The organism is Streptomyces vastus, from assembly GCF_039532825.1.
GTDB classification, from domain to species: Bacteria; Actinomycetota; Actinomycetes; order Streptomycetales; family Streptomycetaceae; genus Streptomyces; species Streptomyces vastus.
On sequence record NZ_BAAASJ010000030.1, the window covers coordinates 55772 to 111922 of the forward strand.

General features: G+C 70.3%; 55 protein-coding genes and 2 pseudogenes (2 of these 57 only partly in view). 10 read left to right on the forward strand and 47 right to left on the reverse strand.

Going from position 1 to position 56151, the window contains the following annotated elements; translation table 11 throughout:
* Window positions 1-143: the end of an SCO5918 family protein gene (locus tag ABD357_RS13810; protein WP_344390125.1), read on the forward strand. Its footprint begins 166 nt before the window's first position; the window shows 143 of its 309 coding nt (coding positions 167-309); its start codon lies off the left edge, out of view; the stop codon is at window positions 141-143.
* A gap of 94 nt (window positions 144-237) precedes the next feature.
* On the opposite strand, the gene ABD357_RS13815 is transcribed toward ABD357_RS13810, so the two are convergent.
* On the reverse strand, window positions 238-612 hold the full coding sequence (locus tag ABD357_RS13815) for a hypothetical protein (protein WP_344390126.1): 375 nt from the start codon (window positions 610-612) through the stop codon (window positions 238-240).
* Window positions 613-1290: 678 nt separating this feature from the next.
* Between ABD357_RS13815 and ABD357_RS13820 the strand changes: the two genes are divergently transcribed.
* Window positions 1291-1629: a MerR family transcriptional regulator gene (locus ABD357_RS13820; protein ID WP_344390127.1), complete on the forward strand. Its 339-nt coding sequence runs from the start codon at window positions 1291-1293 to the stop codon at window positions 1627-1629.
* Here the strand turns inward: ABD357_RS13820 and ABD357_RS44690 are convergent.
* From ABD357_RS44690 to ABD357_RS13840, 4 genes are read right to left on the reverse strand one after another with little or no spacing between them, the layout of a single operon-like run.
* Complete coding sequence (locus tag ABD357_RS44690) at window positions 1577-2065, reverse strand: alcohol dehydrogenase catalytic domain-containing protein (protein ID WP_425584858.1); 489 nt, start codon at window positions 2063-2065, stop codon at window positions 1577-1579. The two genes, ABD357_RS13820 and ABD357_RS44690, sit on opposite strands and share 53 nt — an antisense overlap.
* A gap of 34 nt (window positions 2066-2099) precedes the next feature.
* On the reverse strand, window positions 2100-2807 hold the full coding sequence (locus ABD357_RS13830) for a maleylpyruvate isomerase family mycothiol-dependent enzyme (RefSeq protein ID WP_344390128.1): 708 nt from the start codon (window positions 2805-2807) through the stop codon (window positions 2100-2102).
* Window positions 2804-3640, reverse strand: coding sequence for a fumarylacetoacetate hydrolase family protein (locus ABD357_RS13835; RefSeq protein ID WP_344390129.1), 837 nt, complete (start codon window positions 3638-3640; stop codon window positions 2804-2806). Before ABD357_RS13835 ends, ABD357_RS13830 begins: the two co-directional genes overlap by 4 nt.
* Window positions 3637-4752, reverse strand: coding sequence for a cupin domain-containing protein (locus ABD357_RS13840; RefSeq protein ID WP_344390130.1), 1116 nt, complete (start codon window positions 4750-4752; stop codon window positions 3637-3639). The genes ABD357_RS13835 and ABD357_RS13840 overlap by 4 nt, the downstream gene beginning before the upstream one ends.
* Before the next feature lie 93 nt (window positions 4753-4845).
* On the opposite strand from ABD357_RS13840, the gene ABD357_RS13845 reads away from it, so the two are divergent.
* On the forward strand, window positions 4846-5595 hold the full coding sequence (locus ABD357_RS13845) for an IclR family transcriptional regulator (protein WP_344390131.1): 750 nt from the start codon (window positions 4846-4848) through the stop codon (window positions 5593-5595).
* Window positions 5596-5639: 44 nt separating this feature from the next.
* On the opposite strand, the gene ABD357_RS13850 is transcribed toward ABD357_RS13845, so the two are convergent.
* Complete coding sequence (locus tag ABD357_RS13850) at window positions 5640-6392, reverse strand: DUF4232 domain-containing protein (RefSeq protein ID WP_344390132.1); 753 nt, start codon at window positions 6390-6392, stop codon at window positions 5640-5642.
* 211 nt (window positions 6393-6603) lie between these two features.
* Here ABD357_RS13850 and ABD357_RS13855 point away from each other — a divergent pair, with 211 nt between their 5' ends.
* Window positions 6604-7968 carry a helix-turn-helix domain-containing protein gene (locus tag ABD357_RS13855; RefSeq protein ID WP_425584859.1) on the forward strand — a complete coding sequence of 455 codons (1365 nt, stop codon included), beginning with the start codon at window positions 6604-6606 and terminating at the stop codon, window positions 7966-7968.
* Between the two features lie 112 nt (window positions 7969-8080).
* Here ABD357_RS13855 and ABD357_RS13860 read toward each other — a convergent pair whose 3' ends face one another.
* On the reverse strand, window positions 8081-9118 hold the full coding sequence (locus ABD357_RS13860; protein WP_344390133.1) for a Gfo/Idh/MocA family oxidoreductase: 1038 nt from the start codon (window positions 9116-9118) through the stop codon (window positions 8081-8083).
* A gap of 113 nt (window positions 9119-9231) precedes the next feature.
* Window positions 9232-10014, reverse strand: coding sequence for a TIM barrel protein (locus ABD357_RS13865; RefSeq protein WP_344390259.1), 783 nt, complete (start codon window positions 10012-10014; stop codon window positions 9232-9234).
* Between the two features lie 195 nt (window positions 10015-10209).
* On the opposite strand from ABD357_RS13865, the gene ABD357_RS13870 reads away from it, so the two are divergent.
* Window positions 10210-11238 (forward strand): LacI family DNA-binding transcriptional regulator, encoded by a 1029-nt coding sequence (locus tag ABD357_RS13870; protein WP_344390134.1) that lies wholly within the window; start codon window positions 10210-10212, stop codon window positions 11236-11238.
* Window positions 11239-11375: 137 nt separating this feature from the next.
* Here the strand turns inward: ABD357_RS13870 and ABD357_RS13875 are convergent, their stop codons facing one another.
* The 10 genes from ABD357_RS13875 to ABD357_RS13920 form a co-directional block, all read right to left on the reverse strand.
* A complete protein-coding gene (locus ABD357_RS13875) occupies window positions 11376-11582 on the reverse strand; it encodes a hypothetical protein (protein WP_344390136.1) in 207 nt (68 codons plus the stop codon).
* 395 nt (window positions 11583-11977) lie between these two features.
* The gene (locus tag ABD357_RS13880; RefSeq protein ID WP_344390137.1) at window positions 11978-12925 is read right to left on the reverse strand and encodes a ribosome-inactivating family protein; all 948 of its coding nucleotides are present in this window, start codon (window positions 12923-12925) and stop codon (window positions 11978-11980) included.
* Between the two features lie 361 nt (window positions 12926-13286).
* Window positions 13287-13445: a DsbA family oxidoreductase gene (locus ABD357_RS13885; protein ID WP_425584860.1), complete on the reverse strand. Its 159-nt coding sequence runs from the start codon at window positions 13443-13445 to the stop codon at window positions 13287-13289.
* Between the two features lie 264 nt (window positions 13446-13709).
* Window positions 13710-15518, reverse strand: coding sequence for an ABC transporter permease subunit (locus tag ABD357_RS13890; protein WP_344390138.1), 1809 nt, complete (start codon window positions 15516-15518; stop codon window positions 13710-13712).
* A gap of 10 nt (window positions 15519-15528) precedes the next feature.
* Window positions 15529-17055: an ABC transporter substrate-binding protein gene (locus ABD357_RS13895; protein WP_344390139.1), complete on the reverse strand. Its 1527-nt coding sequence runs from the start codon at window positions 17053-17055 to the stop codon at window positions 15529-15531.
* Window positions 17056-17596: 541 nt separating this feature from the next.
* Window positions 17597-19279 (reverse strand): (2,3-dihydroxybenzoyl)adenylate synthase, encoded by a 1683-nt coding sequence (locus ABD357_RS13900; RefSeq protein WP_344390140.1) that lies wholly within the window; start codon window positions 19277-19279, stop codon window positions 17597-17599.
* Window positions 19279-21486 carry an acetate--CoA ligase family protein gene (locus ABD357_RS13905; RefSeq protein ID WP_344390142.1) on the reverse strand — a complete coding sequence of 736 codons (2208 nt, stop codon included), beginning with the start codon at window positions 21484-21486 and terminating at the stop codon, window positions 19279-19281. Before ABD357_RS13905 ends, ABD357_RS13900 begins: the two co-directional genes overlap by 1 nt.
* 149 nt (window positions 21487-21635) lie before the next feature.
* Entirely contained in the window at window positions 21636-23237 is a 1602-nt protein-coding gene (locus ABD357_RS13910; protein ID WP_344390143.1) for an FAD-dependent monooxygenase, read from the reverse strand.
* A 2-nt stretch (window positions 23238-23239) separates the two neighbouring features.
* Window positions 23240-23374 (reverse strand): hypothetical protein, encoded by a 135-nt coding sequence (locus ABD357_RS13915; RefSeq protein ID WP_344390144.1) that lies wholly within the window; start codon window positions 23372-23374, stop codon window positions 23240-23242.
* Window positions 23375-23467: 93 nt separating this feature from the next.
* Entirely contained in the window at window positions 23468-24274 is an 807-nt protein-coding gene (locus ABD357_RS13920; protein ID WP_344390145.1) for a PaaX family transcriptional regulator, read from the reverse strand.
* A 135-nt stretch (window positions 24275-24409) separates the two neighbouring features.
* Here ABD357_RS13920 and ABD357_RS13925 point away from each other — a divergent pair, with 135 nt between their 5' ends.
* Window positions 24410-25135, forward strand: a complete 726-nt coding sequence (locus ABD357_RS13925) for an alpha/beta fold hydrolase (protein WP_344390147.1) — start codon at window positions 24410-24412, stop codon at window positions 25133-25135.
* 72 nt (window positions 25136-25207) lie between these two features.
* Here the strand turns inward: ABD357_RS13925 and ABD357_RS13930 are convergent, their stop codons facing one another.
* The 12 genes from ABD357_RS13930 to ABD357_RS13985 form a co-directional block, all read right to left on the reverse strand.
* A complete protein-coding gene (locus ABD357_RS13930) occupies window positions 25208-26536 on the reverse strand; it encodes an MFS transporter (protein WP_344390148.1) in 1329 nt (442 codons plus the stop codon).
* A gap of 303 nt (window positions 26537-26839) precedes the next feature.
* The gene (locus ABD357_RS13935) at window positions 26840-27271 is read right to left on the reverse strand and encodes a VOC family protein (protein WP_344390260.1); all 432 of its coding nucleotides are present in this window, start codon (window positions 27269-27271) and stop codon (window positions 26840-26842) included.
* 462 nt (window positions 27272-27733) lie between these two features.
* Window positions 27734-28132, reverse strand: coding sequence for a type II toxin-antitoxin system VapC family toxin (locus tag ABD357_RS13940; RefSeq protein WP_344390149.1), 399 nt, complete (start codon window positions 28130-28132; stop codon window positions 27734-27736).
* Window positions 28129-28296 (reverse strand): hypothetical protein, encoded by a 168-nt coding sequence (locus ABD357_RS13945; protein ID WP_344390151.1) that lies wholly within the window; start codon window positions 28294-28296, stop codon window positions 28129-28131. Before ABD357_RS13945 ends, ABD357_RS13940 begins: the two co-directional genes overlap by 4 nt.
* A 13-nt stretch (window positions 28297-28309) precedes the next feature.
* Window positions 28310-29272 (reverse strand): CU044_5270 family protein, encoded by a 963-nt coding sequence (locus tag ABD357_RS13950; RefSeq protein ID WP_344390152.1) that lies wholly within the window; start codon window positions 29270-29272, stop codon window positions 28310-28312.
* A complete protein-coding gene (locus tag ABD357_RS13955) occupies window positions 29265-29882 on the reverse strand; it encodes an RNA polymerase sigma factor (protein WP_344390153.1) in 618 nt (205 codons plus the stop codon). The genes ABD357_RS13950 and ABD357_RS13955 overlap by 8 nt, the downstream gene beginning before the upstream one ends.
* A 377-nt stretch (window positions 29883-30259) precedes the next feature.
* On the reverse strand, window positions 30260-31948 hold the full coding sequence (gene putP, locus ABD357_RS13960; RefSeq protein ID WP_344390155.1) for a sodium/proline symporter PutP: 1689 nt from the start codon (window positions 31946-31948) through the stop codon (window positions 30260-30262).
* 238 nt (window positions 31949-32186) lie between these two features.
* A complete protein-coding gene (locus tag ABD357_RS13965) occupies window positions 32187-33920 on the reverse strand; it encodes a PhnE/PtxC family ABC transporter permease (protein ID WP_344390156.1) in 1734 nt (577 codons plus the stop codon).
* Between the two features lie 98 nt (window positions 33921-34018).
* Entirely contained in the window at window positions 34019-34813 is a 795-nt protein-coding gene (locus tag ABD357_RS13970) for a phosphonate ABC transporter ATP-binding protein (RefSeq protein ID WP_344390158.1), read from the reverse strand.
* Window positions 34810-35745 carry a putative selenate ABC transporter substrate-binding protein gene (locus tag ABD357_RS13975; protein ID WP_344390159.1) on the reverse strand — a complete coding sequence of 312 codons (936 nt, stop codon included), beginning with the start codon at window positions 35743-35745 and terminating at the stop codon, window positions 34810-34812. Before ABD357_RS13975 ends, ABD357_RS13970 begins: the two co-directional genes overlap by 4 nt.
* A 73-nt stretch (window positions 35746-35818) precedes the next feature.
* The gene (locus tag ABD357_RS13980) at window positions 35819-36712 is read right to left on the reverse strand and encodes an Rv1678 family membrane protein (RefSeq protein ID WP_344390161.1); all 894 of its coding nucleotides are present in this window, start codon (window positions 36710-36712) and stop codon (window positions 35819-35821) included.
* 58 nt (window positions 36713-36770) lie between these two features.
* A complete protein-coding gene (locus ABD357_RS13985) occupies window positions 36771-37907 on the reverse strand; it encodes a radical SAM protein (protein WP_344390162.1) in 1137 nt (378 codons plus the stop codon).
* Between the two features lie 113 nt (window positions 37908-38020).
* On the opposite strand from ABD357_RS13985, the gene ABD357_RS13990 reads away from it, so the two are divergent.
* Entirely contained in the window at window positions 38021-38665 is a 645-nt protein-coding gene (locus tag ABD357_RS13990) for a class I SAM-dependent methyltransferase (protein WP_344390163.1), read from the forward strand.
* 25 nt (window positions 38666-38690) lie between these two features.
* On the opposite strand, the pseudogene ABD357_RS13995 reads toward ABD357_RS13990, so the two are convergent.
* The 3 genes and pseudogenes from ABD357_RS13995 to ABD357_RS14005 all read right to left on the reverse strand — a co-directional run.
* Window positions 38691-38927: pseudogene (locus ABD357_RS13995) on the reverse strand (FAD-dependent oxidoreductase); the annotation flags it as partial.
* A gap of 223 nt (window positions 38928-39150) precedes the next feature.
* Window positions 39151-39459 (reverse strand): hypothetical protein, encoded by a 309-nt coding sequence (locus tag ABD357_RS14000; RefSeq protein ID WP_344390164.1) that lies wholly within the window; start codon window positions 39457-39459, stop codon window positions 39151-39153.
* Window positions 39456-39584 carry a hypothetical protein gene (locus ABD357_RS14005; RefSeq protein ID WP_344390165.1) on the reverse strand — a complete coding sequence of 43 codons (129 nt, stop codon included), beginning with the start codon at window positions 39582-39584 and terminating at the stop codon, window positions 39456-39458. The genes ABD357_RS14000 and ABD357_RS14005 overlap by 4 nt, the downstream gene beginning before the upstream one ends.
* A 155-nt stretch (window positions 39585-39739) precedes the next feature.
* Between ABD357_RS14005 and ABD357_RS44695 the strand changes: the two genes are divergently transcribed.
* Complete coding sequence (locus ABD357_RS44695; RefSeq protein WP_425584868.1) at window positions 39740-39964, forward strand: DUF397 domain-containing protein; 225 nt, start codon at window positions 39740-39742, stop codon at window positions 39962-39964.
* An 87-nt stretch (window positions 39965-40051) separates the two neighbouring features.
* On the opposite strand, the gene ABD357_RS14015 is transcribed toward ABD357_RS44695, so the two are convergent.
* The 8 genes from ABD357_RS14015 to ABD357_RS14045 all read right to left on the reverse strand — a co-directional run bounded on the left by ABD357_RS14015 (window position 40052) and on the right by ABD357_RS14045 (window position 44978).
* Complete coding sequence (locus ABD357_RS14015; RefSeq protein WP_344390166.1) at window positions 40052-40447, reverse strand: GNAT family N-acetyltransferase; 396 nt, start codon at window positions 40445-40447, stop codon at window positions 40052-40054.
* 139 nt (window positions 40448-40586) lie between these two features.
* On the reverse strand, window positions 40587-41096 hold the full coding sequence (locus ABD357_RS14020) for a hypothetical protein (protein WP_344390167.1): 510 nt from the start codon (window positions 41094-41096) through the stop codon (window positions 40587-40589).
* Window positions 41062-41298, reverse strand: coding sequence for a hypothetical protein (locus ABD357_RS14025; protein WP_344390168.1), 237 nt, complete (start codon window positions 41296-41298; stop codon window positions 41062-41064). Before ABD357_RS14025 ends, ABD357_RS14020 begins: the two co-directional genes overlap by 35 nt.
* Window positions 41279-42769, reverse strand: coding sequence for a hypothetical protein (locus tag ABD357_RS14030; protein WP_344390169.1), 1491 nt, complete (start codon window positions 42767-42769; stop codon window positions 41279-41281). The genes ABD357_RS14025 and ABD357_RS14030 overlap by 20 nt, the downstream gene beginning before the upstream one ends.
* A gap of 38 nt (window positions 42770-42807) precedes the next feature.
* On the reverse strand, window positions 42808-43524 hold the full coding sequence (locus ABD357_RS14035; protein ID WP_344390170.1) for an ATP-binding cassette domain-containing protein: 717 nt from the start codon (window positions 43522-43524) through the stop codon (window positions 42808-42810).
* Window positions 43525-43627: 103 nt separating this feature from the next.
* Window positions 43628-43960 (reverse strand): hypothetical protein, encoded by a 333-nt coding sequence (locus tag ABD357_RS14040; protein ID WP_344390173.1) that lies wholly within the window; start codon window positions 43958-43960, stop codon window positions 43628-43630.
* 62 nt (window positions 43961-44022) lie between these two features.
* Window positions 44023-44379: a response regulator transcription factor gene (locus ABD357_RS44700; protein WP_425584863.1), complete on the reverse strand. Its 357-nt coding sequence runs from the start codon at window positions 44377-44379 to the stop codon at window positions 44023-44025.
* A 293-nt stretch (window positions 44380-44672) separates the two neighbouring features.
* Window positions 44673-44978 carry a hypothetical protein gene (locus ABD357_RS14045; RefSeq protein ID WP_425584864.1) on the reverse strand — a complete coding sequence of 102 codons (306 nt, stop codon included), beginning with the start codon at window positions 44976-44978 and terminating at the stop codon, window positions 44673-44675.
* 399 nt (window positions 44979-45377) lie between these two features.
* Between ABD357_RS14045 and ABD357_RS14050 the strand changes: the two genes are divergently transcribed.
* Window positions 45378-46997, forward strand: coding sequence for a protein kinase domain-containing protein (locus ABD357_RS14050; RefSeq protein ID WP_344390261.1), 1620 nt, complete (start codon window positions 45378-45380; stop codon window positions 46995-46997).
* Here the strand turns inward: ABD357_RS14050 and ABD357_RS14055 are convergent.
* The 6 genes and pseudogenes from ABD357_RS14055 to ABD357_RS14080 all read right to left on the reverse strand — a co-directional run.
* Window positions 46989-47438: pseudogene (locus tag ABD357_RS14055) on the reverse strand (GtrA domain-containing protein); the annotation flags it as partial. The gene ABD357_RS14050 and the pseudogene ABD357_RS14055 overlap by 9 nt on opposite strands.
* 174 nt (window positions 47439-47612) lie before the next feature.
* Complete coding sequence (gene polX, locus ABD357_RS14060) at window positions 47613-49361, reverse strand: DNA polymerase/3'-5' exonuclease PolX (RefSeq protein WP_344390175.1); 1749 nt, start codon at window positions 49359-49361, stop codon at window positions 47613-47615.
* 156 nt (window positions 49362-49517) lie between these two features.
* A complete protein-coding gene (locus ABD357_RS14065; RefSeq protein WP_344390176.1) occupies window positions 49518-51200 on the reverse strand; it encodes a lysyl oxidase family protein in 1683 nt (560 codons plus the stop codon).
* Between the two features lie 118 nt (window positions 51201-51318).
* Window positions 51319-53862 carry an FtsX-like permease family protein gene (locus ABD357_RS14070; protein WP_344390177.1) on the reverse strand — a complete coding sequence of 848 codons (2544 nt, stop codon included), beginning with the start codon at window positions 53860-53862 and terminating at the stop codon, window positions 51319-51321.
* Between the two features lie 3 nt (window positions 53863-53865).
* Complete coding sequence (locus tag ABD357_RS14075) at window positions 53866-54633, reverse strand: ABC transporter ATP-binding protein (protein ID WP_344390179.1); 768 nt, start codon at window positions 54631-54633, stop codon at window positions 53866-53868.
* Entirely contained in the window at window positions 54630-54929 is a 300-nt protein-coding gene (locus tag ABD357_RS14080; protein WP_344390180.1) for a hypothetical protein, read from the reverse strand. The genes ABD357_RS14075 and ABD357_RS14080 overlap by 4 nt, the downstream gene beginning before the upstream one ends.
* A gap of 205 nt (window positions 54930-55134) precedes the next feature.
* Between ABD357_RS14080 and ABD357_RS14085 the strand changes: the two genes are divergently transcribed.
* On the forward strand, window positions 55135-56151 hold the 5' portion of the coding sequence (locus tag ABD357_RS14085; protein WP_344390182.1) for a sensor histidine kinase. Its footprint extends 258 nt past the window's final position; the window shows 1017 of its 1275 coding nt (coding positions 1-1017); the start codon lies at window positions 55135-55137; the stop codon falls past the right edge of the window.

Consider the following 56151-nt stretch of genomic DNA (forward strand, 5'->3'; position numbering starts at 1 on the left):
GCGACTTCACCAGCGGGGAAGTCACCCGCGCCATGAGCCGCCTCGGCTTCACCTGCCGCAACGGCGAGGAGAGCACACCCGCCGCGCGCGTCCTCACACCGCTGCAGACCGCATCGGCCCTGCTCGGCAGGCCCGTCTCCTGAATGACGACCGGCGGAAGCCGGCACCAGAACAGCGACAGAACAGCGATGAGGGCCCTGCCGACACACGTCGGCAGGGCCCTCGTCGTGGGGCGTCTCACGGTTCGGAGTAACTGAAGTCCCCCACGGTCCAGGCACTGACGTCGCTGATGGCGACTCGGTACATTCCACCCGTCTCGGGGATCCCGACACTGCCCTGCAGGATCCGGGCGAGATGGAAGTGCAGATGCGTGGGCGCCTCGCCGCGGTCGGTTCGGTCCTCTGTCCGGTCGGCTGCGAAGACACCGGAGAACTGGCCGAGACGGTCCGAGTCCTTCAGTACCTCCGACACTCGCTCCCTCCACACGGCTTCGGGCGCCAGTCGGCCGGTGATGACAGCACCGCCGACAACCACAGTCAGCGACATCTGATTGCTTTGCGCGGACTCCACCTTGGCGGCGATGTCCGCGAGCAGGTCGTCAGGTTTCGACATGAGAGCCGATTTTATGCAGTGGTCGGTCCTCTGTGCTCATTTCCCGCACGTGACCTCGGGCGCCGACGTGCGGCCGGCGAACCGGCGCGGTGAGAGACCGGGGGCGCTGGAGCGCATGGCCCACCGCGCCGCCGCTGTCAGCCGACGCAAAATACTTACGCCTCGAGATCTCCGAAATCTGTGCTCGCCAGAGTAGACATTGGCTGGTGATCTAGTTAAGGTTCCTTTCGTAGACACGGTCAAGGAAGCCCGGCAGACACGAACTGCCGGGCAGCGGTACACGAAGTTTGCAGGTCAGGGTGACTGTGGAGTTCCGAAGCCACGTTGTTCGCAGGACGGTGACGGGACTGACAGTCGCACTGGGCGGCTCGCAGGTTGAGGGGCCGCCGACAGCAACACCAGCAGTTCGCATCATTCAGAGGAAAGGAAGGAGGGAGCAGACGCCATCAGGATCGCCCGGCCCAGGAAGCATTCGGCCGGGTACCGCAAGACCCCGGATTGGAAGGTGGTCCCCGGTCACGAATCCGCGATCCCCGCACTCCCGGCCCTCTCCCGGGCCGGGTAGCGGAAACAGCAGGTCGGCACAGCAGTAGGGCCGACAGATGGTGTTCAATCCCTTCGGGGCCCTGGTGCCGCATGGCACCAGGGCCCCTCGACGCGTCGTACAACGAGGTGTAAATGACAGCAGATACTCCGCTCAGCGGTCGTCTGGACGACGACGACTACCCCGCGTACACCATGGGCCGGGCCGCCGAAATGCTCGGCACCACCCCCGGCTTCCTCCGGGCCATCGGTGAGGCCCGTCTGATCACTCCGCTCCGCTCGGAGGGCGGGCACCGGCGGTACTCCCGTTACCAGCTGCGGATCGCCGCTCGCGCCCGCGAACTCGTCGACCAGGGGACCCCGATCGAGGCTGCCTGCCGCATCGTCATCCTCGAGGACCAGCTTGAGGAAGCGCAGCGCATCAACGCCGAGTACCGCCGCGCCGCGAAGGAAGATCCCGACAGTTCCAGCTGAGTGCACCGGCGCGGGCATGGGGCTCACACCGACATGCGGGCTCGTGGCCGGACCAAGCGGAGGTGGCTGCTTGCCTTGGAGCGGACTCCAACTCGTAACGGTTGGGGCCGTCACCCATACTCACCACGCCGGCGCTCCGGCGACGCACGGCCGGGTCCAGGTCCGCCGAATGAAGCCGCCCGAAGCCGTCTGAATCGGTGGGACGACCGGCCGGCCGCGCTGGAACGTGCGCCGGACAGACCGGACAGACGGGGCGGCCCGCCCGCCAGCCTGCGCAGGCTCCGCAGGAGGTGTAGTCGAGGATCAGGCGGTCGCCGGGCGCGAAGCCGCCGACCTGCGGCCCGACGGACTCCACGACACCCGCCCCCTCGTGGCCGAGCACGGCGGGCAGCGGGAAGGGCGCGGCCTGGCGGCGCACGCTCAGGTCGTGCGGCACAGCCCGGTGGCGACGGTGTTCGTTCTGCGGGTGGTCACAGCCACGGCGGCAGCTCGGGGAGCGGCGCCCCCGTTGTCGTATGGAGTCGTACGGATGTGCCGCGTCCGGTGAGCCAGCGCGCGAGGTCGGCTGCGGATCCCTCGACGACGGCCGGGCTGTCGTCGGTACGGCGGTCCCGGTCGGTCGCCCGCACCTGGAGCCGTAGGCCCTGCGCGGTACGGCGGCGGGTGAGCGCGTCTTCGATCAACGCGTCGGCGAAGTCCTCCGGGAAGGCCGAGAAGTCGCCGCCGGACGGCAAGTCGCAGGCGTGGATCCACACTTCGCGGCTGCGCAGCCAGGGGATGGTGCGCGCCGGGACGGTGCGCCCCTGGGCGGTGACGACCTGGGCGTCCCACTTCGGGTCGGTGAGGCGGTCCAGGGCGGCGGCGAGCCGGTCGTGCTCGGCCTCGACGAAGGCGCGCAGGCGCGGCACGGGCCAGGCGGCGCCGGACTCGATCTCCTCCGCCCGTGCGTCCGGGCTCGGGTACATGGGTGTGGGCTCGCCCGTCGCCGCCCAGTGGGCCAGCCGTCCGAGGGCCTTGGCGTTGTGCCCGACGTGGGAGAGCAGGTGCCGGCCCGACCAGCCGGGCAGGCGGCTTGAGCCTCGTAGCTCCTCGTCGCCCACCGCCTTGAGGTGAGAGAGAAAGTACGCGTGCCCCTCGGCCATCCAGCGAAGGCTGCGAGCCGGCGTGCCCGTGGTCATGCGGAGGTGCTTTCCGGGGCACGCCGTACCGGGTTGGACAGGGCGCCGATGCCCTCGACGGTCGTGACCAGGGTCTGGCCGTCCTGGAGGTAGCGGGGAGGCTTGCGGGCGTGGCCCACGCCGCCGGTGGTGCCGGTGGCGATGAGGTCGCCGGGATTGAGGGTGATCATGGTCGAGATGTACGAGACCAGGTCGGCGGCGTCGAACAGCAGGTCGGCGATGGTCGACTTCTGCAGGGACTCCCGGTCGATCTCGCAGCTGATCGCGGCGTCGTGCGCGAGTTCGTCCGCGGTGAGCAGGCAAGGGCCGAGGGGCGTGCTGGCCTCCCAGGTCTTGCCCTGGAGCCACTCCTTGGTGCGGAACTGCCAGTCGCGCATGGAGACGTCGTTCATGACGGTATATCCGGCGATGGCCGTCTCCGCGGTGGCCCGGTCCGCGCGCCGCACCCGCTTGCCGACGACCACGACGAGTTCGGCCTCCCAGTCCACCGTGGGGGACTCGGGCGGCAGGGTGAGAGTGTCGTAGGGACCAATGAGTGCTTCGGCGAACTTGGCGAACAGAGTGGGGTGTTCGGGCAGGTCGCGGCCCATCTCGGTGATGTGGGTGCGGTAGTTGAGGCCCACGCACACGATCTTGCCGGGGTGCGGGATCACCGGGGCGAGGTCGGTGGGCTCGACGGCGAGGGTCGCTCCGCCCGTGGCCGCGGCACGGGTGCGCCAGTCGTCGTGGGCGAGCAGGCTGCCCACGTCGCCCGGGCCGAGGTCGACGTACTGTCCGTCCTCGACGCGGGCGGCGCGCAGTCCGTCGGCCGTGCGTACGGTCGCCAGCTTCATGCGTGGGGGCCTTCCTGGTAGGTGCGGTCGAGGTGGAGCCGTTCGAAGACGGGGGTGTCGCTGAAGCGGAAGAGGTCGAGTCCGGTGTCGGTGGCCAGGCTGAGCGGGGTCCAGGAGGGAACGACGAAGAGGTCGCCGCGTTCGACGGTCCAGCGGGCCTCGCCCACCGTGACCTCGCCCGTGCCGTCGAAGACCTGGAAGACCGACGAGCCGACCTCCCGTACGGCGGCGGTCGCCGTGTCCGGCGCCAGCCGGTGGAACTCGGTGCGGAGCGTCGGCAGGACGTCGCCGCCCGTGGTCGGGTTGGTGTAACGGACCGCTGCGTGTCCCGGCTCGACGGTCGCCGTGCAGCCCTCGGCCTCCAGCGCGAGCTGGTCGGACAGCGCGCGGTCGGTGTACTCCCAGCGGTAGGCGAGCAGCGGGGTGGCCGGCGTGGGCGTCAGGTGCGTGAGCGGGCGCAGGCCCGGGTGGGCCCACAGCCGCTCCGAGCGGGAGCGTTCGGGGGCCTCGCGGGTGCCGACGTCGTCGGTGCCGAACTCGAAGAACGTCGCGTCCGTGTAGTGCTGGAAGGGGATGTCCAGCCCGTCGATCCAGGCCATCGGCCGGTCGCTGCGGTTGTGGTGGCCGTGCCAGTGCCAGCCGGCCTGCGGCAGGAAATCGCCGCGGCGCATGGCCACCGGGTCGCCGTCGACGACGGTCCACACACCCTCGCCCTCGACCACGAAGCGGAACGCGTTCTGGCTGTGCCGGTGGACCGGTGCGTCCTCGTACGGCTTGAGGTACTGGATCGCCGCCCACAGCGTCGGCGTGGCGAACGGGCGCCCGCCAAGGCCCGGGTTGGCCAGCGCGATGGCACGGCGCTCGCCGCCGCGTCCCACGGGGACCAGGCTCCCGGCCTGTTCCGCCATCGGCATCAGGTTGCGCCAGCGCCACAGGTGCGGCACGGCCTTGGAGTGAGGCTCGGCCGGCATCAGTTCGCCGATCTCGGCCCACAGCGGGACGAGCAGTTCCGACTCGAACTGCCGGTAGAGCGACTCGAGTTGGGGAGTGCGCTCGGGCTGTCCCGGGCCGTCGGTGGCGCGGATGGTCACCGGAGACGGGGTGGTGGTCATGCCTGTACTCCCAGTCCTCAGCGGGACGACTTGGTACGGGTTGATACGGGCAACGTTGCCAGTGTTCTGCTGAGGGGGATACGTTTTTCTGCTATGAAGAACGAGCCGCCGTATCCGATCGCCTCGGTCGACCACGCGCTGCACCTGGCGATGCTGCTGCAGCAGGAGGGCCCGATGCGGGTCAGTGATGCCGCGGAACGTCTTGGCGTCTCGCCGTCCACCGCGCACCGCCTGCTGGCGATGCTCGTCTACCGGGACTTCGCCGAGCAGCGGCCCGACCGGCGCTACCAGGCGGGCGAGGTCCTGCGCCCCACCGTCACCACCCAGGCTCCGGTGACGCTGCTGAGGGAGGTGGCGCTGCCCCATATGCAGGAACTGGCCGACGCCGAGGAGGAGTCGGTCAACCTCATCGTCCTGGCAGGCACCGAGGCCCGGTTCCTGGCGACGGCGGAGTCCCGGGCCCCGCAGATCCTGCGGGTCGGCACCCGGGCCGGCCGGTCACTGCCCGCTCACCTGACCTCGGGCGGCAAGGCCATCCTCGCCGCCCTTCCCGCCGAGAACCTCACCGCGCTCTACGACGGCGACACCGAAGTCGACCTGCCCCGGCTGCGGCGCGAACTGGCCCGGGTGCGCAAGCGGGGCTTCGCCCTCAACAACCAGGAGACCGAGACCGGCCTGACCGCGATCGGCGTCCGCGTCCGGGCCCCTTCGCACGGCCTGATCGCAGCCGTGGCGATCGCCATACCGACGGCGCGCTTCCGCCGGGACCGCCTCCCCCATTGGGTGAGCGCCCTGGCCTCGACGGCCTCAGCCGTCGAACGCGAACTGGAGGCGCGAGCCTGACCGGTCCCCGCATCGGGGGCACCGTGGCTCAGTGAGTCGGTGTGTCACCAGGCCAGGGCGTCGGCCATGGTCGACTGCCAGTACGAGACTCCGATCGAGTCGTCGACGTACACGCCCTTCGCGGGGAGTGACGGGTGCGCGCTCGCGTCCTCGCCGAAGAAGACCGCGAGGGACTTGGCCGTGTAGCCGTTGGAGCCGCTGCCGTCCGCGGAGGTGAGGAGGACGCTCGCATAGCCCGACTCGCCAGGGGCCAGCGTGACCACCGCCTGCGGCTTGGAGTCCTCGAAGGCCGGCGGGACGGACTGGGCCTCGTCGAAACGGACCGCCGGATAGCCGACGAGGTCGCAGTTCTTCGAGCCGGTGTTGGTGACGGTGAGGAGGAGGTGGTTCAGCGGGCGGGAGACCTCCGTGGCGGTCATCCGGGTGGAGGCGCTGGAGCAGGGCGGGTACGCGGACGCCGAGTCGCCCTTCGATCCCTTTGAACCGTTCGAGCCCGAGGTGCCCGTGGGGTCCGACGACCCCCCGGAACCCGTCGTGCCGCTCGAACCGGCCGCGCCCCCTGTAGAGCCTTCGGACGTCGCGCCCTCCGAATCGGTCTGTCGCGCCCAGGTGGAGGTTCCCCCGTTCGCCTTGGACGAGGGCTTGGAAGGGTTGGCGGAGGCCGTGGACGCGGATCCTGCCGATGCTGCGCCCTCGTCGCGGCCGCCCTCTGCGTTGTTGCAGGCAGTCAACGTCAGCGTGGCGGCCGTGAGCGCGGCGGCGACGAGCATGCGGGTGCGGTTGGCGCGTGTGGACATGTGAATCCCCCTGTGCGGTACGGGCGTTGGCATGGGCCGCTCGACCGGGTGCCGGGAGCGGCGTGTTTGGATGGCCAAAGCTTGTGCGGTGATCCGTCCCGGCCGCCACGGCTGCCGGGGTATCCGGGACGCTGGAACGCTTGCGATAGCTCTGACCTGGGGGAATGACCTCTCCCTGGAATGGAGGTCCGGGACGTGGTGAGAGGGCGGAATGGTGGCGGGGGACGAATTCTCTGAACTGTTGGGCCGGTTGAAGGAGCGGTCCGGGCTCAGTTACGGGGTGCTCGGGAAGCGGCTGCACACGAGTGCGTCCACGCTTCACCGGTACGTCAACGGGGATGCCGTACCGACGGATTACGCACCCGTGGAGCGGTTCGCGCGGGTGTGCAAGGCGACGCCCGAGGAACTGGTGGAGCTGCATCGGCGGTGGGTTCTGGCGGATGCCCGGCGCAGGCAGAAGGCGGGCGGAGTCGCTGCGGAGGAGGAACGGCAGGCGCGTACAGCGGATGTGGCGGCGGAGGCCGGGACCAGGGCGGCGGGGTCCGAAGGGGAGGTCGGGACCGGGGCCGCGGGGTCCGAAGCGGGCGGGTCCGAAGCTGTGGCCGAGGCCGTTCCCGAGGTCGAGCGGCGGCACCTGACGGAGGTTCCCGTGGCGCGGCGGCGGCGTACCGTCGTCCTCGCCGGGGCGGCCGTGGCCGCCGCCCTCGTGTCGGTCGCGCTGGTGGTGAATCTTGTGCCGGGCGAGGGTGAAGGCCATGACGCCCGGGGCGGGAAGGGGTCCGTCGGTGCCGCCTCCTCGTCCGTCGACGCAAGTCCCGGTGCCTCCAAGCCGTCCGGCGCGAAGGGCGGTTCGGCCTCGCCGTCCGCGTCCCGCAGCGGCAGTCCTACGGCTTCCCCGTCCGCCTCCGCCTCCCGGAGCGGTGGGGCCGGGGCGGGCCAGGACGGTGGTGCCGAGGACGAGGCCACCGAGCCCTCCGTCGTCGTCAATCCGTACGAGTGGGAAGGGCCGTGCAGCCAGCACTATCTGGTCGACCGGGAGCCCGAGCAGGTCGTTCCGCCGCCGGGTGAGCCGGACGCGCGTGGGTGGGTCAGCGCGCTCGGAGCCGTCGCCGGCGGGCAGCAGATGCTGGCGCTGACCGTGCAGGGCAAGGGGAAGGCCACCGTCGTCCTGGACAAACTGCATGTGCGGGTGGTGGAGAAGAGCGCGCCGCTCGACTGGAACGACTTCGTGATGGGCGTCGGGTGTGGTGGCAACGTGGAGACGACGGCTTTCGGGGTGGACCTCGATGCCGGGCGGCCCGCGATCTCTCCCAAGGCCGGTCAGCGCGACTTCCCGTACAAGGTGAGTGAGTCCGATCCCGAGGTCTTCTACGTCTTCGCGGACGCGCGGGCACACAACGTGAGCTGGTACCTGGAGCTGGAATGGTCCAGCGGTGACCAGAAGGGCACCGTACGCGTCGACGACAACGGCAATCCCTTCCGGACGAGCGGGAACGTGGGGCGGCCCGCGTACAACCATCCGCTCGGAGGCTCCGAGTGGCGACGGGATGAGTACGAACCCAACATTCCCGGCTGAGCACCCGGCGGGCAGCGGATGACAGCTGCCCGCGGCGCAGTGCGAGCAGCATCCGCCCTCGGCGCGCGGCCCGGCTGCTCGCGCGGCTGACCGGTCGGGGGCGTTCGGCGCGTCAGAGATCCTTGAGCTGGTCGATGCGGACGGAGCCGCCGGTGGTGACGGAGTCGATGGCGGCGAGGGCGATGCACAGGGCGGCGCGGGCGTCCTCGCCGGTGACCGTGGGGGTGCGGCCGGTGCGGACGCCGTCGGTGAAGTCGGCGAGTTCGGCCACGTAGGCGTCGTGGAAGAGGTGCTGGTCGTAGGTGACGCACTCGGCGGTGGTGCCGTCGGGGCCGTACGCGGTCAGGTGGGTACGGCGGAGGTCGCCCAGGGTGAGCATGCCGGCCGAGCCGAGGACTTCGGCGCGTACGTCGTAGCCGTAGACGGCCTGGAAGCTGGCTTCGGCGGTGGCGAGGGCGCCGTTGTCGAAGCGGATGGTGACGACGGCGGTGTCGAGCAGGCCGTGGTCCTTGAAGTCGGGGCGGATCAGGGCGTCCGCAAACGCGGAGACTTCGACGGGTTCGGCGCCGGGGTTGAGGTGGCGCAGGACGTCGAAGTCGTGGATGAGGGTCTCCAGGAAGATCGTCCACGGGGGTATACGGGCCGGGTCGGCGAGTTCGGGGTCGCGGGTGAGCGAGCGCAGCAGTTGAGGTGTGCCGATGTCACCGGCGGTGATCTTCTCGTGGGCGGCTCGGAAGCCCGGGTCGTAGCGGCGGTTGAAGCCCACCTGGAGTGGCACGCCCGCGTCGGCGGCGGCTTTGATGGCGCGGTCGGCCTCGGCGAGGGTGACGGCCATCGGCTTCTCGCAGTAGACCGCTTTGCCTGCCTTGGCCGCCGCTTCTACGAGGTCGGCGTGGGTGCGGGCCGGGGTGGCGATCACCACCGCGTCGATGTCCGGGGCGGTGAGGAGGTCGCCGATGTCCGTGTAGGCGGCGGTGCAGCCGAGCCGGTTGCCCAGGCTGCGCGCGGTGCCCGGGGCGGGGTCGGCGATGGCGGTGAGCCGGACGCCCGGGAGGCGGTGGGCGAGGGTCTCGGCATGGAAGGCGCCCATGCGTCCGGCGCCGATGAGGCCGACGGCGAGAGGCTGTTGGGTGGTCATGGGAGTGGTCATGCGGGCGCTCCATACGTCATGGTCGGAGGCCGCCGGGATCGTCGGATCCCGACGAGGCAGGCAGAAGCAGTCGGAAGCAGTCGGAAGCAGTCAGAGGACAGTGGACAGGAGCGTCAGAGAGTGAACGCGGAGCGGAAGCGCTCCAGGGCGAGCTCGCTGCCGCCGGAGGCCCAGGCCTCCATTGCGACCGTGCCTTCGTAGCCGAGCTCTTTGAGGGTGCGGGCGACGGCGGGGTAGTTGATCTCGCCGGTTCCGGGCTCGCGGCGGCCGGGGACGTCGGCGACCTGGATCTCGCCGATCAGGCCCAGGGCGTGGGCCTTGCGGACCAGCTCGATCAGATTCCCCTCGCCGATCTGGGCGTGGTACAGGTCCAGGTTCATCCGCAGTCCGGGCCGGCCCACCGTCTGGACCAGGGCCATAGTGTCGGCGGCCGTCGCGAACGGCACACCGGGATGGTCGACGGCCGTGTTGAGGTTCTCCAGCGTGAAGACCACCCCGGCGCTCTCCCCCAGCTCGGCGAGGCGGGTGAGCGTGCGATGGGCGGCGATCCACATCGCTCCGGTGGCCGCACCGGTCACCGGCACCACCGGCAGGCCCTTGTCGTCCAGTCCGGTGCCGTGCAGGTTCAGCCGGGGACAGCCCAGTTGCTCGGCTGCCCGGAGCGACTCCTCGGCGGTGCGGAGGAGTTCGGCGGTGCCCTTCTCGTCGGTCAGACTGCCCCGGATGTACCCGGTCATGGACGAGAACTCGGCCGGAGTCCGGGCCAGGGCGTCGAGGTCGTGCCGGGTCCAGTCCCAGATCTCGACCTGGAAGCCGGCGTCGTGGATGCGCCGGGCCCGTTCGTCGATCGGCAGATCCAGGAAGACCATTTCGGCGCAGACCGCCAGTGTGTACATCGCCACCCGCCCTTTCTCCGCGTACCTGGATCTAGTTCTATGCTCCAGGAGCTAGAACGTTCTAGATTCATCCGTGAGCAGCAGTACGCCAGTCGCCACCCAGACCTGTCAAGACTTCGGTGGCCACGAATGCTAGAACGTTCTATAGTCGGCCGTAGTCGACCTCCGAGGAGGCGATCCGACCAGGGAGGACAAGTGCCAGAGACCCCGGCGGTCCCTGCCGGAAAGCGACCGACACTCGCGGACGTGGCGGCGCGGGCCGGCGTGTCCACGGCGCTGGTCTCCATCGTGATGCGCGACGCGAAGGGCGCCAGCGCGGCCACCCGCGAGCGTGTCCTTCAGGCCGCGCGGGAGATCGGTTACCGTCCCGACGCCCGGGCGAGACTGCTGCGCAGCCAGCGTTCCCGGCTGCTCGGCGTGCAGTTCGGCCTCCAGCACCCCTTCCACACCGACCTGGTGGAGGGTCTCTACGCGGCGGCCGAACCGGCCGGCTACCAGATCGCGCTGAGCGCCGTGGCCGCCGGGCGCGGCGAGCAGCGCGCCGTCGAGACACTGCTCGCCGACCGCTGCGAGGCGCTGATTCTGCTCGGCCCGCAGGCCCCGGCCGCGCGGCTCGCGGAAGTGGCCGGGCAGCTGCCGGTCGTCTCCGTGGCCCGTCGGCTACGGCCGGCCATCCCCGGCCTGGAGGTCGTACGGACCGCCGACGACGAGGGTGCCCGGCAGGCGGTGGACCACCTCGTCGCTCTGGGCCACCGCGACATCGTCCACATCGACGGCGGCCGGGCACCGGGTGCGGCCGACCGGCGCCGCGGCTACCGCACCGCCATGAACCGCCACGGCCTGGCCGAACACATCCGCATCATCCCCGGCGGGCTCACCGAGGAGGACGGCGCCGATGCCGCCCGCGCCCTGTCGGCCGACCGCCCGCACCCCACCGCCGTGATGGCCTTCAACGACCGCTGCGCGACCGGCGTACTCGACGTGTTCCTCCGCGCCGGCATCGCGGTCCCCGACGACATCTCCGTCGTCGGCTTCGACGACAGCCACCTGGCCCGGCTGGCCCACATCGACCTCACCACCGTCGGACAGGACATCCCTCGCCTGGCCCACCTCGCCGTCAGCCGGGCCGTCGCACGCCTGGAGGGCGACCAGGTCCTCGCCGGGGAAGACGTCATCACTCCCCGCCTCGTCGTCCGGAGCACGACCGCCCCGCCCTCGCTGTGAGCTGTTCGCGCCCGGCGCCATGGCGGATTCCCCGCTGTACGGCCCTTCTGTGCGGCCCTCGCTGTACGGCTCCGAGCCGGGTCACGAAGTTCTGTGCCGAACTCTTCGCCGACAGGAGCCGCTTTCCGGCAGCGAGGTCAGGCGCTCTTCCCCGGCTCGGGTGCGGTGGTGCTGCCCACCGGGCTGGCGCGGAGCATGGCCTTGTAGAGGGCGTCGTGCTCGGGTGGGGCGGGGAGGGAGCCGCGGGCCGGGGCCTCCAAGGACTGGATCACGAGGGTGACGACGCGTCGCCAGGCGTCGGGGGCGGCGTCGCCGGTGGCGTTGACGACGCCTGCGTTGGCCATGTGGATCAGTACCAGGTCCGAGGGGTCGAAGTCCTCGCGCAGGCGGCCTGTGGCCTTGGCTGCTTTCCTGGTTGGCCAGCAGGCGCACGCCTCGGCGGCGGCCGGTGACCGCCATGCCGCCGAGCGACAGTTCGAGTACGGCCACCTCGAATCGGCGTGCGCGACATGGGGCGAGTTCCTCGACTACCAGCACGTCAGTTCAGCGCGTTGTGACTACCATTTCGCCACCCTGCGGAGCTCAGTCCGGAAGCTTCCGGGAAACAAGGTCGCCCAAGCGCTCAGCGAACGGGCGCGCGCTTGGGCCCCCGCTCGGCGGCCGTGACCCGCCGCACACCATGTTCGTGAACACGGATGCCGCCCCCGATACGTTGCCGCCGGCATCCTGATCCCGCGCGTCACTGACTGTTCTGCAGAAGGCAGATGGCGAGGATCGCGGCCATCGACGTCAGCGTGTTCGCGCCGAAGTCGATGCTCGGTGTTGCGGGGTCGTCGATCTGGAAGTTGATGGGTGTACCGTTGCTGAGGCTGTCGGCGAACTGCCGTGATGCCTCGCCCCAGCTGTTCATCAGCTCTGCATCGGCAACGTTGACGACCGTCTCACCGGCGCCGTTGGAGCCGAAGGCCTGCCTGAAGTCCTGGTGCAGCGGCTCGAACCTCGCTGCTTCCGCGACCATCATGACGAACACCATCATCGACCGGGCTGCCGCGTTCACGCTGGCGTTCCCCCGCAGGTTCTGGTACGCCGCGTCCACCACCTGCTGATTGAGCCTCATGTTGGCCCGCGCCTGGCCGCCACGTGCCTCCAGGTCCCCGTAGCTGCCCGTGAAGCCGAAGGTGCCGGAAGGCACCGCCGAGTTGGGGTCGGGGTCGTCGTTCTTGAAGTAGATGGGCGAAGCGCTGCCCCTTCCATCCCTGACCTGGTAGCCGATGATGAACAGGTCCCGCGCCCGCACGATCAGGCGGACGTTGTTGCCGTCCGAACTCGAGGGCAGGGCACTGGCCCGCAGGTCGATGGCGAAGATGTTCCTGGAGGAGGTGTCCAGAGTGGGGTCGGTCCGCAGCACCCCTTCCCGCAGCACCCTGCCGCCGGTCGCCCGCTGGCGTACGGCTTTGATCATGTCGTCGTACGCCTTTTCGCCGCCACTGATGTCCCAGGTGATGTCGTTGCCGTCATCAATGGCGCTGGCCTTCTCCTGGAACTGCGGGACCACCACGGCGGCACCACCCAGCAGCGTGGCAACGGCAAGGAAGAGCACCATGAACTTCCTGGTCAGCCAGCGGGAACGGCGTTTGTGAACTGGGCCGCCGACCCGCTCGACAGGCGGCGTTTCTTTCATGGCCATGCCAATACCTCACTTCCTGCGATGACTCGTGGACGAGTCATGGACGTCTTCGAGGACGGTCGGCGCTCAGCACCGCGGAGCAGTCCGGAGAGCGAGCGGACGTCCGGGTCGCTTGCGCCCCGCCCCGTTCGGCAAAGTCTTGTTCAAGGGGCCGGAATCCCGACAGAGGCAAACATCCCAACCCGCCAGTACCGAGAGGCCGGGATCTGACCTGGTGATGGACCGCATTTGCTCGCCCGGCGATCTCTGACCCGGACAGCTCGCCCACCACGATCTTCACTTTGCTCTCCCCTCTTCGGGACTCTCGGTGCAGCCGGTGCTGTCACGTTCCCCAGACCGCTTGAGGTGGAGCCGGTTCGACTCAGCCGGTCGTCGGGGTGGCGTCCGCGTGCGCGGTGCGCAGGGCGGAGAGGAAGGTGTCGGCCGGCTGGGCGCCGGAGAGACCGTAGGCCCGGTTGAGGACGAAGAACGGCACGCCCGTGGCGCCGTAACGGCGTGCCGCGCGGAAGTCTGCCTGCACGGCCTCCCGGCAAGTGAGCGAAGGGCGAGCGTCTGCCGTTCCGAGGAAATTCACACCACAACACGGGCGCTGAACCGGCATCATGGCCGGTCAGCCAGCACGGGGGCAGCGGGGCCGTTACGGCGGGAGCGGATCAGACTCAACCCGCCGATGACCGCGCCGATCGAGTGCCACCACGGCGGCGACGCTGGGTCATCTGCAGTCTCACCACCCCGACTACTTCCCCGGGGCGGCCATGGCCACCCCGCCCCGGCCGGACATCGCCTACGCGGGCGAGTAGGTCTGCATCTCAGTGCGCCGCTTCGATCCGGTGCGGCTTCGGGACCTGCCGCGTCCCGAAGCCGCACCGGACACGGCGAGCACCGACAGAAGGACGAGCGCGCAGGCCGGGCCGAGTACCGTCCAGGGCGCCAGCTCCACGTACGGCTGGTTCTCCGACAGCAGGCGGCCCCACTCCGGGGTGGGCGGCTGCTCGCCCAGGCCGAGGAAGCCGAGGGAGGCCAGGACGAGGACCGTGGTGGGCAGTCGTAGCAGGGCGTTGCGCAGTACGGACGGCAGTACGGCGGGCAGGTAGTGGTGGCGCACCAGGTACCGCAGTCCGGCTCCGAAGGAGATCGACGCGAGCATGTGACCGCTGGCCCGTTCCTGTTCGAGCAGTGCCGCGGTCTGGGCGGCGTACGGGCTCCAGGCGACCACGCACACAGCCAGCGCGGCGCCCCACACGGACGGCCCGGTCACCGCGGTCGTCAGCAGTCCGGCGAGTACGGCCGGCAGCGTCGACACCACTTCGGTCAGGCCCGCACCCACCTGGGTCGCCATGCCGAGCAGCAGCCCGAGGACGACGCTGACCACCGTGACCGCGAGAGCCACGCCCGCCGTACGCAGCGCCCCGTGGCCCAGCCGGGCCAGCAGATCACGGCCGAGCGAGTCCGTGCCCAGCGGGTGCGCGGCTGAGGGCGGCAGCAGGCGGGCCGCCGTGTCCACCTGCAAGGGGTCGCGCAGCAGTCCGGCCACGACCAGGGTGAGCAGGGTGACCGTGCAGAATCCGATGACCCAGGGCAGGGAGCGCGGCCGGGGAAGGGACGGCGGGTGCAGGGCGGGCAGGGCGCCGTCCCGCAGTGCGGGGCCGAGGAGCGCGCGACGCAGGGCCTGGATGAGCAGGCCGGCGGCGACGCCGAGCAGGACGAGGGCCAGCGTCGCGGTCTGCAACGGTGGGAGATCCTGGGCGATGGCGGCGTCCAGGGCGAGTCGGCCGAGCCCCGGAATGTTGAAGATCTTCTCCACTGCGACCGCCCCGCCGACCAGGGCCACGACGCTCGGCAGGAGCTGCGGGAGCACACCGGCCAGCGTGCGGCGCAGCGCGTGCCGGGCGATATGGCCGGGCGAGAACCCGTACGCGTGCCAGGTCCGCGCCCACGGCTCCTGGAAGGCGGCGGGCAGCGACTGGTCGAGCAGGCTGCCGATCACCGCCCCGGACGGTACGCCGAGGGCGAGTGCCGGCAGCACCATCGCCATCGGTCCCGCCCAGCCGCTCGACGGGAACCAGCCCAGCCATACCCCGCACACGGTGGCGAGCAGCGAGGCGAGCAGGAACTTGGGCAGCGCGGCGAGGACGGCCGCCATGGTGCCCGCCCGGCCCTGTCGCAACTGCCGCCGGGAGCCCAGGTGCAGGGTGCGGGCGCAGATCAGCGCGGCCACAGCGACGGTGACCACGAGGGCGCCGAGCATCAGCGTGAGGGAGACGGCGAAGGCGGTCGTCACCTGGGGCAGGACCGGTTCGCCCGACACCCACGAGGTTCCCGCGTCGCCGCGCGGCAGTCCGCCCAGCCACTGCACAAGATGGGTGAACGGGCCTTCGTCCAGGCCCAGTTGCTCTCGTACGAGGGTCAGTTGCGCGGGTGTCGGATCCGCGTCCGCGGAGCGGGCGCGCAGGACCGACAGTGCGGGGTCGGTCCCGGACAGCCAGGGCAGCAGGGCGACGGCCGTCAGCAGCGCGGTCCCGGCGACGAGGCGGCCGGCCCCCGCGCGCCACCGGGACGGGCGGGAGTCGGCACCGGCCGAAGTGACGCTCATCCGCCGCCGCTTACTTCACACGGGTGTCGACGTCGACCAACGACCGCTCGCGCGGGTCGAGGAGCACACCCTCGACGTCGGTGGCGATGCCCTGGACGACCTTCTCGTACACCAGCGGTACGACCGCGTCGGTACGCAGGATCTCCGCCTCGGCGCGCATGATCTTCTGCTGCCGCCGTTCCGTGTCGCCTTCCCCGGCAGCGGACTTGATGGCCTGGTCGGCCTTCGGGTCCTTCAGCCCGGCGATGTTGTAGACGCCGTCGCTGGTGTAGTCGCTCGCGAGGTACGCGACCGCGTCGCCGGTGTCGAGCAGGGTCACGCGGGAGAAGACGAGCGCGTCGTACTTGCCCGCGAGGAGGTCGGCCTCCATCTGCGTGTACTCGCGTACGTCCTGCTTGACGGTGAACCCGGCCTTCTCCAGCTGCTGTTGCAGGACGGTGGCGGCCTCGGGGAGTTCCGCGCGGTTGGTGTAGGTGGCCAGGCGCAGGGTCTTGCCCTTGGTCTTCGCCTTGACGTCGGCGGAGGTCGCGGCCGGGGCGCGCCCGCTCACGGCCACGCGGTTGTCGTCCGCCCACGGGACGGCGGGCCCGAACAGGCCCTGGGCGGGATCGGCGTATCCGCCGAAGACCGAGTCCACCAGGGCGCCGCCGTCCACGGCCTCGCGGGCGGCGGCACGCAGCGACGCGTCAGGGAAGATGCCGCTTCCGGTGTTGAGGACCAGGCTGTCGGTCCGCACGGAGGGCACTTCGTGACGGGTGTCCTTGTCCAGCAGCTTCGCCTGGGCGGTGGGGATCCACTCGGCGATGTCGACGTCGCCGCCGCGCAGGGCGTTGGCGCGGGCGGTGCCGTCGGCGATCCACGTCACGTCGACGCCGGGCGCTTTGGCCTTGCCGCCCCAGTGGTCGTCGAAGCGGTCGAGCGCGGCCTTGCTCTTCCCGGTGAGCTTGGTGATCTCGAAGGGTCCGGTTCCGGTGCCGACCGGGCTGACGGTGCCGTCCTTCGCGTACGCCTTCGGGGCGAGGATGCCCAGCGCGGGGCTGGCGAGCCGCAATGGCAGCACCGGGTCGGCGGCCTTGGTCGTGATCGTGACGGTGTCGGCGTCGTCGGCCTTGGCGGTGAGCGTCACATCGCTGAGGACCCGGGGCTTGGGCTCGGCCTTGCCGGCCTGGTCAAGGGCGTTGACCACAGACTCGGCGGTGACCTCGGTGCCGTCCTGGAACGTGGCCTTGCGCAGCTCGAAGGCCCAAGTCGTGGCGTTCACCTGCTTCCAGGACTTCGCCAGCGCGGGCGCGGCGGCTCCCTCCTTGCCCAGCGCGGTGAGGCCTTCGGCCACGGACAGCTTGCTCAGCACGGTGGCGTCATTGCTGTACGGGGACAGGGCCTGTACCGGCGGCACCGCGAGGGCGACCCTCAGCCGGCCGCCGCCCGATCCCTCCGCACCATCGGTGGCCGAACCGCCCTCGTCCGACACGAAACAGCCGGTCAGCAACGGGCCGAGGGCGAGCGCCGCGAGGAGGCCACGGGAGGTGGTGCGCATGGTGGGTCCTGTCGTGCGGGAGGGCGAGTTACGCCCCGGCGCCGGCATACGGCGACAGGGCCACGCAAGCATATGAGGCAAGCCTTACCAAAGTCTGGCCGGGTGAGTGAAGTCTCAACCATTGAGATCCTTACGCCGCTGCCGTCCGACTTACGTCATGGAACTTCGCCGGGCGGGGAGGAGTTGGCGATAAGGACGTGCGGAACGCACGCGGACGACCTGCGGACGGTCACAGCCGGCGTGGCAGGGTCACCGGCCGCTCGGCTCGGGCGGCCCGACTCGGAGTGCCCGGCCGATGGTCCAGGCCGACAGCTCCGCGGCCGGGGCCTCGACGACGGCCGGGGCCCGCGGCCGGGGTCACGGCCGTGACCTCGGCCGTCGTCGGCGCGCGGGTCCAGCCGGGGACAGCGCTGGGGGCGCGCAGACCAGGGTCGGTGAGGCGGTCGGCCGCGCCCTGCAAGGAGGGCGGCGCCCTCGCGCATCCACGGCAGGGTGAGGGTGAGTTCCTGGCGAGTGGTGCTGGTCATGGCGTACGGACCGGTCATGGCGTACGGACTTCAGGGGACGCGAGGCGGGCCGCGATGTCCGCGCGCAGTGCCTTCTTGTCGATCTTGCCGACCTTGGTGGCGGCCAACTCCTCTACGCACACAAGGCGTTCGGGCAGTTTGAAGCGGGCGACCCCGGCTTCCTCCATGGCGGCGCGGATCGCGTCCAGGGCTGGGGCGGGGCGACCGGGTCCGGGTACGACGTAGAGGCAGACGCGCTCGCCCAGGACGGGGTCGGGCATGGCCACGGCCGCCACCTGGCTGACGCCGTCGGTCAACTCGTAGACGAGGTTCTCGACTTCCTCCGCGGAGACCTTCTCGCCGCCCCGGTTGATCATGTCCTTGTCGCGGCCTTCGACGACGAGACTGCCCTCGGGCGTACGGCGGCAGATGTCGCCGCTGCGGTACCAGCCGTCCTCCGTGAACGCCCGCTTGTTGTGCTCGGGGGCGCGGTAGTAGCCGCGCGGGGTGTAGGGGCCGCGGGTGAGCAGGGAGCCGGGCTCGCCGTCGGGGACGTCCCGGTCGAGTTCGTCGACCAGCCGTACCTCGTCGTCGGGGCACATGGGGCGGCCCTGGGTGGTGCAGACGACGTCCTCGGGGTCGTCCAGGCGGGTGTAGTTGAGCAGGCCCTCGGCCATGCCGAACACCTGCTGGAGTGTCGTACCGAGTACGGGGCGGATACGGCGGGCCAGTTCGTCGGCGAGCCGGGAGCCGCCGACCTGGAGCACGCGCAGGCTCTCCATCTGCTGGGCCCCGTGCTGCTCGGCGTGTTCCAGCCAGCGTCCGGCGACCGCGGGTACGACGGCGGTGTGGGTGACCCGCTCCGCGGCGACGGTGGCGAAGACCCGGACCGGTTCCGGGCTCGGGAGCATCACCACCCGGCCGCCGGCCAGCAGGGTGCCCAGGATTCCGGGGCAGGCCAGCGGGAAGTTGTGCCCGGCGGGCAGACTCACCAGGTAGACCGTGTCGGCGTCGACGGCACTGACCTCGGCGCTGGCGCGGGCGTTGTAGGCGTAGTCGTCGTGGGTGCGGGCGATCAGTTTGGGCAGGCCGGTGGTGCCGCCGGAGAGCAGGAACACCGCGACGTCCCGGCTGCCGGGGGCGGCGGCGTCCAGCCGGGCCCGGTCGGCGGCGGGCTCCGTCCCGGGCGCGCACAGGGCGCGCAGGTCCAGGCTGTCGGGGCCTACCTCGTCCCCCGCGACCAGTACGTGCCAGGGGCCCGGCGCCTCCTTGCCGAGCTCGTGGGCGAGCGCCTGGTGGTCGAAGTCGCGCAGCCGGTCGGGTACGGCGATGGCGGCGGCCTCGGAGTGCGCGGCCAGGTAGGCCAGTTCGAGGCGGCGGTGCGCGGGCAGCGCCATCACCGGCACGATCCCGGCGCGCAGGCATGCCCAGGTCAGGACGGTGAACTCCCAGCCGTTGGCCAGCTGGACCACGATCCGGTCGCCGGGGGCGAGTCCGAGGTCGAGCAGCCGTATCGCCAACGCATCCGCGCGGTCGGCGAGTTCGGCGTAGGTGAGGCGGAGGTCGCCGTCGACGAGTGCGGTCGCGTCGGGCCTGCGGTCGGCGCTCTCGCGCAGCAGGTCGCCCAGCGGGCGGCCGGCCCAGTACCCGGCCGCCGTGTAGCGGTCGGCGTCGGGCTTCGGCCAGGGGACGGTGCCCTCACTGATGGGTGCGGCCATCAGTCACCACCTTCTTCTTGTGCCGCTTCGGCGGCTCCAGCAGCGATACACACAGCATCCAGCGCCACGAGGCCGTGAGCGGTGATCCGTAGTGGGTTGATTTCGATCTCGGCCAGTGCGGGGTGGGCGGCAAGCAGGTCGCCGAGGGCCGCCGTCACCTCGCCGAGGGCGGCTCGGTCCAGTACGGGTCCGCCGCGCCAGCCGTCGAGGAGGGCTCGTCCGGCCAGGTCGGCGGGCATGGTCGCGGCTTCCCTCGCGGTGAGCGGGGCGAGCCGGATGCTCACGTCCGCCAAGGCCTCGGCGGTGGTGCCGCCGAGGCCGACCAGGACGACCGGGCCGAACACGGGGTCCCTCCGGGCGCCGACGACGAGGTCGATGCCGGGTGGGGCCATCGACTCGACCAGTGCCTGCGGCGGTTCAGGGGCCGCCTCCTCGATCGCGACAGCGACGCGGGCCGGCGCCCCGTCGCCCCCGGCGCCGCTGCGGCCATCGGCCGCCCCGCCGCTCGCGCCGGCGACACGCACGGCCGCCTCCTCGATCGCGTCGAGAGCCGCGTCCAGCTCGGCCGGGGTGCGTACGCCGAGGCGGACTCCGCCGATCTCGGTTTTGTGCAGTACGGCCGCGTCCAGCAGCTTGACCGCCACCGGGCCGGGCAGTTCGGCCAGTGCCCGGTGGGCGGCGGCGCGGTCGGCGCAGGCCCGGCGGGGCATGGTCGGTACGTTCAGCCGGTCCAGGAGCGTCTTGGCCTGGTCCTCGTCCCAGGGGCCCGGGCCTGGCTCCACCGCCACCGCCACCCGAGGCACACCCGGCCCGGTCGAACCGGCCGTCATACGGTGCCGGGCGCGGGCGTCCGCCAGCAGCGCGCCGGTCATGGCGGCGAGCCCGTGCGGGTCGCCCGCCACGGCTACGCCCCGCTCCAGCAGGGCGCGGCGTACCCGTCGTACGCCGTCACCCGCGCCGCCGACTCCGAGCAGCAGCGGCACGCTGTACCCGGCCGCGTCCACGGCCTCGACCAGGTCGAAGGCGGCCGGTTCGTGGAGTGCGTACCCGGCGATGAGGTCCACGGCCGGGTCGGCGGCCACCGTGTCCAGTACGGCGCCGAAACCGGGGCCGGGCCGGCCGGTGTCGACCGGGTTCGCCTGGTACGTCAGCGGGGGCAGCACCTCGGCCAACGCGCGCCGGGTGTCCGCGGTCAGTTCGGGCACGGCGGCGCGGCGCCCGCGCAGGTCGTCCAGGAGCAGCAGGCCAGGGCCGGCCTGGGCCGTCACCACGCCCACCCCCGGGTCGGCGGCTGCGGGAAGTCGTACGAGCGACAACGCGCCCACCGCGTCGACCAGTTCACGTTCGTCGTCCACGAGCACGGCACCGGCCTGGGCGAGGGCCGCGCGGGTGGTGCGCCAGGAGGTGGCGAGGGCGCCGGTGTGGGAGGCGGCGAAGGCGCCGACATCGTGGCGGCCGACGACGAGCGCGACAACCGGGCGGATGGCGGCGAGCCGGGCGACCGCGCCCGTCAGCCGGCGCCCGTCGGCGACGGACTCGATGTGCAGGGCTACGGCACCGGTCTGCGGGTCACCGGCCAGGTGCTCCAGCACATCCGCGGCCGTGACGTCGACGCCGTTGCCGAGCCCCACGGCGAGGCTCACGCCGTGCCCTGCCTCGCTCAGCAGGAACGCCAGCGCATGGTTGACGCCTCCGCTGGCCGCGACGACGGCGACCCGGCCGGACGGCACGTCGGCGGCACCGGGCACGAAGCTGGCTGTGAGTCCCCCGCCGGGCGCGAGGAACCCGGAGGTGTTCGGCCCGAGCAGCCGGATCCCGGTCCGCTCGACCACGTCGGCCAGCTCACGCTGATACCGCTCACCGTCCGCTCCGGCCTCGGCGAACCCGCCCCCGTAGACCACGGCGGCCCGCGCCCCGGCCTTGGCAGCCTCGGCAACGGCGTCCGCGCACACCCTGGCCGGCAGACAGACCAGGGCGAGATCCACCGGCCCGTGCTCCGCGGCTTCCTCCACCGACCCGTAGATCCCGGAGGCAGGCTCCGGATCACGCGCGTTGACGAGCGCCACGTATCCAGGAAATCCGGCAACGGAACGGGCCAGCGCGGCCCCCAGCTTCGCCGGGTCCCGGGAGGCACCGATGACGGCGATGCCGCGGGGGGCGAAGAGCGGGCCGAGTCCGCCGAGCCCGTCGGCTGACTCGGGGAGCACATCACCGCCCAGAGGCAGGCTTCTGCCCGGCCGCGCATGCGGGCCGGGCTCCGGCATCGGGACCCGGGGCGGAACGCCCGCAGTCGCGGACGGACCAACGGAAGACTCCACCGCCGCCGCCTCCGGCACTCCACCTCCCACTGCCCCGTTCACCGGGTCACCTCCCAAGCCGCCACGGTGGCGGCCGCAGCAGCGACCAAATCCGTCCGCCCGGACAGTACGGCCGTGACCGCGCGGTCGCGGTCCAGCGTGTCGTCGACCAACAGTGCGGGCAGGCCATGGTGCAGGCGGGTCCGCTCCGTGAGCAGGGCGCGGGTGTGGGCCGTACCTCCGTCCACGGCGACGAGGAGAGGGCCCCCGTCCGCCAGGTCGGCCAGCAGCGCGTACGCGGCGGCCAGACCCGATTCGTCCTCCGGGGCCGTGACCCGGGCGCCCCAGGGCCCCGGCGTGTCCGGCACGGACGCCCGCAAGGGCAGCGGGTCCCCAGTGCCGCCCACCGCGGTGGTGGCGTCGGGCTCCACCAGCATGACCCGGCTCGGAAGCTGCCACGTACCAAGGTCGAACGGGGTGTCCAGGGGGTCCGAACCGCTGTGCCGAGCCTGCCACTCGTCGTGACTTGTACGGACGAAGTCCGGCGCCCGTCGCGCCAAGCGGCCGTCCGTGATGCTGCGGGACAGGAAGTGGTACGCGAACTGCCAGGGCTCGAAGGCGTCGTGGTACTCGCCGAAGTGTTCCCACCAGCCCAGGCTGGGCCGCGCCGCGTTCTGGATGGCCTCCACCGAAGGACGGGCGGCGTCCTCGTACGCGGCGAGCGCGGCCGGGAGGTCGTCGCCGTGCTTGGCGAGGGCGCCGGAGAGCGCGATCGCGTCCTCCATGGCCATCTTCGTGCCGGAGCCCACGGAGAAGTGCGCGGTGTGCGCCGCGTCGCCGAGCAGGACGACCGGGCGCGGTTCGGTGACATACCAGTGGCGGGTGCGCCGGGTGCGGAAGTTGCCCCACCGGGAGTTGTTGACCAGGAGCCGGCGTCCGTCGATCTGCTCGGCGAACAGCTCCTCCAGGTACGCCTTCGTCGCCAGGTCGCTCGGGCCGGGCGGCTGCGTCGCGTCGAACGCGTCCAGCCGCGCCGCCCGCCACGTCGTCTCGTCGGTCTCCACGATGAACGTGCTCACGTCCGCACTGATCGGGTAGCCGTGCACCGCGAACACGCCGTGGGGACCGCGTTCGTGGACGAAGGTGAGCCCGTCGAACATGTAGTCCGTGCCGAACCAGATGAACTTCGCCGTTGCCGTCTCGACGGACGGCTCAAAACGCTCCTCGATCGCCGTACGGATCCGCGACGACGTGCCGTCGGCGGCGACCACGAGGTCGTAACCCTCCAGGTCGGACAGCGACCTCTCCGTCTCGAACCGCAGTTCCGCGCCCAGATCACGGGCCCGCTCCTGGAGCAGCCCGAGCAGGGTACGGCGGGCGATCGCGGCCATGCCGTTGCCGCCGCAGCGGATCCGCTCGCCCTTCAGCCGTACCTCGATGTCCTCCCAGTGCCGGCCGTGCGCGTCCAGCGCCTCACGGAGCACGGGGTCCGCCTCGTGGATGCCGGCGAGCGTCCGGTCGGAGAACACCACACCGAAGCCGAACGCGTCGTCGGCCCGGTTGCGTTCAAAGACCGTCACCTCGGCGGACGGGTCGGCCTGCCGGATCAGGGCGGCGAAGAACAGCCCGCCCGGTCCGCCGCCGACGACTGCGATACGCATGGTCAGCCCCTCACCAGGGTGATACGGCACTCGCCGGGGACGAAGGGCTCGCGCTGCGTCCACAGGGCTGTCAGATGCGCGGCCTCGAAGTCGGCATGGAGCCTCTCCGGCGCGGCGCGTTCGTCGATGATCGTCACGGGCGGACTCACTCCTTCGGGATACCTGAGCCCAACGTACGACATTGAAATAACGGTCGTCTAGATTCTGAAACGCATTTTTTCGCGCACCGTTCAGCCGCCCGCCGCGCCGATCACCTCGTCGACGTACCCCTCCGCCTCCGCCCGCAGCAGCCCATGGGCCTCCAGGAACACCTCGTGGAGCCGGCGACCCGCCCAGCCCTCGGGGAGCAGCTCGGGAGGCAAGTCCGGGTCCCGGAACGGCAGCAAGCGGTAGTCGTGGATCAGGCGCATACGCTCGACCAGCGCGTCCCGGCCGCGCGGCGCCCCGGCGCGGTAGTCGGCGAGGCGGGGCCGGTAGCGGTCGAGCAGCTCGCCGTACTCCTTGTTCAGGCCCGTCAGATCCCAGGACCGGGCCGCCATGTCCCGGTCGGCCGCGGCGGACTCGGAACGGGCGTGCAGCGCGTCGATCCGTACCGCGGACTCGTTCGCGAAGCTCTCCCTGACCTCCGCGATCCGGTCGTGCGGACTGATCCACACCGACGCCGACAGCATGCCGAAGCCCAGCCAGGACAGCTTCTTGCGCAATTGCTCGCGCAGCGCCCGGTCGGCCTCGGGCACCGAGTAGATGACCATGTGCCACTGGCCGTCCCACGGCCCGATCGCCCGGGCGAAGATCCGCTCCCGGCCCTCGTCGAGGAGCCGCCACGAGGCGTCGGTGAGAACGTAGGCGGTCTCCCTGCCCTCCCTGCGGGCATCGAGCCAGCCCTCCTTGCGCATCCGGGCGGCGACCACCCTGACCGTACTCTCGGGGACGTCGAAGCAGTCCATCAGCGTGACCAGCGAACGCAGCCGGACCTCGCCGCCCCGGTAGCGCAGATAGTCGCCGAACAGGTCGAAGACCAGCGAGCGCGGTTTCACAAGCACCTCCTGGGACCCGTGCGGGCCCTGACCCTATATGTGTCAACCTCTTGACGATCGTCTCACAAGCGAAGGATATTTCACCCCTACGACGGCCGTCACCGTGGCGGCACCCTTCGCGTCAAAGGAGACGCCATGGCAGACACCTTCGTCCTCATCTCCGGCGCCAGTCACGGCGGCTGGACCTGGCGCCTGGTGGCCGAACGGCTGCGCGCCGCCGGTCACCGCGTACTGGCCCCTGATCTGCCCGGCCTCACCGACGGCGCCGACCCCCGGGCCCACAGCCTGGCCGACGTCGGCGACTTCATCGTCGACCTCGTCGAACGGCACGATCTGCGCGACGTCACTCTGGTCGCGCACAGTTGGGGCGGCTACCCGCTCACCGCCGCGGCACCACGACTGGCGCCCCGACTGCGCAAGCTCGTCTATTGGAGCGCGTTCGTCCCCGCTGAGGGGCGGTGCCTGCTGGACGAGGTCCCGCCGCACTACGCCGCGATGTTCCGGCAGGTCGCAGCCGCCTCCGGCAACGACGGCATCGTCTTCCCGTACGAGGTCTTCACGGCGGCCTTCATGCAGGACGGCGACGAGAGGACCCAGCGCCTGGTCCACGAACTGCTGGTGCCGCAGCCCCTGCGCTACTTCACCGAGACGGTCACCCCCATCGACCCGGCCGCGCTAGGCGTCCCCGCCTCCTACGTCGTCGGCACCGAAGACCTGGCCCTGCCGCCGGGCGAGTACGGCTGGACGCCCCGCTTCCCGCAGCGCCTCGGCCCCGACACCCCGGTCATCGAGTTCGCCGGCACCCACGAGGCCCAGTTCACCCGGCCCGACGAGCTGACGGCGGCGCTGCTCAAGGCGTGAGCGACACTCGACCGTAAACCAACCGCCCCGGCTGCATGGGATGCAGCCGGGGCGGTTTGCGTGGCGCGTGCTTCAGGCGCGTACGGGCACTGCGTCCGGCGCGGGGGCGGCGGCCTGCCGGCCCTTGGGGAGCAGGAGGACCATGAGTGCCCCGGCGGCGGCCGGGATGGCGAAGGCGTAGAAGTTCCACTCCGTGGCCAGGTCGGAGGCGAGCAGGATGCCGCCGAAGGTCGGTCCTACGACCGCACCGAGCCGTCCGATGCCCAGGGTCCAGCCCAGCGCGGTCGCGCGGACCTCGGGCGGGAAGTGCATGGCGACGTATGCGTTCACCATGATCTGCGTGCCGATGGTGCCGAACCCCGCGACCGCCACCAGCCCGTACATCACCCACGAGGCCGTCGGCGAGCTCAGCAGGTAGATGGACAGGGCTGCCGCGACGAACGTGACCGCTGTCACCGGCTTCATGCCCAGCCTGTCGCCGACCGGCGCCACCAGGATGGACCCGACCGCCGCGCCGACGTTCATCATCACCAGGAACAGCAGCGAACTCGACAGCGGATAGCCCGCCGACTTCATGATCTGCGGCAGCCAGGTGTTGAGCCCGTACACCAGCAGCAGACCGAAGAAGCTGGTGATCGCGAAGAGCATGGCGGGCCCGAAGTGGCGTCTGCTGAACAGGGCGGCGACCGGGCTCTTCGTGCGCTGCCCGGACGCGGAGGACGCCGCCTCCGGCAGGGGTGTGCCCAGTCGTTCGGCCAGTCGCGCGGCCTCGTCCGTACGGCCCTTGGCGACGAGGTAGCTCAGGGATTCCGGCAGGTGGCGCCAAAGAAGCGGGACGACGATCACGAGCGGGGCCGCGCCGATCCAGTACATGATCCGGAAGCCGAACGCCGGCATGAGCGCCAGAGCCAGCGCGGCGGCGAGTATGCCGCCGACCGGGTAGCCGGCGAACATCAGCGCGTTGTTCAGGCTCCGCCGGTGGGCCGCCGAGTACTCGGCGGTCAGGGCGATCGCGGTGGGCATCACACCGCCGAGGCCGAGGCCGCCGAGCAGGCGGAACAGCCCGAAGAGCTCGGCGCTCGGCGCCATCGCACAGGCCGCCATGGACAGCGAGAACCAGCTCACGCTGATCAGCAGCACCTTCCGCCGGCCGACGGCGTCGGTCGCCACTCCGGCGACCAGTGCGCCGATCAGCATCCCGACGAGGGCGTAACTGCCGATCACCCCCGCCTCGGGCGCCGTCAGTCCCCAGGGCTCGTACTGCATCAGGGCTGGCACTGTGGCCCCGTAAACGATCAGGTCATACCCGTCGAACATGATCACCGCAAAACACAGACCCAAGACTGTGAGTTCACTGCGGCTTCTGGAGCGGACGTCTCCTGGCGTCATTGCCACCACCATCCTGTACGGCTCTTGAGCGGAGGTCACCGATGCCGGGGAGTATGTGCCATCTGCGAAACGGACGTCAAGAATCTGACACGAATCACTGTCGCTCGCCTGTGTATGTTGCTGCTGAACGATTTCGTTTCGCTACAAGATGGCGACGACCGTGATCTCGATGCAGGTACGTGCAGCGCCTCTCTCGGCATGCCGTATTCATGCGCCAGGCAGCTGGGGCGGCTCGCACGAACATCTTTCGCAAGCCATTCCAGAACAAGCCGGCAGGGAGCCCGATACGGCTCCCTGCCGGGACACGCATTCCTGCTAGGGGCGGGCGTAGGGCCGGGTCATGATCTCCATGTTGTGGCCGTCCGGGTCGTCGAAGTACGCGCCGCGACCGCCGAACAGACGGTTGATCCGGCCGGGTTCGGTGTGGCCGGGGTCGGCGTAGTAGGTGACGCCGACCGCCTCCAGACGGGCGATCATGGCGTCGAACTGCGCGTCGGGCACGAGGAACGCGTAGTGCTGCGACTGGATCGGCTCGTCGCGCTTCTCGTAGTAGTCGAGCGTCACGCCGTTGCCGAGGTCGACGGGCAGGAACGGCCCGAACGGAGCGCCGACCTCCAGGCCCAGGATCGCGGCGATGAATTCGGCGGACAGCCGCCGGTCGCCGGCATAGACGGCGGTGTGGTTGAGCTGGACAGTGGTGGCCGTCGACGGCTCGGATTCGTGCGAGTCGTGCTGGTCGTAGGACATCGGTGACATGTCTCCGGGTCTTGGGATCCGCTGGGACGGGGCGCCGCGGCGGGCGCCGGGAGCGAAGACGCGGAGAAGGGGGCGGGCCTCTGGCCTCCCCCACCAAGCTCACGCCGAGGCCGGAACCCTCACTCGTGCATGGCCCATGGCCGACCCGGCAGTCACCTGGCCAACCCTAGGTGACCATCACAGGCGGGGCAACGCCGTTTGTCGCGCAGGCTCACCGCGGCGGCCCTCTTCCTGCTGATCGCCACCCGAGGCCGGCTCGGTTACGCGCCCGACGCCACGGACACCACGACCGCCACGAAGCGCCTGTAACGCTTCCGCACCTCGGACCAAGAACAGGTGAAGTGCCGTAGGAAGCAAGCCCGGAGAACGTCCGAACGTCCGAGGCATGGGGCCGGAGGCTGACACGACGCCTTCGGCCGCCGTGACGAGAGCCCTTGCCGGGCGGCGGGGCGCTCAGACCTTCTCAACCAGCACCCGCGGATGATCGGCGAGAAGCATCCCGATGTCCTCCACATCGGACGTCAGGATGGTCACCCGGCCGGAATGCTGCACGGCCGTCGCACCGAGCATGGCGTCGATGGCGTACTTGTGCCCGTGCAGCCCGGCTCCCCGCAGCAGGATGGCCGCCGACTGGGCCACGGCCTGCGAGACCGGCTCCACGTGAAGCCGGGACAGCGTCCACTTCAGGGCGGCATCGTTGATCCTCGGATGGATGACCTCGACCAGCACCGCGGCAGAGGTGACCACGGGAAAGTCGGCCTCACGTGCCGCTGTCAGCCACTCATGGACCTCCCGGTCCCGCTGTACGGCCTTGGCAAGACCTTCACTGTCGAGCACGAGCGCACCGCTCACGCAGCCGCCCCCGCCCCGTCCGGACCGCCCGTGAGCCGGGCCCGCTTGGCCGCCACAGCAGCCGGGTCGGCCGGCCCGTGCACCTTGTCGAAGTCGGCGATCAACTCATCGAGGTTGTCGCGCTCGATCTGCCGCTGAGCCGCCCGCTCCAGGTATGCGGACACCCCGCGTGGGGGCCTAGGGGCGCTGCTTCAAGCGGTCGACGATCGCCCACTCCACCGTGTGCGACAGCTGGATGTACGTCCTGCCGGAAGCCGTAGACCCCTCACTGCGGAAGCCCAGGAATTCATAGGATTCCGCATCAAAGATGAGGTAGCTGCCCTTCTGGGACCCCTCCCCGGTGTAAGCGATCCCCACTCCCGTGCGCCCGGCAGAGTCCTTCACGCCCGGAATCGCCTTGACCCCGGGCACCAGGGCCAGTGCCTCGTACGCGGTGGAGCGCATCCCCTGAGGCAGCACGGGGTGCTTCAGGAGCTCGCCGAGCAGGAAATAGGCTTGGAACCAGTCGAAGCCGGAGAGGTCGTCGATCGACTGGTCGGTCGTGCCGTTGGCGGAGATGATTGCCGGAACGAGCTTCTCCGGTTCGGTAGGGAGCTTCTTCAGCTTGCTCCACTCCCGAGGCGGCCAGACGCCCTCGTTCTTCCCCATGGCCTCCTCCCAGATCACGTTGCCGCGCTCCATGGTCAGGGAGCGCTTGGAGCCGTCCACCGAGTCCCAGTTCACGTCCACAAAGGTCTTGACCTTGCCGGTCTTCCGGTCCGTCTCCTTGATGATCCGCTTCGAGTAGATGAACTGGTCGCCGCGCGGCGCTACGGGCGTCTCCTGATTGCCCGCGTACGCCGCCGCCCCGTTCAGCACCTTCGCAGCGGCGGCGTTGCGCATCCGCGGGGCGACCGTGCCCGCGCGGTCCGGGACTTCGCCCTCGGTGGTGATCAGCACCGCCGTCCCAGTGATCGCCATGGCGACCACCCCGGCCGTCGCGAGGCGCAGCGCGCGGCGGCGGCTGGGTCCGGTGTCGGGGTGCCGCTCCGTGCGCGTGATCGTGTTGAGCAGTCGGTGCCGGGCCTGTGCCCGGGCCGGTTCGGTGAGCGGGGGCGCGTCGGCGTCCCAGTCCCGCAGGAGTTCGAGTTCGTCAGTCATGGCCGGATGCCTCTCGCAGTGTCGTCGGATCGGATCCGCCCAATGCTTCGCGCAGCTTGCTGCGAGCCCGGTGCAGCCGTGATCTGACCGTGCCGATGGGGACACCGAGGGCCTGGGCCACCTCCTCGTAGCCGAGACCGCCCCACGCCACCAGCAGCAGCACGTCCCGGTGCCGCGCGGGCAGTGCGGCCAGTGCCGCCGCCAGCTCGCGGCGTACGGCCTGTGCCCCCACCCGGGCCGCAGCCCGGTCGGCCAGCGGCTCCTCGTGGTCGGCGGGAGCCGGGACGCGGGCCAGGGCCTTGAACCGGCGGGCCTCGGCCCGCCGGTGCCGGCCGACCAGGTTGGTCGCTATGCCGAACAGCCAGGGCCGGGCGCCGTCGCCCGTGGCCCGCGCGGGGTCGTACCGGTGCCGCTGCTGGAAAGCAGTGGTGAAGGTCTCCGCCATGAGGTCGTCGGCCGGCTCGCCGCCGAGCCTACGGGCCAGATAACGGTGTACCGCATCCGCGTGCCGGTCGAAGAGCACGGCGAATGCCTCGGGCTCATCCCGGGACCGCGCAATTACCAAGGCATCGCTCTCCGCCCCCGTGCGGACGCCTGGCTCGACGGTCATCGGGGCTCCTCTCGTCCTGGGAACGCTTCGAAGGCTTGGGCTTTCATCTCTCCTTCGCCGGTCGCCCCCGGCGAGTTCCCTCGGGGCCCCTGGCCGCTGGTCCCCAGTGCTGCGCCGCGGACGTTCCGCGGCACAGCACTGGCTGGGTACCGCGGTCTTGAGGTGATGACATCGACTGCCAAGACGGCGCGGCAGGCTCCGATGAAGGCGCGCGTGGCCCTCAGCGACCACGCGCACCCCGGCCAAAGAAGGCCCAACCAAGTAACGGCCATGTGAGCTTCATCAGCGCCTCTCCCCCGTGCGCCAAGAGCCGTAAGTCCCGCATCGATACGGACCGCGCCCCCGCCGGACTGGTTCCCGAATCGCCGCAAACGACGTTACGAGCGCCACCAGTCCTGACGCTGCGGCGCCCCTTGAGAAGCGTCGTAACCCGGCGCCCCGTACGCCCCCGTGCCATAGCCATCCGCCGGACCGTAACCACCCGCCGGACCGTAACCACCCGCCGCACCATAACCACCCGCCGTGCCGTAACCGCCCGTCGCGTCGTAAGCCGTCGCCGTCTCCCGCTGCCCGGCCCGTGGCATCGGCGTCGCCTGCTCCATCGTGCCCTTCCAGGTGCGGGCGGGAGGACGGCCGGCGTACGTGCCGAAGATCAGGGCCGCGGCGGTGGCGGCGATCACGCCGGGGACCATCTCGTAGACGCCCGTCTGCAGCGGGCCGAGGAGTGGGTCGATGTCGTCCCACAGGAACACGGTCAGGGCGCCGGTCACCATGCCTGCCATCGCTCCGGCCGCCGTCATTCCCGGCCAGTACAGGGACAGGAGGACCACCGGGCCGAAGGCCGCGCCGAATCCGGCCCACGCGTACGCGACGATGTCGAGCACGGCGCCTCCGCTCAGCGCGATCACATACGCGACGACCGCCACGGCCACCACGCTCAGACGGCCGACCAGCAGCAGCGAGGTGTCGGAGGCCCGGCGGTTGAGGAACGCCCGGTAGAAGTCCTCGGTGAGGGACGTGGCCGAGACCAGCAGCTGGCTGTCCACCGTGGACTTGATCGCGGCCAGTACCGCGACCAGCAGGATTCCGGCGATCCAGGGGTTGACCAGCCGGGTGGCCAGTTCGATGAAGACCGTCTCGGGATTGTCGAGCGGGTCGGGGAGTACGGCGATCCCGGCCAGGCCGATGAACGAGGCGCCCGCCAGGACGACGACCACCCAGCTCACGCCCAGTCGTCGGGCCCGCGGTATGTCACGGGTGCTGCGGATGCTCATGAAGCGGCTCAGGATGTGGGGCTGGCCGAAGTAGCCGAGGCCCCAGGCGAGGAGGGAGATCATCGCGACGGTGCCGAGCGGGCCGCCGGTCGTCCAGACGTTGTCCGCGAACGATGCCTCGGCGGCCGGGTCGAGCAGGGCCGGGCTCGCGTCGCTGATCGCGTCGTGCAGGGCGTCTGGGCCGCCGGCCTTCCAGAGGGCGATCAGGGGGAGGGCGATCGCCGCGAGGAACATCAGCGCGCCCTGGATGGAGTGCGTGAAGCTCAGGGCCGTGAAGCCGCCGAGGATGGTGTAGACGACGATCACCACGGCGAAGATGGTGAGCCCGGTCTCGAAGTCGGAGCCGAAGATCTCGTTGAAGAGGAGGCCGCCGGCGACGAGTCCGCTGGCGACGTAGACGGTGAAGAAGACGACCGTGACGACGGCCGAGAGCGACCGGAGCACGCGGCTGCGGTCCTCGAAACGTTCCTCCAGGTACGAGGACAGGGTTACGGAGTTACCGGCCTGCTCGGTGTAGGTGCGCAGACGGGGCGCGACGAGCCGCCAGTTCAGATACGTACCGATGATCAGGCCGACCGCGATCCATGTCGCCCCTATCCCGGTCATGTACACGGCTCCGGGGAGGCCCAGGAACAGCCAGCCGGACATGTCGCTGGCGCCGGCGGACAGGGCGGCCACCGGGGCGGTGAGCCTGCGCCCGCCGACGGAGAAGTCCTCGAAGGTGCTGGTCTCCCCGTGGGCCATCACCCCGATCATGACCATCGCGATCAGAAACACTCCAAAGGTGATCATGGCTGGAATGGTCAGGGTGATCATGGGGGGGTTCTCCCTGCGATACGACGGGCCAGGGCATATGCCAAACGTGTGCACAGGCCACTTTTTCGGGCCGGAACGGCGCAGTTTAGGGGCGACAGTCCGTATCGGCGAGGGCACAGAGGCGACAAGCGGCTCCATCAGTTCCGGATTGTGGCGGTTACGGACGGATACGCGAATGCGAAGGTTCTTCGAAGGTTATGGAGGTGATGTGGACTCAGGCCCGGAGCCCCCGGCGCAGTCGGCGGCCCAGCAGTTCGACGCCGATGCTGATCAGGAGTGACGCCAGCAGGACGCTGGTGACGACCGGGAAGTCGAAGGACGCGAGGCGGTCGCCGAGGAGGACGCCCAGACCCGCCGCGCCCACGACGCCCACCACGGCGGTGTCGCGTACGCAGATCTCGAAGCGGTAGAGCGTGTAGGTGATCAGGTGGTTCGCGGACGGTGGGGCCATGGTGGCGACGGACGCGACCGCGCGGGGGACGCCGGCGCCCAGCAGGGAGTCACGGGGGCCCAGGTCCATGGTTTCCCAGGCCTCGGCGACCAGGCGGGCGAGGATGCCGCCGGTGTAGAGGCCGAGGGCCAGGGCGCCGGGCAGTACGCCGGGGAAGAGCGCCAGCAGTGCGACGATCGCCCACACCGTCGGGGGGATCGACCGCAGGAGCAGGAGCAGGATGCGGGTCGTCCACCAGACGGTCCGCCGGACCCAGCGCGCCAGGACCGGGCCGTCCGCGCCGCGTCGGCCGGCTCGTGGGCGGGTGGCCCAGGGGCCCACTACCAGGGTGATCACGACCGCCACGACCATGGCGAGCACGGCCATGGCCACGGTGTCGAAGGCGGCGCCGGTCAGCGTCCGCCAGCCGCCCTCGGGGAGTGCGGGCGGCCACAGGTCTGACAGCAGCCGGCCGCCGAGTTCCCGGGTGCGGGCCGAGGCCAGTCCGGCCGGTGAGAGGCCGGACCACCACCAGGCGACCGCGATCGCCGGCACCACCATGGCCAGCGACCAGCGGGTCGTACGGGACAGACCACGCGGCGACCGGCCGGCCTCGCGGGAGCGCTCACCTCCAAGGGAGCGGGAACGCTCGCGTCCGGCCGACCGGCCCGTCTCTCGGGACGGCTCGCGTCCGGCCGACCCGCCCGCCTCGCGGGAGCGCTCGCGTCCCACGGACCAGTCCGCGCAGGTCACCACCGCGACGTCGGAGCGGACGCGGCTGCTCCACAGCTCGACGGCCGCCGCGAGGGTCAGGAGTGCGGCGACGAGCGTCCAGACCTCGTCCCAGTTACGGGACTGAAGGCTCACCGTCAGCTCGAATCCCAGCCCACCGACGCCCGCCACCCCGAGCACGACCGCGGACCTGAGGGCGCACTCGAACCGGTAGAAGGAGTACGACAGGAGCAGCGGGGCGGTGCCGGGCAGCAGGGCGTAGGCCAGTGCGGAGCACCGCTTGGCGCCGGCCGCGCGCAGCGAACGCAGCGGGGCGTCCGGTACCGCATCGAAGGTCTCCCCGAACACCTGGGCGCTCTGCGCGCCGAAGGGCAGGGCGAGCGCCAGAACGGCGACGAGCGGATCGAGACCGAGCACGCTGACGAAGAACAGCGCCCACACCAGCTCGTGCACAGAGCGGACGGCCACCAGTACGCCGCGCAGGACAAGCCGCGCCCCACGTACCGGCCACGGAAGACGGCCACCCCATGCCACATCACTCAGCACCAGGCCGCCGGCCAGGCCCAGCACCAGCGCCCCCGCCGTCCCGAGCAGCGCCAGGGCCAGCGTCGTCGCCGTCGCCTCCAGCACCACCGTGAGGAACTCGGCCTCCAGGGAGGGGTGCAGCGCACTCGCCGCGACGTCGTCGAGCAGTGCGAGACCGCCCCGGTTGACCAGCTCGCCGCCCGAGGGGACAGCGCGCAGGGTCGCCCAGGCCAGCAGGGCGGCCACGGCGACAAGCGTCACGAGCCTTCGGAGCCGTACCCTCCGCCCGCTCACGGCCTTTCGCCCCGGCGCGGACGACGACGCGGTCGGTGGCGTGGGCGGGGCGTCGAGCTGGAGTGTCATACGAGCTCGTACAGATCGTGCAGGGCCGAGTCCTGCAGCTCGGCGGCCGGGCGGTCGAGGACGATCCGGCCCTCGCGCAGGCCCACCACGCGGGTGCAGTGCTCGCGGGCGAGTGCGGGCTGGTGAAGGCTGACGACCAGCGTCCGCAGGGGCGGTGAGGTAGATGAGGTAGATGGTGAGGCACTCGTCGACGAGGTGGTGCCGAGCAGGTCGAGTATCCCCGCGGCCCGTACCGGGTCGAGGCTGGAGACCGGCTCGTCGGCCACCACCAGGTCCGGCGACTGCACCAGGAGCCGGGCGATCGCCACCCGCTGCCGTTCGCCGCCCGAGAGGCGCTCGGTGCGTTCGTGGAGAGCCCAGCCCAGGTCGACCCGGTCGAGCGCGTCCCGGACCACGTCGAGCGAGCGCGGCCACAGCAGCGAGGCCAGCGCTCGGGCGGTGCTCCACTGGCCGAGCCTGCCCGCGTTGACGTTGTGCAGCACGCGGACCTGCTCGATCAGGGCGAGGTGCTGGCTCACCAAGCCGATACGCCGCTGAAGGAGCCGGCGCCGCGCGGCAGTCACGCCCGCGAGCTCCTCACCGAAGACCTCCACCGTGCCCGTGGTCGGTTCCAGCGAACCGTTGAGAAGGGCCAGGAGCGTGCTCTTGCCGGCGCCGCTCGTACCGAGCACCGCGACCCGTTCCCCGGCATGGATCGTCAGGTCCACCTCGCACAGCGCCTCGTGCGAGCCGAACCGACGCCCCGCACCGCGGAGTTGGACGACGGGTGCGACGCCCGCCGTACCACTCACCGCAGCAGCCTCAGGTCACGGGCCACGTCCTCGATCCGGTCGTACGCCGAATTCCTGGCCCCTACGAAGGACTTGGCACCGAAGAGCTTCAACAGCTCGGCATCCTCGGCCTTCCCCTGGTCGAGCCCGAGGAGCAGGTCCAGCACCTTCTTTCGCGTACCGGCGCCGAAGGTGTCGTCGAGATCAGGGCGTACGAGCCAGTGGTAGTCGGCGTAGCCGGGGGTGCGCCACAGCACGACCACCTTGCTCAGGTCGACCTCCTTCGCCTCGACCGTGGCCTTCCACACCTGCTCGTTGACTGCGCCGACCTCGAAGCTGCCCTGGGCGACGACCTCGATGGTGGCGTCGTGGGAGCCGGAGAACCCCGGTTTCCCCCGCAGTTCGCCGGTCTCCAGCCCGGCCTGGCGCATGAAGTACTGGGGCATCAGCCGCCCGGAGGTGGACGTCTCGCTGCCGAAGCTGAGCGTGTGTCCCGCCAGGGTGCGCAGGCCGTCCACCTTGTCGAACGGTCGCAGCCCCGAGTCCTTGTGAGCGATGAACAGGCTGTGGAAGTCGGCGTCGATGTCGCGTTGCGCTATGGCAGTGGCGCCCCGTACCCGCTCGCGTGCCTGTACGCCGGTCAGCCCGCCCATCCAGGCCAGGTGGATGTCGCCGATCTCGAAGGCCCTTACGACGGCGGTGTAGTCGGTGACGGGGCGGTAGGCGACCTTCAGGCCGGTGGCGTCGGCGAACCGCTCGGCCACGGCCGGATAGAGGCGGTTCAGCAGCTCGGGGTCCTGATCGGGGATGGCGGAGATCCCGAGTTGCCGCGAGCCGGACCCGCCGCCGCTGCCGCTCGCGCCGCCGCCGCAGGCGCTCAGCAGGGCGGTCGCTCCGGTGGCTCCGGCAGCGCCCAGGAGCAAGGTACGGCGGGTCATCGGTCGTACAGGCATGGACACTTCCTGGTTCCTGGCCTTCCTGATGGTCCTGGGTCTGCCGGCTCTCCTGGCCGGGTGATCGGGGGGCTCAGTCGCGCGGCGAAGGCGACGGCGACGCCCGTCCCGGCGCGGCGGCGACCGTCATGGCGACCACGGCGACCGACAGCAGAAAGGCAGCCGAGGTCGCGGTGCCGCCCAGGGAGGGGTCGCTGAAGCCGATCTGGGCGTACAGGGACAGCGCGGCGCCCACCCCGACGAGTGCCGCCGCCCAGCCGAGGAAGGCGGCCCGGCCGAGGGTGGCCACGAGCACCAGTGCGCCGGCCACCAGCAGCACGACGCCACCGACGAGGTTGTACGCGCCGAGGCTGACCGAGGGATCGGAGGAACCCAGGATGTAGCCGCGCGGGTCGAGCGGATCGTCGCCGGCCGTGCCCACCACGGTGACGGCGCCGGCGACCACCGCGACCGCGCCCCACACCAGACCGAGGCTCCGGGCGGAGCCGGTGCGGGAGCGCACCGCGTCCACGGCGAACGCCCGCCCCGCCGAGGAGAACAGGATCACCACATGGGCGCCGATCATCAGCCAGTACGCCCATGGCCATTCGTGCGGGCCGTAGGCGACAGAGAGGCCGATGGCCAGGGACTGGGCCACACCGAGCAGCGCGGCCACCCGTACCCAGGCACCGGTCAGCAGCATCACGGCGAGCGCGGTCTCGGCGATCAGCACGCCCCATCCGAATACCTGGATATTGGGCAGTACGGCGTGCTCCACGATCCAGCTGTACGGCGGGAGCACCGGGTCGCTCACGGCGAACGCGGTGAACTTGTAGAGCCCTGTCTTCGTGTCCTCCCCGAAGTCCGGGGCCCGCTTCCACGCCACGTTGTAGAGCCACATGAGCCCGAGCAGGACGCGCAGGAAGGCGGCTGCGACGGCCTGTTGACGAGGGACGGGGTCGGTCGCGGGGGCGAAGAGCCAGCGCACGGGCGCGAGCCCGGGCGTACGCGTTCTCCGAGGCTGAGGCGCATCAGGCGCAGAGTTCTCAGGCACAGCGGAACACCTCGCGTCCCGACCGGTCGGCGGCATCCTGGACGGCGAGCGTGTCCCGTACGACTCCGAAGACCTCGGCGAGCGGCAGCGGGGCGTCGGCGATCCGCAGATGCGGGTTGGTGACCGCCACCGGATGCCACCAGGCGCCGTCCACGGTGAGCGTGGGCTCCGGCTCCAGGTTCTCCAATGCCACGTGTACGCCCTTGTCGGCGAAGCCTTCCTGGGCCACCGGCCGGATGATCCGGTCCGGCGGGGCGATGCGAGCGTCGTCCAGGCGTCGGTGCAGCGCCTCGGCACCCTTCGGGTCCTCGTCGTACAGCGTCGCGGCCACCCGCACCCGGAACCCGAGCGAACGCGCCAGCTCGATCCCGTCGAGCGCCCGCGCCCACGAGCCCGCGCCCCGCTGCCGGTCGTGCAGTTCGGGGGTGGCCGAGTCGAGGCTGATCTGGAGGACGACGTCGCGGTCCAGGCTCTCGAGGGTCTTCCGGCGGTTGCCCTTCGCGAAGATCATTCCGTTGGTCAGTACGGTGCGTTCCAGACCGTCCGCCGCCTCGACGAGGGCGCCCAGCTCCGGTTGCATGAAGGGCTCGCCGCCGGTGAGGAACACCTCGCGACCGCCCTGGGCCTTGAACTCGTCGAACACCTCGGCGGCGAGGGCCGGTTGGAAACGCCGGGCGGCGGCTTTCGGGGAGGACTCGGCGCAGCAGTAGCCGCAGGCGAGGTTGCAGTCGAAGTTGGTGTAGATCCACAGCCGCCGGCCCACGGGCGTCCGCTCACCCTGGCTGAAAACGGTGCCCGGCTGCTCCGCACGCCCGCCCTTGTCTCCCCCACCGGACTTGCTCACGGACTTGCTCACGGCGAACCACCAAGGCCCCTGCTCCGACTCGGCCACCCGGGTGACGACGTCATGCCCGACCAGCTCGGCCCAGACCGGCAGATCGGTGTCCACACTCACCTCCGCGCTGCGCACTCCGAGCAGCTGACCGGGCTCCAGCCGCCGCATCGCGCGGGTGATCAGCAGCAACAAACCGCTGCCACAGTCCATGTCGCCGCCATCGACCAGGGCGTCGACTTCGCCGAGGGGATTCGGCGAACTCGACGCGCGATCCAGACCTGTCAGTTCGACCATGGTTCCGACCGTAGCGACGACCGGGCACGACAGGCAGTGGCTGGATCCTTACCGAACCATGACGGCACCCGTCCGGGGTGCCGAGGCAGGCGCACCAGGTCTACGGTCGGACCATGACCGACCACGGCATCCAGCGCCCCGACGACCCGGCGGCCCGTACGGAGTTCTGGGAAGGCGTCCACCACAGCAAGGACATCGACGGAGTCTCCTGGTGGCAGTCGGTCCCGGGGCTCTCCCTGGGCCTGGTCGACAAGGCCGGAGTCGGCCTCGACGAGCCGGTCATCGACGTGGGCGCCGGCTGGTCGACCCTGGTGGACCACCTGCTCGAACGCGGCTACCGCGACCTGACGGCCGTGGACCTGTCCACCACCGCCCTCCAGACGGTCCGCGACCGCCTCGGCCCGGCAGGCGCGGACGTCACCCTCACCGTGGCCGACGTCCTCGACCTGCGCATGGGCCGCGAGTACGCCCTGTGGCACGACCGCGCCGTCTACCACTTCCTCACCGAGCCCGACGAACGCGCCGACTACCTGACCTCCCTGAACCGCTCCCTCCGCCCGGGTGGCCGGCTCGTAGTGGCGACCTTCGGCCCCGACGGCCCCACCACCTGCAGCGGCCTCCCGATCGTCCGCTACACCCACACCGAGCTGGCCGCCGAGTTTCCCGGCTACGAACTCGTCGACACCGCGGGCGAAGAACACCTCACCCCCTGGGGCACGTCCCAGCAGTTCACGGCGATCCTGATGCGCCGCCGCTGAGCGCACTGTCAGGCCGCCAGTCACGTCAGGTGCACCTCGAGTGCCGCCCGTACGCCCGACTCCAGCGCGCCCTCGATCCATGACGGCACCGCGCATCGGCGAACGGCTGCGCCGCCTTCTCGTGGCCGCCGGTCCGGAAGGTCTTGATCCGGCCGCCGACACGATTGCCGTTGGCCTCCAGCAGCGTGACCTCGTGCCCGGCCCGCTTGAGCAGCCAGGCCGCCACAAGCCCGGCCGGGCCCGCACCGACCACCAGGACCTTGCCGCGCCCACCGCCCGAGCGCATGTGACGCCTCGTCACACCCCGGAACACCACCACCGGTCAGGTGCCGGGAGGTTTGCGCCGACGTTCAGCCACCGTGCCGTCGCCGGGGGTGGTGCCTGGTAACCGCCTGCGGCGCCGTTAGCAGAAAACTCAAAGTCAGCTTTGGTTCCGCGTCGAGGATCTGCGTGAAACTGAAGCTGACTTTGCTGTTTTCGTCGTTCTACGTGAAATCGTCGCCGTAGGCGGGCCCTGGCAGGCGCGCGCCCCGGCTCTCCGCGATGCGGTGTACGTCGGTCAGGGACTCGCTCATCCGCGCGAGCAGGAACCGGAGTTGGGCCGGTGTGACCTTGTGGTCGGTGAGCATGTCGGCGGCGTGGTCGAGGAGGTCGCCCGCCATGCCGAGCTGGACGCTTTCGATGGTGTCCGCCATGCGGGAGAGATAGCCGGTTCCGTCGGCGATGAGGTAGGCGGGCCTGCCTTCCGGGGTGGACCACGGAAGCAGTCGCGGGGTATCGGTGCGGTCGGTCATGCCGACACCTCCACGCCGTGGATGAAGCGTGGTCCGAGGGATGCGCCTGCCGCCCGGTGGCGGCCTCGGGCAGGAAACAGGAGCCGCAGCAGCGGCTCGAGCAGCCTCGCGACAGCGTGGGTCATGTCATCAACTCCCTTGCGGTTGACGGCCACGCCCCTGCACCAGCGATGCGGTTGCGAGTGTTCTTTGCGTGACCTTTCCCTCACAGCCTGTGGTCGGCGTCGCTACGCTGCTAGTAGGTCGGGCCTGACAACGCGGCTTTCAAGTACGGGAGTTGATCGCATGGCGCAGGGGCGCAAGCCACGCTCACCCAGGAGCCGCCCGGTGGCGGGCGCACAGCGCCTCGTGCGAGCCGAACCGGCGCCCCGCACCGCGGACCGACGGACACACCACCGTCCCCGTCCGTGACTCCAAGAACCCCCACGGCCCCGCCCTCCTCTTCCCGGTGGGCGGCTGGTCCTCGTTCGTCGACGCCGTCAAGAGCGGGCAGTTCCCCGTCTGAGCTCCACGCGTCCCCCGACCAAGTGGCCCCTGTCGTGCCTGACAGGGGCCCTGTCACGTAAGGCAGGCGCAATGCGGCGAGGTCGGCTTAGAGCGCGATAAGACCCGCGGTCGTCGGCTTGAACCCGCAGGCGTCGAAGTAGAACGACCGCAGGTCGTCCTCGAAGTCGACGTGCAGCCATTCGCATTCGGCCGTACGGGCCTGTCGGGCGGCCTCGGCGACGAGCCCGGCTCCGATCCCGGAGCGGCGGTGGCTCGCTGCGACCGCGGTGTCCAGGATGAACGCGTGGACGCCGCCGTCCCACGCGACGTTCACGAAGCCGACGAGATCACCGTCATGGCGTGCGCACACCCAGCCGAGGCTGTGACGCTGCACCCTGGCCAGCCAATCGACATCCGAGGTCCGATGGTCGAATCCCGCTGCATGCAGCGCATTGACGGCTGCGTTGTCGAAGTCGCCCCGCCACTCGTACGTGATCGTCATGACGAGAGCGTAGACCGCTGATTCTGTTGAACTGCCTGTGCCGGCCGCGGGGTTGATCGTCCGTGCGGAACGGGCGCACCGGCGGTGTCCGCTGACCGTCACGGGGCGGAGGATGTCAACTCCTGTCTTCTGGCTGTCGTCATGTCGCGCGGAAGCTGTGCCAAAGGGCCCGGCCGTCGCCGAAGAACGGCAGCAGGAACACGATGTGCGCGAGGTACCACCAGGCCAAGGTCCGGTCGAGGCCTGGGAGCCACAGGAGGGCGCCCACCGCGATGCAAGCAGACGGCCCGGCCAGGGCCACGACAGCTGTTTGCCGTGCTGTCATGGCCCCTTCCGGGATCACCGACGTGCGCCATGCAGTCCGCTCGATCGTGATGTGAGTGACCGTACGGATCCGTTTGAGGACGAGGGCGTGCGCCGACTCGTGCAGGGCGAATGGGGCCACAAGGCCCAGGGTGGCTGGTTTGACCAGCACGATCCACGCCATCTCGGCCGGTACCGGGTCACCGGAGCGCGCCCTCCAGGCCAGAGCCACGGCCAGGAGGACGCCGGCGAACGCCAGCAGTGGCCACACCTGGGCGGCCACCGTCCAGCCAACGGTGCGGATCTTCAGGTCAGTTGCCGGGCATCTCGTTGAGGAGCTGGTCACGGCGCTGCTTCAACCCCCGGTAGATGATCTGGGCCATCGTCAGGATGATGGTGAGTACGAGGAACAGGGCGATGATCGGGACTGGGTTGTCAACACCGGTAGTGATGCTCGTTGCCCCGTTGGCCTTGTCCACCGTCTCGAAGACCAACGACCCGAAGAACGCTTTCCGTTCGCCGACGTCGTCACTTCCCGTTGAGAACATGAGGGCGAGCAGGGTCACCATTACCGTGACCAGTGTGAGCAGCGCGGCCCCTATGGCGGCCTTCACGACCGACCGTGCCTTGAGCATTCCTTCTCCTCGACTCGCTTGTGTGGATTCCTTGCACCGCATACCAGACGAACGCGGCGGCCGCCCCGGCAAGGCAGACCACCACCGCCCAGGGCGGGAGATTGAGCAGGCCCAGCCCGATCACTGACAGGCTCAGAACGATGGCGACCACCGACAGCCCCAGAAACACGGAGAACGGATTGTCCTTCTCTGCCGGGAACACGATGCTGATACACGTGGTCATGACTGCCCCGCCGAGACAGCTCGCCAGAGCCGTCGCGCTGGAGAGCAACCGGTCCGGATAGATCACCGACGTGACCGCGAGAGCGGGCACGGCAAACACCGCTAGCAAGACCGACTGCGCCCTCATAAGCCGTACGTAGACCCGCCAGGCCGACGCCTGAGTGCCGGGCAGCATCCGCAACGGCTGGGTGGCGGTGAACTGATACAGGCCACCGAAGGACAAGGCAGCAAGCCCCCACATCGGGTTCATCGAGGGTTTGGCCAGCAGGAGGTAAACGAAAACTGCGACCGCCATCGCGGCAGCGGCAACGGTCTGTGCGCTGCGCAGCAGACACCAGTCATAAGGTCCCAGAACGCCTCCCAGTCGTACGCTTCCGGGAAGTTTCAGATAGCGGGACTGGCGTACATGCTGGTTCGGGGCGAGCACGAAGGCCAGGGCCATCAGCACGGCCGACGATGCCACCGCGGCGGCCAGAGTCAGCCAGGGCCCATACTCGTTCCACGCCCAGGACACCGACGTGGCCCACGTGTACTCAGTCCGCTTGCCCAGATACGCACCGGATATGTCCTGGACCATCGGCACCATCTGCGCGGAGTAAAAGGCCAGCACCGCGAACAGGACAAGTACGTTGAGGATGCCTGCCATCCGGCTGAGCCCTATCAGCATCCACATCCGGGTCAGCAGCTGGTACAGAACAGAAAGCACCAGGTAGCTCAGGGCGACCGGCAGAATGACCGATGTCGTGATGTATCCGGTCGCGGACGGGCCGAGGAGGATCAGCGCGCTGACACAGAGGGAGACCAGGCCGGCAGCGGCCACGATGGCGGTCATCACCGCTTCGTATATGAGGAACGCCGTCGAGCGTTCCCGGTTGGTGACCGGTAGCTGATAGCTGAGCTGGAGCATCCCTTCGGCATTGATGAACAACACCTTCACCAGCAGGAACGCGATCTGTACCCACAGCAGGAGGGACACCGTCGAGGTGTTGAACATCAGTCGCCACACGGCTGCTTCGGTGGCCAGGGGGCGCAGGAAGTAGTAGGCGGCGGTGCACATGACGCCCAGGAGCAGGGCGGCTGCCACCATGACGAACACTCTGATCGGGGTGGACTTCAGGACTCCGGCCCGCAGTACCCGGCGACGGAAGAAGACGAGGAGCATGTGGGCCAGGACCGTGGACTGCCTCAGCCGTACCGCCGTCATCGCTGGGACGTTTCGAGGTAGTCGAACACCATGGCGGCCAGCGATCCGTGTTCTTCGACCAGATCCTTCGTCGGCTCGTCGTACACCACGTGGCCCAGGTCGAGGAAGAGGGTGCGGTCGGCCAGACGTTCCAGCACGGCGAAGTCGTGCGTGCACAGAAGGATCGAGCGGCCCGCGTCGCGAACCCGCCGGAACTCCTTCTCGGCGAGGTGCAGGGCTTCCAGGTCGATGCCGTTGAGGGTCTCGTCGATGATGGTCAGAGGCCGGCGCATGACGAGCGCTGACACCAGCTGCGTCTTCTTACGCATGCCGTGGGAGTAGTCCTCGATGAGATGGTCGTAACGACCCTCCATCGAGAACTTACGGAACAGGCCGATGACCTCATCGTGGTCGACATCGAGGTCGAACAGTTTGCCCATCATGGAGATGTACTCGCGGGCGGTGAGGAACTCGGGCAGGTAGTCGTTGCTGGACAGATACATGCCCAGTTGCTTCGCCTCAGGCAGGGCGTGCTCATGGCTGCCGATCCGGATGGACCCGGACTGAAGGCGCACGAGGTCGAAGATGTTCCTGATCAATGTGGACTTGCCGGAGCCGTTGGGGCCGACGAGACCGACGATCCTGCCTTCCTCGACCGTGAACGACACATCCGACAGGACGTTGACAATTCCGTCGTAGGAATAGCTGACGTCGTTGACATTCAGGAGAGACACGATCGCGTTGATCCTTTACCGAGTCAGTCAACCAGGGAGGTGCCCAGGAAGCCCGGGTACTTCCGGGCTTCCTGGGCACCTGGCAAACACAGCCGTCAGGCGGCTACACGCATTCGGCGCTGACCTTCAGGCCGAAGTTCTTGAAGGACCAGTTACCGCTGAACCTCTTGCCCTTCTTCACCACACACCAGACGACCAGTCCGGCGAAGATGGTGGCGCCCAGGGCGAGGATGACAGCGGTGAAGATCAGGAACCAGGCGTCGTAGCGGACGAGGCCCTTGTCGACCTTCGCCTTGACCGACTCAAGGGCACGTGCGGGCGCCGTGATCGCAGCCACGTACGCGCCGATCGACGCGTTCGTGTAGGCGCTGACGGCCTTCGCCTGTACCGATTCGCCGGCGGTTATGGGTTCCCGTACCAGAGTTGACGCAGACACAGTTGTTCTCCCCTGCGGTTGATGTTGACTCAGCGAAGATGTCATGTGCCTTGCGAGGAATATCAGTGTCCCGAAGGACACTTTGCGGGTGACTTCCTGAGTATCGCGATGATGGCTGCTTCCGTCCGGGACGTGATCTCCAGCTTGATGAAGAGGCTGGTGACATGCTTCTTCACGGTCCGTTCCGTGATGCAGAGACGGTCAGCTATCACCGTGTTCGACTGGCAGTCACCCAGTGCGGCGAGGACCTCGCGTTCGCGCTGCGTCAGGAGAGACAGATCTGCATTACGCACCCATGGCGGGATGCTGAACTCTCCGCAACGGACGCGAGTCTCTTCATGAATATATTTTCTGTCTGATGGCAGGCTCAATTTCGATCCCCCGTGACGACGGTCATCCGCCCGTTCGTTCGATTGCACACGACCCGGGCGGTTTGGTCAGAACCGCTGGCTGGTCGCAGGCCACTGTGGCACGGCGTGAACAGCGGGGCAAGAGTGCGATGTTGGGCCGGCGCCAATGCGACTCCGCAGGTTCAGCCCGGCGGATTCATGGACGGACGGCACGCACGTGTCGTGTCGCAGGGCCGAGTTGACTCGCCAGAGTCGCCGGACGCCACGGAGTCGACCGATCCTCAAAATTCCCGTCGGCAGGTACCCCCGGGATATGCCTTTCACGGATACTAAAACTTTCAATCGACATTGCATTAGCAATGTCAGCGGCATATGTTGCCGCAGAAGAATGGGGCCCGGGTCGGCGACCCGGGCCCGCGGGCCCCGCCCACGGCAGCCGCCTCGGCCGCCGTCATGGCGATGATCTGCCGCGGGGTCGCCCCGGCCAGCCGCAGCGCGGCGAGCCGCTGCTCGCGCCGGGCCGCCCCCAGCCGTCCGGCCGCCGCTGCCAGCACGATCACGGGCATCACCAGTAGCGCCACGCCCAGGACCGCCATCTGCTGGTCGGTCCCGGTGAACAGGCTCGGCTTGGTGGAGGAGAATCCGCGCGTCCAGCGTGGGGTGGTCAAGGGCGGTGGTGGACTCGGTGCCGGACAGCAGATAGGTGCCGACACCGCCGAGGGCGACCACGGCGCTCGCACCGCCGATGAGGCCGACGAGGAACTTGCGCTGCATCACGTACTCCTGAAGTCCGAGGAATGGAGCCCCTGTTGGCCGACTGCCGGCCAGGGGGAGGAAGTGGCTTCACCCTCGCCCGCGAGCCCGGGCGCGCGCCTCGGCCATTCGGCCGAGGCCGGTGCCGACGGCCCTCACTTACGGTGACTGCGAAGCCCTGACGGTCGCGGAAGCCCGATGGTTGTGTGCTGTTGGCCACGTGGTCACGGTCGTCGCCCCGTCATGCGCGACAGCTATCGTGGCGAAGCAAATCGAACGTGATGTACGTGAGCAAAGTTGGCGGAGGCTGGGACGTGTCGGACGAGGGACGGCTCGTTGCCGGGCGGTACCGGCTGGCCGAGCGGATCGGCCGTGGTGGCATGGGCACGGTGTGGCGCGCCGAGGACGAGGTCCTGGGCCGCCAGATCGCGCTGAAGCAACTGCACGCGCACCACCATCTGTCCGACGACGAACTGGCCACGCTGTACGAGCGCATGCGGCGCGAGGCGCGCAGCGCGGCCCGTATCACCCATCCCAACGTGGTCGTCGTGCACGACGTCGTCGACGACGGGGGGCTGCCCTGCATCGTCATGGAGTACGTGCCCTCGGTCACACTCGGCGACCTGCTCAAGGGCGAGAGGACCCTCCCGCCAGAGGAGGCGGCCCGGATCGGCCTCGGCATGATCGCCGCCCTGCGCGCCGCCCACGCCGCCGGAGTGCTGCACCGCGACGTCAAGCCCGGCAACGTACTGCTCGCCTCCGACGACCGCGTGGTCCTCACGGACTTCGGCATCGCGATGACGGACGGCACGTCGACGCTGACGAAGACCGGCGAGATGGTCGGTTCGATCGATTACATGGCGCCCGAGCGGATGCGGGGCCTCACCCCCGGACCGGCCTCGGACCTGTGGGCGCTGGGCGCCACACTCCACCAGGCGGTGGAGGGACGGCCACCGTTCCGCAAGGACACGGCTATGGAGACGGCGTACGCCATCGCCACCGACCCCCTGGGACCGATGACGCAGGCCGGTCCGCTGGAACCGCTCATCGAGGCCTTGCTGGTCAAGGAGCCGGACGGGCGGCCTTCGGCGGAGCAGACGGAGCGGGCGCTGCAGGCCATACGGGCCGGGCAGCCGACGGAGGTGCATCGGGCTGCGGCGTTCGCGGGCACGGGGACGCGGACGGGCTCGGTGACTGGTTCGACACCCGGTTCGGTGATGGGCTCAGACGGAGGCCGGGGCCGAGGGACGGACATGCCGGACGCGTCAGAGGTGCCGGACGTGCCGGGCACGCCCACCAGGACCGGCGACGGCGGGGGCGGCCGGAGCCGCAAGCGCCGCGCCCTGCTCTGGAGCACCGTGGCGGCGGCGGTGGCGGGCGCGGCCGTCGCAGGCGCGCTCTACGTGACGACGTACGAGGGCGGGACGACCGACGACGCCGCGCCGAGCCCCGGTACGACCACCGCACCGCCGTTCAAGCCCCCGCCCGTGCCCGAGGGCTACCACCTGGTCCGCGACAAGCGCCACGGCGTCGCCTTCCCCGTCCCGGACGGCTGGAAGCTCAACAGAAAGACCCCCGAAGGGGTCAGCTACATCGACCCGACCAAGCTGGCCGAGATCACGGTCGGCGTCGTGGACCCCGCCGGCTCGCACCCCGTCGAGCACTTCAAGACCATCGAGGCCAACACCAAGGTCAACTATCCGACGTCGTACCGGAAGCTGCGGATGCAGAAGACCTCGTTCCGTGGACAGCCCGCGGCGGTATGGGAGTTCACGTTCCAGGGCCGCGCCCGGGCGTTCCGCGCCATCGACCTCGGGTACGGCCGGGAGGGCGCCAAGGAGTACGACATCTACCTCTCGGCCCCGGACGCCCAATGGGCCGGCTACCGCCCCGTCTTCGACAAGGTCAGGAACGGCTTCACCACGACGGGCTGAGGCGAAGACGTACAGCCGCAGCACCAGGAAGCGCCCGATACCGGCGAGCCCGGAGGCGCTGAGGTACACGGCCTGCTCGGTCAGCATCCCGGGCGACGACTGGACCGCGTGGAGAGCGAACATCGCCGCACAGGTCACCAGATAGGCCGCTGCGGCCGATCCCGCGGACTGCCAGTGCTGACGCCATCCGGCCCGCCGCCCGGCCCCGAAGGTGAAGCGTGCGTGCAGCTCCGTGCAGAGGAGAGTGGAGCCGACGGTGATCAGGGCGTTCGCCACCGCCCAGGGCATCAGCGCGGCCAGCAGCCCCACGGCACCACTGGAGAGGACCCCGATCCCGCCGCCGCACAGGACGAAGCGGGCGAAGGACGCGAGGGGACCGGGGCGAGCGGGGGATGCGGATGCGGATGCGGCCGAACTCGGGCGTATGTCGGCCGCGTTCATGACTTTCCTTCCGGCAGGTGGGAGCGGTGAACCTCTGGGATCAACTGCTCCAACCCTGCCGCGACCAGCTCACGAGCACGATGACGCCCACTCCCGAACCGAAGGTAGGGCTGGCTCTACCACGAAGGCGGGGGCACTCCGCCCGAAGGTCGCCGAAGGGCGCCCGCGATCGCCTCAGCGCCCCGCCGCCTCCTTGCGCAGGAACCGCCTCAGCCGGGCCTCCGGCCACGTGTTGATCACGTCCTCCTTGGTGAGCCAGCCCCGCTGCGCCGTGCCCACGCCGTAACGCATGTTGTCCAGGTGAAGCATCGCGTGGGCATCGCTGTCGACGGCGAACTTCACCCCGTGCCGCTTGGCCCGCAGGATGTCCTCGTCGCGCAGGTCCAGCCGGTCGGGGTGGGCGTTGACCTCCAGCGCCGTACCGGTGCGCGCGCAGGCGGCGAAGACCGCGTCGAGGTCGACGTCGACACCCGGCCGCTTGCCGAGGATCCGGGTGGTGGGGTGACCGATGATGGTGACGTACGGGTTCTCGCAGGCCCGTACGATCCGACGGGTCAGCGCCTCACGCCCCTGGTTGAAGTGCGAGTGCACCGAGGCCACACACAGATCGAAGCCGGCCAGGAACTCCTCGGGCCAGTCCACGCCGCCGTCCGGATCGATGTTCAACTCCACGCCGTGCAGCAGCCGCATACCACCCCGCTTGCCGCGCTTTGCGTACTCCCCGTCGAGCTCCCGTACACGCTCCCGCTGGGCCAGCATCCGTTCGTCGGTCATCCGCTGCATGTACAGGTTGGGCCCGTGATCGGTGATCGCGTAGTAGGCGTAGCCGCGTTCGGCGGCCGCGGCGATCATCTCCTCGAGCGGAGCAAGGCCATCGGTGAGGTCGGTGTGCGTGTGCAGGTCACCCCGGATGTCCGCCTCCGTCACCAGGTCGGGCAGCTCGCCACGCAGCCCCGCCTCGATCTCGCCGCGGTCCTCGCGCAGCGTCGGCGGGATCCACGGCAGGCCGAGCCGGGCGTACACCTCCTCCTCGGTCTTGGAGACGATCTTCTCCCCGCTCTCGGCGTCGAACAGCCCGTACTCGGAGAGCTTGAGCTTCTGGTGGACGGCCAGCTCCCGGGTGCGGATGTTGTGCGCCTTGCTCCCCGTGAAGTACTGGAGGGCCGCGCCCCACGAGTCCGGCGGTACGACGCGCAGGTCAACGGACAGACCCTTGGTGGTGCGGATCGACGTCTTCTTCTCGCCGTGCGCGATGACCTCCGAGACATACGGCAGCTCGGTGAACGCCCGCATCAGCGGCGCCGACCTGGCGGCCGCGGCGAGCACGTCGATGTCGCCGATCGTCTCGCGGAAGCGGCGCAGCGACCCGGCGTACGTGCACCGCCGGCAGCCGGTCACCCGGGACAGTTCGGCGACGATGTCGTCGGCGAGGTCCATGGCGACATCGAGCAGGACGCGGTCTCCGGAGGACTGGAGGAGTTCGATGCCGTGGAGGATGTTCTCCTCCGTCTTCGGCCCGAAGCCCTTCAGGTCGCGCAGCCGTTCCTCGTGGATGGCGTCGGCCAGTTCCTCCACGGAGGAGATGCCCAGCTCCTCGTACAGGACGCTGGCCTTCTTCGGGCCGAGCGTGGGGATGGCCGTCAGCCGCCGGACCCCGGCGGGGATCTTCGCCCGCAGCTCCTCGACCGCGGACACGCTGCCGCTGCGGAAGTACTCGACGATCTTCTCGGCGATCGACTTGCCGACGTTGGGGATCTCCTGGAGGCCCTTGACGTCGAGGGTGGACACCTCGGCGTGGTAACCGCCGACGGCGCGGGCAGCCTTCTCGTAGACACGCACCCTGTACGCGTCTCCTCCAGTGATCGAGATCAGATCCGCGTACTCGGAGAGCAGCGCGGCGACCTCGTCGTTGGACCGAGCCACATATCCAGGGTAGGCACGCATCGGGCGACGGCACGCGCCGGGCTGACGGGCTGAAGCCACCGAAGGCCGCCGGTACGTACCGAGGCGCGGTGCCGGTGCCCCTGAGGCCCGCGCCTCGGTACGTACCGGGGCGGGTCCCAGGGACACCGTCGTCTCCTACGGGGCGTCGATCAGATCGTGCGGCGGCACGGTCACCGTGCGGGCACCCTGCTCACCGCCGATGATCACCTTGCGCAGCGCGACGTTGTTGCCGGTGTTCGTCTCCTGAAGGCGCTTCTCCGGGTTGGCGATGACCTGGATGTAGTACGTGCCGTTCGGCAGGTCGGTGATGTCGAAGGACTGGCCGGGACGGTACTGGCTGTAGGTGTCGCCGGAGCCGACGTCGAGGACCTCGCGGACGGAGATCGCGTTCTTCTCACCGCAGGCGGTCTCCAGATCGGTGTTCTCCGGGTGCCAGTTGGCGTTCTTCACCGTGTAGTCGATCGCGTCGGTGTTGGCCAGGCAGAAGGCCTCCTTGCCGCTGCGCACCTCCTTGGTCTGGTCCTCGCTCAGCAGCCGGTAGCTCGCGAAGTCCGTGAAGTGCCAGTGCTCGTGCTCGTCCCGCGCGTCCCACTCCATGGTGCCGGTGGGCGCGTACCCGACCTGCTTGCCGTCGGCGTCGTAGAAGTACTGGTACGCATCCATCAGGTCCTTGCCGGGGCTGCGGAAGCCGTCCACGACGAGCGGGGAGGGGCCGGCGTTCCAGACGGTGGCGCTGAAGGCGAGGTAGTCCTTGCCCGCCACGTCACCGTCCTCGCCATCGGTGATTTCGATGCCCCAGGCGGGCACCGAACGCAGGTCCGGCTTGGGCACGTTCGCCGCGACACCCGCCCGGCCGGTGGGCCGCTTGGCGTTGGGCTTCGGCTCGGCCGCGGGCGCGATGGGCGAGCCGTCGGTGTAGCCGGGTCCGTCGCCCGGTTGGGGCGTCACGCCGCGGTCCTCCAGCGCGTGCGACACGGCGGGCGGGGCCGGCTCGTCGGCGCCGCGGGGACCCTGCTGGGAAGAGGCGTCCGCGTCGTGCCCGGCGGCCTGGTGCCCTCCGGAGGGGGCCGAGGACCGCGAGGCGGCCACTCCCTCGCCGTCCTCGAAACTGTTCTCACGGACCGTCAACTTGATGGTCGGCCGGTCGTCGGGGATACCGAACAGGTCGCGGTACTTCTTGGCCACCGCCACGTTCGCCGTGTACTCGCCCGCCGGCAGGTCCACCTCCGACCCGTAGTCCCACCGCGTGGTGTTGGACGCCCAGCCCTTCTCGACGCCCCACACCGAGCCCAGCGTGAACGGGTTGGTGGAGCAGCCCTGCGGATACTTCGACGTGGCGGGGGCGTCCGGCCGGATCCGCCCGGAGGCGTTGTTCGGGCAGAAGGTCTGCTTCGTCTTCGAGACCTCCTCGCCGGCCGCGTTCTTGACCGACACCTCCAGGAAGCCGGGCAGACCGGAGAAGTCCTTCATCAGCCCGGCGGGCAGTTTCTTGGCCTTCGTCTTCGTTCCGTCGTGAATGATCTGCTGGGCGACGATGGGATCCTTGTACGACTTCCGGGTCACCTTGAACTCCAGCGGCGCGCCGTCGACCGTGACGTACGTGCCGAGGTCCAGAGTGACCCCTTCCTCCCCCTCCCAGCGGTCGAGCGTCAACGAGTCCGACGCGGCGATCAGCTTGAGCTTCGGCTTGCCCGCCGTTCCCGCCTCCGCCGCCCCGGCCCCGGGGGCGGCTCCCGCCCCGGCGACGACGGCGGTGAGCGCGAATCCCGCGGCTAATGCCGCACGCTTCGGGCGATTGCGGTGCTGCTGTCTGGTCATGTGTTCCTAGTTTGCGAGAGTCATGATCAAGCATGTGAGCAACCTGTGAGAGTCGTGATGAGGGTGTGGGGTTGCCTTTGAGGACGAACTCGCATCACGAGGCAGGCGGGGCCGGCCGTCATCCACGGTCGGCGAGCGCGTCCGCAGGGGCCGTACGCAGCGCCCGTCGGGTGGGCAGTTCGATGGTGACGAAGGCGAGGCTGATGATCGTGAGCGCTGTGGCGGGCAGCAGCCAGGCCGGGCCCGCGGCCCAGGGGCGGTCGAGGAAGCCGATGCCCAGCAGGGTGAGGGGGATCGCGGACAGGACCAGGCCCGTGGTGACGGCGGCGACGCCGATCACCGCGGCCTCGCGGCGCATCATCGCGCGGATCTGACGTGGCGTCGTGCCGTTCAGGCGCAGTGTGGCTATCTCACCGCGGCGTTGGGCGGTGGTGGCGACGAGCTTGTTGGCGATGCTGAGGAGGAGGTAGCCGAGGAGTACGACGATGGTGGCCAGGTTGATCCACACCTCGGGCGGGGCCTCGCTCAGGCTGCCGCCCGCTGCGGTGTCGGTGGGCTCCAGCGCCAGGCCAGGGCGGGATTCCACCAGCTGCGCGAGGTTGCGCTGTGCCGTCGCCGTGCCGTCCGTGCGAACGAGGATGCTCTCGTCGAGGCTCGTGGCGGTGTGGCCGTTCGCGAGGTGCTGGGAGAGGACGAGAGGGCCGAAGCCGAGGCCCCGGGCGTAGACGGCGACGACCCGAGGGGTCACGCGGGTGCCGTCGCCGAGGATCAGACTGACCCGCTTGCCGAGTTCCGCACCGCGCGAGCGGGCGACGTCGCTGCTGACCGCGATGGTGTCCCCGGTGAGCCGGTCCAGGCTGCCGGACCGTACGTCGAGGTCGAGGACGGCCGGTGCGGCCGGGGTCAGGATCATCGCGGAGGCGGATTCGACCTCGTTCTCGCCGAACAGCTGGTAGCGCCAGACCACGGTGGTGTTGCCGACGGGCGCCGCGGCCTGTACGCCGGCGGTCTCCTGCACGGCGGAGAGCGTGCCGTCGGGCAGTCCGCCGAGATCCGGCGCACCGAGGCGTTGCTGGGCGAGGGTGCCGGTGCGGACGTCGTCCGAGGTGGCGGTCATCACGGTCGTCTGGGTGAGGGTGTACGTCAGGACGAACACGACCGCCATGGCGAGGGCACTGACGACTCCCGCGATGCGCAGGGCGTAGCCGCGGACGTTGGACATCGCCAGCCAGGTCGGCGCGGAGGCGCCGGGCCGCAGACGCCGGGACAAGGTGTCGCCGACGAGCCGGACGAGGGCGGGGCCCGCCATGGCCAGGCCGATCGCCCCGATGATGCCGGCCATGGAGGTGGCGGTCGCGCCGAGCACGGTCCGGGCCAGCAGCGGTGCGACCGAGAGTGCGGTCGCGGCGACGATGAGCAGCAGGCCGATACGGGTCCGGATGCGGGACGGGTTGCGGGGTTCGGTGCGCGACTCGGCGACCGCCTCGGTGGCCGGCATCCGGGACGTACGCCATGCGGCGCCCCTCGCCGACAGTTGGACGGCGGCGGCGAGCAGGAGGGCCGTGGCGAGCGCGGGCAGCGGGCTGGTCGTCAGGGGGAGGCCTTCCGGGAGCACGCCGCGTTCGGCGAGCTGTCCCCGGAACTGTCCGGCCAGCAGGTAGCCGAGGGCCACTCCGGGCACGAGAGCCAGGGCCGCGATGACCATGGCCTGGGCGGCGGCGAGGCGGCGGATCTGCTTCGGGGTCGCGCCGACGGCCCGCATCAGGGCCAGTTCGCGGCGCTGCCCGGCGAGCGACACCCCCAGCGCGCCTGCCATGACGAACCCGGTGATCAGCAGGATGACACCGGCCATCGAGCCGGCGAGCAGGATCAGCAGGGACCGCGCGGCCACCGCGTCGGGCGCCGCCAGGTCACCGCGGTCCGCGCCGGTGGCCACCACCAGGTCCGTGTCGCGCAGTTGGTCGCGGACGGCTGAGGCGACCGAGTCGGTGGCGCCGGGTTCGGTACGCAGTCCGATCAGGTCGACCGTTCCGGCACGCGGCCCGCTGTCGCGGCCGGCGAGCCGCTCGGCCGTCGGGTCGGCGAAGAAGACTCCGGCTCCGGGCGCGTCGACCACGCCCGAGACGCGGTACTCGGCTGCGGCCCGGCCTGCCGCGACGACCTCGACCCGGTCGCCCGCCCGGACACCTGCGGCGGCGGCCGTGTCGCTGTCCACGGCGACCTCGCCCGAATCGGCCGGCTTCCCGCCGTCGACCCGGGCGTCCTGAAGCAGCCCGGTCGAGGACCAGCCGTGTCCGACCGTCCTGGGATCTTCGGCCGGTACGACCCGGCCGTGGGCGTCGACGAGGGCCGCGGGGAAGCTGACGTCGCCGGCCACGCCGGTGACACCGGGCACGTCGGCCAGCCGGTCGACCAGGCGCGCCGGTACCGTGCCGCGTTCCGGCAGCGCGATCGGCAGGTCCCCGCCGGGCCGGTAGGTCTGATCGGCCGAGACCACGACGTCCGCACCGCCGAGCCGGCCGGCCGGCAGATGCGAGCGCAGTCCGGACTCGGCCAGCACCCCGGTGCCGGTGATCAGCACCGCACCACCGAGCACCGCACACGCCACGGCCAGCAGCGCCGTGATCCGGTGCCGTGCCATGCGTACCGCGAGATGCAGCATGATCTATCCCTCTCCCAGTGCGACGAGCCGGCCGGCCAGCTCGGGTGCCGTGGGCGCGTCCAAGGTGTCCACGACCCGGCCGTCGGCCATCACAAGCGCCTGGTGCGCCTGAGCCGCGGCGGCCGGGTCGTGGGTGACCATCACCACCGTCTGGCGCAGCTCGTCGACGAGGTCGCGCAGCAGGTTCAGCACCTCGTGGGCGCTGCGCAGATCCAGCGCGCCGGTCGGCTCGTCGGCGAACACCACGGCCGGCCTGGTCACCAACGCCCGTACGATCGCGGCCCGTTGCTGCTGGCCGCCGGAGAGTTCGGCGGGCCGGTGCGTCAGCCGGTCGCCGAGGGCGACCCGCTCGATCAGGGTCCGCAGCCACTCCTTGTCCGGGGCCCGTCCCGCAAGCCGCAGCGGCAACGTGATGTTGTCCGCGACGCTGAGCGAAGGCACCAGGTTGTAGGACTGGAACACGAAACCGATGCGCTCGCGCCGCAGTTCGGTCCGGCGGGTCTCGTTCAGGCCCGCGATCTCGTGACCGTCGATGCGGACGCTGCCCGCGGTCGGGGCGTCCAGTCCCGCCGCACAGTGCATCAACGTGCTCTTGCCGGATCCCGAGGGCCCCATCACGGCGAGGAACGTGCCGCGTTCGACGGTCAGGGACACGTCGTCGAGGGCACGTACCCCTCCGGGATACGTCTTGGTGAGGTGCGCAAGGGCGATGGCCGGGGTGTGCCCCGGAACCGTCGAGGGAGCCTCAACTCCCCTCAGTACCTTGCTCATCGACGACCCCGCAGGCCCTGAACGACCAGTGCGGTCAGGCAGACCGCGGTGACGGCGCCGGAGGCGAGGTGCAGAGGCGTGCTGGAGGCGTACGAGGCCACCATGTTGCCGACCACGCTGATCACCAACACCACCCAGAGGAGGGTGCGCGCGACTCCGGACCCGGACACGACGGGGAGCGGCTCGCTGACGGGGAGCGGCTTGCCGATGGTCTCGGCGTTGGGGTCGATGTTGGAGTCGACGGACGGGTTGGCGTACGTCCCGGGGGCAGGGGTGAGGCGGTAGGGGTCGGCCATTTTCGGGCTCCTGTTCCTGGTTGCCGCGGAGGGGCGCGGCCGGTTCCGGTGTCGTCACCGACGCTATGAATCGCGAGCGCTCGCGGCCGAGCCCGCCTGCCGCCCGGTTCGGGGTACAGCAGGCTGTACTTCCCGGGGCTTCCTGGGGCCTTGAGCTGACGGCCAACTGATCGGCGGCCTAAGGTCGTTGCCCGAGGAGGACCCCATGTCGAGCCAGCGGTACGCGTCTGACGGCGCCCCAAAGACCCGTATCCGGGACATCGTTGTCCGGTCAGCCGGCGCCGCCCTCGTCGCGCTCGAAAAGCTCGCCGGCGGATTCGGTACCGCCGTCCTGGCGCTGATCGTCCTCCTCCTGGTGACCGTCACCGCCGTGGCCTCCCTGGCGGGAGTGGGGCTGCTGATGGCGCCCGCCGCCCTGCGCGCCCTGCACGCCGTCGCCGAGCGCGAACGTGACCGGCTCACCCGATGGGGTCCGGAGCTGATCGGCCCGGGACCCGCACCGACTCGGCTGCGCCCGGCCCTTGCCAACCCCGCCACCCGGCGGGAGCTGGGCTGGCTGGCCACGCACGGGACGCTGGGGCTGCTCCTTGGCCTGCTCGGAGTGCTGTTGCCCGTCGTTGCGATTCGCGACACCGCGTTCCCGCTGCTGTGGCCGTTCGCGCCCGAGAACGCGACGAGCACGTCCATCGGGATCGGCAACGCGCAGACCTGGCTGGACGCCTTGGCCGTCACCCCGCTGGGCCTGGCCTGGATCGCCATCATCGTGGGGCTCGGGCCGGGCATGGCGCGGTTGCAGGCGCGGCCGGGACGCCGGCTGCTGGCGGCAGGCCCCGACGCGGACCTGTCCCTGCGGGTCGCGGAGCTGACCGCCACCCGGGCCGCCGCCCTCGACGCCCACGCGACCGAACTGCGCCGTATCGAGCGCTCGTTGCACGACGGCACCCAGAACCGGATCGTCAACGTCACCGTCCTGCTCGGCGCCGCCCGCCGCATGGTGGCCCGCGACCCGGCGGGCGCCGACGAACTCCTCGAACGCGCGCAGAGCGCCGCCGAGGGGGCGCTGGCCGAACTGCGCTCGGTGTCCCGGAGCATCCTGCCGCCGGTACTGGACGACCGGGGACTCGAAGGCGCGCTGGCCGGGCTGGCCGCGGACTGCCCGGTGCCCTGCCGCGTCGACGTCGAGACAACCGCGAGGTGCGCGGCATCCGTCGAGGCGACCGCC

Bases quoted from the DNA above. Each gene is read 5' to 3' on its own strand.
- ABD357_RS13860 (WP_344390133.1), bottom strand. From the start codon at position 9,118: ATGACCACTCCCATGACCACCCAACAGCCTCTCGCCGTCGGCCTCATC.
- ABD357_RS14000 (WP_344390164.1), bottom strand. From the start codon at position 39,459: ATGACCGACCGCACCGATACCCCGCGACTGCTTCCGTGGTCCACCCCG.
- ABD357_RS14065 (WP_344390176.1), bottom strand. From the start codon at position 51,200: ATGACCAGACAGCAGCACCGCAATCGCCCGAAGCGTGCGGCATTAGCC.
- ABD357_RS13880 (WP_344390137.1), bottom strand. From the start codon at position 12,925: ATGGCCATGAAAGAAACGCCGCCTGTCGAGCGGGTCGGCGGCCCAGTT.
- ABD357_RS13950 (WP_344390152.1), bottom strand. From the start codon at position 29,272: ATGACTGACGAACTCGAACTCCTGCGGGACTGGGACGCCGACGCGCCC.
- ABD357_RS13975 (WP_344390159.1), bottom strand. From the start codon at position 35,745: ATGCCTGTACGACCGATGACCCGCCGTACCTTGCTCCTGGGCGCTGCC.
- ABD357_RS14030 (WP_344390169.1), bottom strand. From the start codon at position 42,769: ATGCTCCTCGTCTTCTTCCGTCGCCGGGTACTGCGGGCCGGAGTCCTG.
- ABD357_RS13830 (WP_344390128.1), bottom strand. From the start codon at position 2,807: ATGACCACGGGCACGCCGGCTCGCAGCCTTCGCTGGATGGCCGAGGGG.
- ABD357_RS13835 (WP_344390129.1), bottom strand. From the start codon at position 3,640: ATGAAGCTGGCGACCGTACGCACGGCCGACGGACTGCGCGCCGCCCGC.
- ABD357_RS13820 (WP_344390127.1), top strand. From the start codon at position 1,291: ATGACAGCAGATACTCCGCTCAGCGGTCGTCTGGACGACGACGACTAC.
- ABD357_RS13865 (WP_344390259.1), bottom strand. From the start codon at position 10,014: ATGTACACACTGGCGGTCTGCGCCGAAATGGTCTTCCTGGATCTGCCG.
- ABD357_RS13890 (WP_344390138.1), bottom strand. From the start codon at position 15,518: ATGAGCGTCACTTCGGCCGGTGCCGACTCCCGCCCGTCCCGGTGGCGC.
- ABD357_RS14015 (WP_344390166.1), bottom strand. From the start codon at position 40,447: ATGACGATCACGTACGAGTGGCGGGGCGACTTCGACAACGCAGCCGTC.
- ABD357_RS13815 (WP_344390126.1), bottom strand. From the start codon at position 612: ATGTCGAAACCTGACGACCTGCTCGCGGACATCGCCGCCAAGGTGGAG.
- ABD357_RS13990 (WP_344390163.1), top strand. From the start codon at position 38,021: ATGACCGACCACGGCATCCAGCGCCCCGACGACCCGGCGGCCCGTACG.
- ABD357_RS14080 (WP_344390180.1), bottom strand. From the start codon at position 54,929: ATGGCCGACCCCTACCGCCTCACCCCTGCCCCCGGGACGTACGCCAAC.
- ABD357_RS14005 (WP_344390165.1), bottom strand. From the start codon at position 39,584: ATGACCCACGCTGTCGCGAGGCTGCTCGAGCCGCTGCTGCGGCTCCTG.
- ABD357_RS13855 (WP_425584859.1), top strand. From the start codon at position 6,604: ATGGTGGCGGGGGACGAATTCTCTGAACTGTTGGGCCGGTTGAAGGAG.
- putP (WP_344390155.1), bottom strand. From the start codon at position 31,948: ATGATCACCTTTGGAGTGTTTCTGATCGCGATGGTCATGATCGGGGTG.
- ABD357_RS13850 (WP_344390132.1), bottom strand. From the start codon at position 6,392: ATGTCCACACGCGCCAACCGCACCCGCATGCTCGTCGCCGCCGCGCTC.
- ABD357_RS13935 (WP_344390260.1), bottom strand. From the start codon at position 27,271: ATGTCCTACGACCAGCACGACTCGCACGAATCCGAGCCGTCGACGGCC.
- ABD357_RS13930 (WP_344390148.1), bottom strand. From the start codon at position 26,536: ATGGTGGTGGCAATGACGCCAGGAGACGTCCGCTCCAGAAGCCGCAGT.
- ABD357_RS13845 (WP_344390131.1), top strand. From the start codon at position 4,846: ATGAAGAACGAGCCGCCGTATCCGATCGCCTCGGTCGACCACGCGCTG.
- ABD357_RS14075 (WP_344390179.1), bottom strand. From the start codon at position 54,633: ATGAGCAAGGTACTGAGGGGAGTTGAGGCTCCCTCGACGGTTCCGGGG.
- ABD357_RS14025 (WP_344390168.1), bottom strand. From the start codon at position 41,298: ATGTTCTCAACGGGAAGTGACGACGTCGGCGAACGGAAAGCGTTCTTC.
- ABD357_RS13925 (WP_344390147.1), top strand. From the start codon at position 24,410: ATGGCAGACACCTTCGTCCTCATCTCCGGCGCCAGTCACGGCGGCTGG.
- ABD357_RS13900 (WP_344390140.1), bottom strand. From the start codon at position 19,279: ATGGCCGCACCCATCAGTGAGGGCACCGTCCCCTGGCCGAAGCCCGAC.
- ABD357_RS13895 (WP_344390139.1), bottom strand. From the start codon at position 17,055: ATGCGCACCACCTCCCGTGGCCTCCTCGCGGCGCTCGCCCTCGGCCCG.
- ABD357_RS13840 (WP_344390130.1), bottom strand. From the start codon at position 4,752: ATGACCACCACCCCGTCTCCGGTGACCATCCGCGCCACCGACGGCCCG.
- ABD357_RS13875 (WP_344390136.1), bottom strand. From the start codon at position 11,582: ATGGCCAACGCAGGCGTCGTCAACGCCACCGGCGACGCCGCCCCCGAC.
- ABD357_RS14070 (WP_344390177.1), bottom strand. From the start codon at position 53,862: ATGCTGCATCTCGCGGTACGCATGGCACGGCACCGGATCACGGCGCTG.
- ABD357_RS13910 (WP_344390143.1), bottom strand. From the start codon at position 23,237: ATGCGTATCGCAGTCGTCGGCGGCGGACCGGGCGGGCTGTTCTTCGCC.
- ABD357_RS13985 (WP_344390162.1), bottom strand. From the start codon at position 37,907: ATGGTCGAACTGACAGGTCTGGATCGCGCGTCGAGTTCGCCGAATCCC.
- ABD357_RS13955 (WP_344390153.1), bottom strand. From the start codon at position 29,882: ATGACCGTCGAGCCAGGCGTCCGCACGGGGGCGGAGAGCGATGCCTTG.